The sequence below is a fragment of the Paenibacillus sp. GQ49 genome, assembly GCF_059759055.1.
The window spans coordinates 57,672-112,168 of sequence record NZ_JCAXEL010000023.1; the positions used below are offsets into that span (position 1 = coordinate 57,672).

The following is a 54,497-nucleotide window of genomic DNA, read 5'->3' on the forward strand; positions in this document are numbered from 1 at the left end:
GATCTATTTCTGATTATTTATGAATGCTTTTAAAGGTTTAGAGTACAAACAGGAGAGGAAGATCATCTATTCCGGAGATATATGGACATTGTCATGTAATTCATATTGAGCCATCCGACTATCGGACGGCCCTTATATCATTCGGTTACCGCATGTAGAGGGAGATTGTCCGTGAATAGATCGGGGTTATCCTTCAGCATCTCTGTAGTTACCTCTGCTGTCTTAGCGGCATCACACACTCTAACAACCGCATCACCGAGCTTCCCTTTACGCATCGCACCTTCGCGAACCAGTACCTCATCTACTTTCCAGAAATGCTCCGACCATGGCAATCCACAATGTCTGCGGGATGGTACTGAAATCTGGCTTCCATCTGGTAAAACCGTATAAAGCATCTCATGCTCGTCCGTCATTCTGCCAGGGATATCCACCCACTCTTCGACCCCATGGATAAATGTATTCCGCTTCAAGTCAACGCCTACTAACAAGATCGTCGCTTTCCGATCGAGCAGTTTCCCCCATGCTGAACCTCTCGCACATGGTGTATCGAAGAGATGATCGTCCTTCGTAAACGCCTCTGCGTCCCGTCCCAGTGCTGCTACCGAGTGCGTTGGGTGCCACGAACGAACCACGCCCGGACGTTGACGAAATAGTTCAGGAAGAATACCTACACAACAGGAAGAAGTTTCCACGTGGAACAATGGGTTATCCGCATTAATGGTAGACCACGTATGCGTGGGAAGCACCAACAATCCGTCTTTCATATACTCGCTACAGGCATCCAGCACCGTGTCTGCTCCACCTTCAACCTCGCCTATACTTTTCATTGAAGAGTGAATGAGCAACGTGCCTTGCCTATCCATACCAAGCTGCTCTAGTTGCTGCATCAAGCTTTCTTTTGTATACATGTCCTTCCTCCTTCATTTCTTATCCCTTTTCGATGAAAAAGCAAATCCTTGCTCAGCTTCACATCATGCTTCTCAGCATAACAAACAAAGGGCCGAGGGTTAACCCCCGGCCACAGAGAAAAAAATTGGTTGAGTTCAGGCAGTAACTACCGTTCAACTTTTACTTAATAATAACGTACTCCAGATTCACCAGCTTCGCATACGTTACGATCTGATCTGTAGTCAGGTTCAAGGATACAACCGTATGGTGACCACCACCATTTTCGATCCATGCTTTCACTCCATCTTGGAAGTTAGGCTTCACGCTCCACAGAACACGTGCTACCGGCAGGTTAGGTGCTGGAACGGTTGGCTCGAATGCAGATACTTCGTTGATCAGCAGTTTGTAATGTGTACCGAAGTCTGCCATGGATACCACGACACCTTCGCCTGCTTTGCCATCGAACACGAGACGTGCAGGATCTTCACGATCGCCAATACCCAGTGGGGACACGATGATTCTTGGTTTCGTGCTGGCAAGTGTCGGATCTACTTCAAGCATGTGAGATTGCAGGATAGCTTCCTGTCCAGCGGCCATCTCGTATGTGTAGTCTTCCATGAAGCCAGTGTTCTCGTTATGGGCCATGATTTTCAGCAAGCGATCCAGCGCAGCTGTTTTCCAGTCACCCTCACCGGCAAATCCGTACCCTTGAGCCATCAGGCGTTGCACAGCCAGACCTGGAAGCTGTTTCATGCCATGCAGATCTTCAAAGTTCGTCGTGAAGGCACTGTACCCACCTTCGTCCAGGAAACGTTTGATCGCAATCTCATAGCTCGCTTGCACACGTACGCTGGCTTCCCAAGCTTCCTTGCTGTTTGTGCCATAATCAAATTCATAGAGGTCTTTATACTGAGCAATCAGATCATCGATTTCCTGCTCCGTTACGGCGTTCACATATTGCACGAGGTCGCCAATGCCGAAGTAATCAACGGTCCATCCGAATTGGATCTGTGCTTCAACTTTATCACCTTCGGTTACGCCCACGTTGCGCATGTTATCGCCGAAGCGCGCTACTTTGATGTTAAAGCTTTCATTATAAGCTACCGCTACGTCCATCCAGTCAGCAACCTGCTGTTGCACTTCTGGGCGCTCCCAGTAGCCAACAACGATTTTATTTTGTTTTCTCAGACGGGCATTAATGAAGCCATACTCGCGGTCACCGTGAGCGGCTTGGTTCAAGTTCATAAAGTCCATGTCGATCGTCGCCCAAGGAATGCTTTCGTTGAATTGGGTTGCCAAGTGCAGCAAAGGTTTTTGCAGCAATTTTGTACCACGAATCCACATTTTTGCCGGGGAGAACGTATGCATCCACGTGATGACACCCGCTACTTCGTCGCGATAGTTGACTTCCTTCATCGTGCTTGTGATTTTATCTGCGCTTACCGCCAGATCCTGCAATACGAGTGGGTACGGCAGTACGCCACTTGCATTAAGGGCATCCGTAATTTTCTGTGCGTTGGCTTTTACTTCGCCCAGTGCTTCTTCTCCGTACAAGTGCTGTGAACCGACCACAAACCAGAATTCTTTTGCTGCTGACATATAATCATCCTCATTTCATTATTTTATAGTTGAACATATGGGTTTACACTAGCGCACTGCGATTGCAGTACCATCTTCCGATCGCTGGTTATCCCCGGATTTCTTTGATTCCCTTTTTGCAAAGGGAAAATCCTGTGATAAACGCGAGCGCTTCGCTTCTTCAGATTGGTTCTGCACTCTCCGTTATCGTGTAAAAAGTATAGTTGAACAAGTCATTCCCACACTAAACCACTTGGAAGCCAGAACATGCTTCCAGTCACTCTTATAACCTAATTACTTCTGTCCGTAATACGCGTCTTTTCCGTGTTTTCGCAGATAGTGTTTATCCAAAATGCCTTGCGGCAGTTCTTTCGCGAAGTTATTCAATTGCCGCGCGTACAGGTTCATTTTGCACACTTCCTCCAGCACGACACTGTTCACCACCGCTGACTTGGCATCTTTCCCCCACGTAAACGGTGCATGACCATGAAGTAACACAGCCGGAACTGCCATAACATCAATCCCACGCTGCTCAAACGTTTCAATAATGACGCGCCCTGTCTCCGCTTCGTATCCACGATCAACCTCGTCCTGATTCAGGAAACGTGCGCAAGGCACCGCCCCGTAGAACGTGTCCGCATGTGTGGTTCCCATTACAGGTACGTCCAGTCCGGCTTGCGCCCAGATGGTCGCCCACGTGGAGTGTGTGTGCACGATGCCACCAATTTCCGAGTAATGCTTATATAGTACGGCATGTGTTGCGGTGTCCGAGGAAGGTCTCATCTCACCCTCCACCACGTTACCGTCCAGATCAACCACAACCATGTCGCTTGCTTTCATCACATCGTAGCTAACGCCACTTGGTTTGATCACGAACAGACCGCTTTCCCGATCGATTGCGCTGACGTTACCCCATGTGAATTTCACAAGTCCGTGCTTTGGCAGTTCCAGATTCGCCTGGAATACCTCTTCTTTCAATTGTTCTAACATGTTATTCCCTCCCGTTCTCTACCAGATGATCTACAGCTGATTGCTCAATTGTGAGTCCATTCCGGTAGCGTTCGATAAATGCTTCAAACCCTTTCACATCCGATGCATCCGGCGCCACTTCGACTCCCTCAACATCGTTAAAGACTTTCTGCTCCAGGAACACACCCAGGCTTTCCTCTTGATCCTTGTTGATCATGTACGAAGCCAGAAGTGCCATGCCCCATGCGCCGCCTTCACCAGCGGTAGACATTACCGACACCGGTACGTTCATTGCAGCAGCTACAATCCGTTGTCCGACGACAGGCGTTTTGAACAGGCCACCGTGAGCCAAAATGCTGTCAATGGCTACATTCTCTTCCTCCGTCAAAATGTCCATACCCAGCTTGAGTGCACCGAAGGCACTGAACAGATGTGTCCGCATGAAGTTTGCCAGATTGAAGTTGCTTTCCGGGGAACGGACGAACAATGGACGGCCTTTCTCAAGTCCCGTAATGTTCTCACCTGAGTAATAACCGTAGCTGAGCAAGCCGCCACCATCAGGGTCTGCCTCCAAAGCCTTGTTAAACAACACGCTAAACAACTTGGCGTTATCCACTTCATATCCCATCGCTTGAGAGAATTCGCGGAACAATCCCACCCATGCGTTGATATCACTGGAACAGTTGTTGGCATGCACCATCCCTACTGGACTGCCATCCGGCGTGGTGACCATATCGATCTCGGGATACACTTTGGACAATTCCTTCTCCAGTACAATCATCGCAAATACGGATGTGCCGACGGAGATGTTCCCCGTACGTTTTCTCACGCTATTTGTTGCCACCATACCCGTTCCGGCATCGCCTTCTGGCGGGCAGAGCGGAATGCCTGCTTGCAGATCTTGCGAAGGGTCGAGCAACTTGGCTCCCGCTTCCGTCAATGCACCTGCATTCTCACCCGCGAGATAGACCTTGGGAAGAAGGTCCACGACCTTCCACGGATAACCTTTGCCTGCGATCTGTTCGTCGAACTGTTGGATCATGGATGGGTGATAGTTATGTGTAGACTCGTCAATTGGGAAAATGCCTGAAGCATCGCCGATCCCAATCGCCTTATTGCCCGTCAGCAACCAATGGATGTATCCAGCCAGAGTTGTCAGGTGATCGATCTGTGGCACATGTGCCTCTTCATTTAAGATTGCTTGGTACAAGTGAGCGATGCTCCAACGTTCCGGAATATTGAATTGTAGAAGATCCGTTAGCTCCCTTGCAGCTGCTCCTGTAGTAGCATTACGCCAGGTGCGGAAAGGTACCAGCATTTCGCCCGTGCTATCCAATGCGATATATCCGTGCATCATAGCCGAGAATCCGATAGAACCGACCGTTCGCAGCGTAATTCCGTATTTTTGTTCCACATCTTGCTTCATCTCACGATAAGCCGTTTGCAGTCCTGTGATGATATCCTCCTGGTTGTACGTCCAATATCCATCTTTCAGGAGGTTCTCCCATTCATAACTGCCTGACGCGATGGTCTCAAAACGTTCGTCAATCAACACCGCCTTAATCCGCGTTGATCCAAATTCAATTCCTAGTGAAGTAGTGCCCTTGGTAATGGCTTCTTTCAAGTCCAATTGACTCATAATCACGTGTATCCCCTCTCCGGTCGCGATTTCACATCCCAAAGGATGCATATATAAGGTGAATCTTCTACTTATAGCAGTGACTAATAATATTTTTGTATAAGTACTTCCTGTTGTGTTTTCAAAGAATGCGCTTTCCTTTTCTGACAGCCTTAGTATATTTTTTGTACGTACATTTGTCAATAATATATAATAGTTATACTTACAAAGGACACATAATGTACTCTATTTGACCATTCAAAGGTCTTATATGGCTATAAAACGGCTATGCTGTAAGGTACACCTCCATCGAAAAAGGCTGGATATGTACGGTTTATTTCGAAAAATGTTCGGTTTTATTTTCATCCTATCTGAATCATGCTAAAATATGTACGTACAACTATTTGAACAACAACGTTGATATAGATGAGTAACGATGAAAGAAGTGGACTACGTGAAGCCAAAATACCAGGTCATTATTGATGATATAAAGAGTCATATCCTTTCGGGGACATATAGCATAGGCGAACAGATCCCAACCGAGTTAGCATTACAGGAAAGCTACACCGTAAGTCGCCAGACGGTGCGGAAGGCTATTTTGGAGTTATCTAATGAAGGATTTTTACGAAGCGAAAAGGGGTCAGGGACCTACGTTAGCAATCAGTATCGATCACGATCAGGTGGCAATACGTCGAAGAAAACGATCGGTGTGATCACGACATACATCTCGGATTACATCTTTCCGTCCATTATCCGCGGTATTGAGAGTCGTCTGAATGAGGACAACTACTCGTTACTGCTGGCCAGTACTAATAATGATGTAGCGCAGGAGAAAAAAGCACTCGAAATGATGCTCTCCTACGGCGTGGATGGCCTAATTGTCGAACCGACCAAAAGTAATCTGTACAATCCCAACATTGCATACTACCTATCGTTCAAAGAGCAGGATGTGCCGTTTACGATGATTAATGCGTTCTATGAGGAGTTGGAGGTTCCGTTCTTCTGCCTGGATGACGTGCAATCCAGTTATCTTGCCACACGTGAATTAATCGCCAAAGGCCATACCCAGATCGGCATTATTGCCAAAATGGATGATTTACAAGGCAAGTACCGGATGAAGGGATACATCAAGGCGCTGGGTGAAGCGAAGTTACGGTTCCATCCCGAGCAAGTGCTTTCCTTTGATACCGCATCGAAACCAGAGTTATCTTCTAGTGTAGCCACATATCTGGACGAAAACAGGGATGCGCTCACCGCGATTGTTTGTTACAACGATGAAGTGGGACTGGAGGTCGTGAACGCCTGCAGGCAACTGGGCATCTCGATCCCGGATGAGTTATCCATCATTGGACAGGACAATTCGTATATTGCCAAGAACGCCAACATAAGACTTACAACGCTAACCCATCCCCAAGAGCAAATGGGCCGCGACGCCGCAGACTGGGTGATCAAAAATCTGCAAGGCAAAAAGGATATGCCCACGAATACCTACTATCAGCCGGTGCTGGTTGAGGGGGAGACGGTGAAGGAGATCGTAGTGGAATAATATTGTTGTGGGACAGGAGTTAAGTTGTTACCGAGCGTTTCTGTCCAACATACTTAAAGAAGGCCGTCAGAATATCTGCGGCCTTCTTTGTTTTTGTTCATTATAATGAGGGATTAACTTCTTCTTACATATACTTATACATCTTCTCTAATCGAAACTACTTCGACTGCTCCGCTTCTTCGCTTACCAGACTTACAACGACGCCTTTCTTCTTCAAGTTTTTCACAACCTGCTCTGCTCGATCATTCAACGGATTGTTAGCCAAATATACCTCTGTTAGATGTGGGATGGTTTCGAGCACTGCAATATCCTCAATGAGGTTATCTTCTACATATAGATACTCCAAGGTTGGATGGTTTTTGAAAGGTGTCAGATCTTGAATTTTATTATCATTCATAATGACCCATTCCAACTTTAATTTCTGAAGAGGACTTAGATCGGTCACCTGATTCCCACTGGCGAGTAAACTGGTCAGCTTACGCATATTTTTTAATGGAGCCAGGCTTTTTATTTTGTTATTGTCCATAACCAGATTTTGCAGATTAGTGAGACCTGAAAGTGGTGAGATATCTGCAATCTGATTGCCTTCAACAGCCAAGAACGTCAATTTTTTTAACTTGTTGAGTGGCTTAATATTTTTTATATTTTGACCAGGCAAGAATAAATCCGTCATATTAACGGCATGTTCAAGACCTTGCAGGTTAGAAATCTTACTTTTTAATTCCATAGCATATAGAGATTTTAATTTTTTCAAATCGGCAGCCTTTATTTCCTTCTTAGCCGACATCTTCAAATCTGCTCGAATAACTTTGGCCAAGACCGGGTCCTTAATAAGCGACGACGCAGCCAAAACGCTCGTTGCCGGTAATAATACAAAAACCAAACAAAGTACGATCATACTTTTGATGAATTGATTACGCATATAGAATCTCCTTTTAAGCATCTTAATTAGTGGCTCCGTTTCAAGGAGTTGAGGTCAGCCGTAACGATTTTACCTGTATTTCCAAAGACGTACACTTTCCCTTTAAACTCCACCGCATCGTACCAATCGTCTACCGTCAAGACTTCCTGCTTGGTCCATTTCTCAGCGTCATCGGAAAGGAAGATGGAACCTTCACTGCCAACAGCAATGAAGAGATTGCCCACGTATGAGATGCCAAAGAATCCAGTGTTCATTCCACGAGCATATAATTCGTCACGGAACTCTGTCCTCGCCCATTTCTTACCGTCCTCTGAAGTCAAAATAACCGCACTCTGTGCATTCCCATAGTAACTGGCAGTGGTCACGACAAATTTTCCGTCACCCCATACCACATCGAAATTATGTCCAGGAAACCGTGCCGGGATTTCGTTCCACTTCAGACCATCCTCGGAGACGAGCAAAAGCCCTTTTTCTCCAACGGCTACCAGTGTTGTGCCGTTTGATGCCATCGCATTGATTTTTTTCTTTACATTAGTGTTCAATGTTTTCCACGTCTTCCGATCCTTGGAAGAAAGAATCGTGCCGGCATCGCCTGCCACGTAATACGTATTATTGGCATACAGCACGCTCATAAGTGATTGAGTTGTCGGGGATTTAATGTCCGTCCACTTTACCCCATCAACAGAGTACATCATCTTCCCGTTATCTCCTACTGCAAAAAAGTCCTTCCCTGACCATACAACTCCCCGAAGTGGATACGCTTGATCCACATAAGAAGATTGCCATTTGCCAGCCGTGTTCATCTTTGCAGAACCCTGCGAGCTGACGGAAATGAAGTTAAGCTGGCTACGATACCCACCCACCAGCACCAGCCTATCCTTGCTCACTGCTGCTTCATATACGTTACTTGGAAGCACAAAAGGATATCGCTTTGTCAGCTTCCATTTGCGCCCATCCGCAGATGTTTGAATACCAGCATCCGTAATCGTTATATACTGTTTGCCGTTGTGAATGGTAAAAAACGGGTTCTGCTTAGGGCTAGTTGCAAACCCAGCGTCGCTCCAGCTCTTACCATCCTTGGATGTCCAGTTGACCTCCTTCAAGACATGATTGGCTTTATTCACATATTCAAAACCAAAAATATAAAATCTGTCCTTTGCCCAGTACACCTTGGACCAAAAGGCTTTGGACGATACGTATGTCCATTTCAGTCCATCCTTCGAGGTCATGATCGTTGCATCCCCTACAGCAACAAAAGCTCCACCGCCATAGGTCATATCCCAAACTTGCTCATAATTAGGCTGATTGGTCTTCACCTTTTTCCAGGTGATTCCGTCTTTGGATACCGCTACGACTCCGCCTTCATAACCTTGAGCCACGAAGGTATTATTGCCCCATGCTACGGCTGTAAAATTGGTGGAGATACCTGTTTTTCGCTCGGTCCACGTTAATCCATCCTCTGAAGAGAAAATCTTTCCTTCATATGTTGTTCCACCAACTGCAATATATCGTTTCCCGTTCCATACGGCGTCTTTTAAAAATCTTATATGTATTGAATTATTTAACTTCTCCCATGACAGACCATCAGTGGATGTCCATACGGTTACGATATCTGCTTCCTCACGAAAACCCATGAATTCTGACTTTCCATGAATAATCAAACTAAAATCTACTGGATTCCCGGTATAGATTGTCTTCCATGTAACTCCGTCCTTAGAGGTTTTCACATAACCTCCGGCAGCTGGCATCATATAAATCCCTCCACCATAGGCAATGGAATGGGAAACTCCACTATTTAACTCATCCAACGAAGACCAATTAAGGTTCAACTGACTTTTTACTACAGCATCCTCAATGTTCGCAACTTCACCCTCTGCCTGGGCAGGATGTACAGAAATTAGGGAAAACAGCAGAATCGTAGTTAACAGCAGAGGTATTACTTTTAGTGAAAAAACTAGTGTGCGACTCATAGTTATCTCCTTACATTATTTAATACTACAAATATACCATGATCTGGAATGTAATACATGGATAATATCTTCATCCTAATTTAATAGAACCCCTCCCGCACTCAATCCTATAACTGTTCCGTTAAGAACGGATAATGGACTACTTCATCAAGGAATGTAACCCTAATATAATATGGGCTGATCCGTTATTCTCATCTCTACCCATGGCTTCACTCTCTTGGCTGATATGGGCTCTGATCAAACATCCACTCTACAATGAGGATTTACACCAAAAAGCCATACGGATGATGGTCCGTACGGCTTTTTAGCGATTTTTTCTTATACATAAACACATGCGTAAATGATGAATGACGCTGCAAATGTTACTTCCAGAGCTCTTCAGCAATTTCCTTAATGAAGGCAAGCTTGCGCCATTGCTGTTCCTCGGTCAGATGGTTTCCTTCTTCCGTGGAAGCGAAGCCGCATTGTGGACTCAGGCAGATTCGATCCAGATCAACATATTGTGTAGCTTCCTCAATCCGTTTCAGGATATCTTCCTTGTTCTCCAACTCTCCGAATTTGGAAGAGAAGAGGCCAAGTACAACCTGCTGGTTATCCTTCAGGAAACGAAGTGGTTTGAAGTCACCAGCCCGTTCCGTATCAAACTCCAGGTAGAAGCCAGAGTAGTTATCGATGCTCAGAAGTGTCTGCGCAATCGGCTCATAACCGCCACCGACTCCTGCAAATGTCGAAACATAATTACCGCGGCAGACATGAGTCGTTACTACGAGGTCTTCCGGCAGGCCAGATACCACTTGTTCGTTCAGTTTTGCGAGTTCGTTTGCATACTCTTCCACATTGACGCCAATCTGCTCCATCACTACGATGAACTGTTGGTCACACAGTGCACCCCACGTGCAATCATCAATCTGGATGCTGCGGCAACCGGCTTCATAGAAAGCCAGGATGGATGCTTTGTACGCCCCAGCAATGTCAGAAAGAAGCTCTTGGCGGTTCGGATAGATGGCCTGTGTGCTTTCCTTATTATCTGCCCGGTCCAATTCGAATAGGAACTGGGCTGCTGCTGGAATAGATTGACGGGCAACAACGTCTTCCCCAGCCGCTTCTTTCAAGAAGGCATAATGCGCTACAAATGGATGACTGCTATAGCTGATTTTGCCGCTCAGACGAGCTGTTTCCGGTCTGGATGTCGCACCGTTGAATCGATATCCCTCATCAATGATCGTCCGCTCTACACCATCCAGTCCCCAGAAGAAGTCCAGATGCCACCAAGAGCGGCGGAATTCGCCGTCCGTTACAGCCTGAAGGCCAACCTCTTTTTGCTTCTGTACAAGTTTCACAATCTCGGCATTCTCCACTTCATTCAACTGTTCCGTGGTAATTTCGCCGTTCTGGTATTTTAATCGGGCATCCTTCAACGCACTCGGGCGCAGGAAACTGCCCACAATATCATATCGAAATGGAGTGACTGTTCGTTGTTAGGTTCTGTTTGTATGCTCATAATTTAATCTCCCCGTTTATCATTATAGAATTAAATATAACATATCCGATCGGAATAGCTGTTCTACGAAAGAGTTATAGCCCGCTATAGGTATTAGCTATAGCGGGCTATATTTAAGGAGACTCTATATACAATCATGTATTCCATTTTACCTGACCGGATAACCGGAACAGGATCTCAACAATTATGATCTCAGGTCAACGTAAGAACGATCTGATCCCCGGAACGGGTGATTTTGTAGATACCCTCCTGCATGTCGATGCCATAATGCTTTTTCAGCAACCACTTGGCGTTGAGATCGGTCTCGACAACCACTAGATAATCATAGCCGCTCAGAAGGTTATCCATATTATCCTCATAGAACAACACAATCCCGTCCACATGAGGAGCATACAAGAAATACTTCCCTACATATTGCATGTAATAGTTCGTGACTTGTTGGTCCCTGTCTGAGGCGTAGAAGAGATATCTGTTGTTATCCTCTTGCCCACCTGGGTACCACCGATCACCAGTAACCGCATGAATCTTGTAAGGGAGCGTTGTATCATAGCTTTGGGCAATAGACACGATACCATTATATTCGGATAAAAGGATGGTGGCCGCAACCGCCATACAGCCGATAATGCCTTTTTGATAATGACCTTTTGTCTCAACCGTCTTAAAGGATTGATAATCTGGTACTTCACCGATCCGATAGTGGAATGATCGCTCCAAGTCGATCGCAGCGCACAACACCAGCCCACCGGCGAACAGCACCACGATACTCGATGCATAACGCTCAAATCCAGCCAGGACAATTGCTTCATCCAATGGCATGGAGAAGAGATACAACGCCAGAATACCCGCATAGTACAGTAACAGAACAACGTCCAACGCAATTAATGCTTTCCACAAGTTCCACTTCTTCTTAAGCACAACGATGGCAAATACAGATGCTGCAATTGCGATAAGTTGGAAAAGTACAATTCCGAGCACAGGCCTGGACGTGATATCTATGCTTGATTTCAGGAAGAGCGTCAGGATCTCCCATTTCTGTTCTCCCGTCTTGCCAGCTTGGATCACCGAGGCTGTTCCCTCGAACTTGTTATCAATCCCTTGGAATACCGTCGCCATTCGCCAGCTCCAGCCGAAATATGGAAGTAATGAGCCACCAATGGTACCCAGCACAGCCAGTCCGACTTTCCAGTTTAAGCGCTGCCCATTTCTCAGCCAAGTGTACAACAGGAAGATCAGGCCGATCACTGCGAAAATAATCCCTGTGCTTTTGATGATCGTCAGCAACCCGGCAAGCGGAAGAACAACAATACATGCCTTTTTGATCTCATTACGATATTGGTAAATCACCGCCAGGATCGCTAGCGCGTAGATCGGCAGCAAAAAATCCACGAGTAGATTGGTGATCCGAATCGTAAGGTTGAAAAAAGAAAGTGTAGATAACCCGAGTCCGAGAAAAGCATACAGAAGAAAGCGTTTCTTCTCTGAAACGATGCCAAACATGGCATAAAAACAGGAAAAGATAAGCAGACCTTGTGCCAAAAGCATCACGGACTGGGAATGCCCCATGAAGCGACAGACATAATAAATAAATGAAGAAGTCCCCAGCGGATAGTTTTTAAAATCAATTAGGCTGGAGTCTGGTGTCGGAAAGGCATTTGTACTCAGCATCTGCTTCAACACAATGGCCCAGTGCGAGAAATTATCGTAGTGTGTCAATTCATTTTGGAACAGAATCAGCAAAAAGATGAACGTTCCGCCCAGAAAAGAAAACTGAAATATTGAGAACAATATATTCGGCTTGGTCCCTCGTCGGATAGCTCGAACCAGCGTATCTCTAAAAAGCACCAAACCTAGTATCAACACAACAATGCTTCCAATAAAGAGCTGACCTGCCAAGCCAGCGAAATATACAATGCAGGCTATCGCAGAAAACACAAATACGGGGATAAACTCCCATCGTAGTGCAAGTGTCTTCCGAACAAACTGCATATAACCAACAAAGGAGATTATCAACAAAACCCCCATCACAAAATGAAGCACAATGAGCATCTCTATCTCTCCTAACCCTCTCTGGTGAAACGATCGGAATGTGGCTGAATCAAATCAGTCAGCAATTGGTCGATCAGGCCCTTCTCCACAATATCATCGATATTCTCCACCGAGAGAAGCACTTCGCGCTCACGGGCTGTCGTTTTTCCCGTATGTTGCAAAATGACTTCAATATTACTATTCGTATAAAAAGTAACGACCGCTCCTGCCGCAATATCACCATGGAAACCCGTCGCGGAGAAGAAACGATAATTGAAGCTGCGCAGCGTACAGCTAGCATCATTGGTGAAATGAACTGGAAGCTGAAGGGAAAGCCGCGGCATTTTTCGCTGATCCGATCTGGGTTGAACAATCCGTTTTTTCACATTACGTAACATATCGTCATAAGCCGTATCCCACAGATTCATCTGCTCTGGCAATGAGTGTTTACGGTCGTAGATGATTTGCATGTATTGGCGGTTATCATTCTCATCAATCGGCTGAACCGTTGCGGAGTAACGCCAGCCCTCTCCATCCTGTTTCACATAAACGATGATTGCATCGAGGTTAGCCTCATACCGGTCGGTTTTGACAACCAGTGAGATGATCTTCTGCTCAGCCAAATAAATGGGATAAGGAACATAGAAGGCAATACCTTGCTCGGATACATCCACCGTTTTGGCCTGATATCGCAGATTGTTGGCTTGGTCGTGAATCGTGACATCTTCCTGCGCCCGAATCCGTTCTGTCTCCCGATACGCACGGCGGCCAATCATGAAGAACAGGGCGTAACACAGCGCAATCATGTTATGAATCAGCCAGAAAATAATGATACTGCTGAAGAACAGCGCAATGCCGTACTTGCCATTGACATACCGAATCACGGCTGCAATGGAAAGCAAAAGCAAGAAGATATGCGGAAGTGCATATAACAGAGCAGACATCCATTGTCGACCGCTTGCTCTGCTTTTGTTGGTGACCTTGAATTTTTTCTCACGAATACCCAGCGTCTCCAGGAGAACCGGCCAGATCAGATAAGGCATAAATATGGTATCGATAACCTGACTCCATCGCTGATTCCGAATATTGCTGGACAGATATCGCATGGATACACTATAGAAGAAATAAGAAGGAAGCCAGAATATTAAGATTTGCCAGAAGGTTGTGTTCACAATCTGGAAGTCGAATAACGCAAATAAAATAGGTGCCAAAATGAAAATCAACCGATTAAAGAAGGACCACCAGTATAAGAAACTGCTTAAGTAGGTCACTCTCGTCCAGAAAGGAAGCTTGCCAGACAAGGGTGCACGCGTATTCTGCAGGCTCTGAATGATCCCCCTTGCCCAGCGAATCCGTTGTTTAATCATGCTCTTCACTGTTGTTGTTGTCTGCCCGGCAGCTTGAACCTCTTGAGTTGCATAGGTAATATAACCTTCCTGCTGCAAGCGGATGCTTGTCTCAAAGTCCTCGGTGATCGTATTGAGCGGAAAACCTCCGATGTCTTCCATACCTTGGCGGGAAATAATCGTGTTGCTTCCTGTATAGGCTACCGCATTAGAGGCATTACGCAGGATGTTCACTTCTCTGGAGAAGAAATCCTGTTCATTCGGAATGCCTTGCTCTGCATACAGGTTAAACTGGAATAGATCTGGATTGTAGAAGCTTTGCGGGGTCTGTACCAGACCAAGCTTGAACTTAGGGTCCATCTCGTCCTCTCGGCGAGGACGCCATACCTCATTCTCCTTAATGAACGTGGAGAGCATGAAATAGGGTACCGTTTTCATCAAAAAGGTATGCTGTGGAATCATATCCGCATCAAACGTTGCAATGAGCGGCGAAGAACTTTTGCTCAGTGCATTGTTCAGATTACCAGACTTGGCATCCTTGTTTCCGTGGAACCCCAGATATCCCACGCCAAACTGTCTGGCAAGCTCCTCCACCTCTGGTCTTGCTCCATCGTCACAGAGATAGATATGAACCTTCTGCTTGTCCGGGTAATCCATGAACGTGCAGGCATTAACGGTTTTATATAACAGATCAACAGGCTCATTATGCGTAGCAATAAATACATCCACATCCGGATAATACTCCGGCGGAACGACTGGAAAGTCGAGCTGTGTACGTTCTTTTTGCATCTTTTGAAAGAATAATTCAAAGGTTGTCAGTACGGTGACCGTTTCAGCCACAATCAACAGCATACCAAAAATGACGTTCAGAACGCCCTCACCCCATGGCAACGTAAAGAACGTACGCCATACCAAATAAATCGACATCAGGATCATCGTGATGATAAAAAAGATATTCTGCCTTTTTTCGTTTTGCACTACAACTGCTTCCTCCTTGCTGCAAATACCCATCTTCGCTGCAATTGGAAACTGAGCAGGAACAGCAAGGCATCACAGACGAATTTCGCCAATTTCTCATCTACGAAGAGAACGGTATGGAATATATATACACCGGTACTGGAAAGCAAGATCACTACTCCGCATAACGTCAGATAGCGCCATAGACTTCCCTGGCTATCCTCTTTGCGAAATACAAAGTGTCTGTTCAGTACATAGTTGACCACAATGGAAATCACTCTCGCAATCACAGTTGCAAGCAGAATTCTTAGATAGTGCTGCTCACCCAACATGGGCCGTAACGCGTCGATCAAAAACCAGGCAATGCCCAAATCCACAACAGAACTAGCCACCGACGATGAGATGAACCGCAGGAAATTGGAGAACAACACCCCCATGACCCGAGCACTATCCTGGATCGCTTTAAAATGAGTGCCTGCATTGCCATTCTCATAAATGACTTGGATTGGCATCGTATGAATCGGTATGCCAGACTGAATGCACGAGATAAGCATCTGCAGCTCATATTCAAATCGAGTGCCGCGAACATCCTGCATAAACGCAAGTAACCCTGGACCGAAGGCACGAAGCCCAGTCTGGGTATCTGACAGTTTTCTACCATAGAGCATGGCAAAAATAAAGGATGTCATCCGATTGCCTAACAGGGACTTTGGAGGTATATTCCCCTCGCTGAAGTTCCTTACCCCGAGCACCAACGAATCCGGGTGAAGCCTTGCTTCTTGAGCTATGCGGTATACATCCTCAGCTGCGTGTTGTCCGTCTGAATCAGCGGTTACGACGAAGGAAGATGCGTCGAATTGCTTCCCAATATACTCAAATCCGGTCTTGAGTGCCGCACCCTTCCCCTGATTTTCCGTATGTGTCAGCAAAGCACAACCGTTCTCGCGAAGCTCCTCGAAAATCGACTGGTACGCTTCACCAGATCCGTCGTCCACAATAACAATATTAGTAAATCCATACTCTCGCAATTGCCTTACATAGGCTGGAAGTCTCTCATCCGGTTCAAGCGATGGAATGAGGATGATCGTTTCGCCGTTTTGTCTACCTATAATCATCCTGATAAGCCTCAATTCGACATATTTTCACAGATTCTTTTTTGAATATTGTGAGTATAACATCGAAAAGGCATACAGTAAACGAATAACTTGTATATATATTGGTAAAAAAGTTGCACTCTTTTATAAGCTAATTCATAGGCGAAAAATACTAGTTGAGGGTTAGTCTAGCACTACTCGAACAATTGCACATTTGGCTCTCGTTTTAGCACATGTACCAGCATGGCATGCAGTTGTCCACGGTGGTGATAGAAGTGCGCCTACGTATCCAGAAGCCACTCGAAGCGTGAATGAACGCCTCCCCAGAATGCAGTCGTTTCTCGTAATAGTTCATCTTTTGTCTCCATCGACCGATTGGACATGCTTCGACTTACAAATCTAGACGGATGGCCACTTATGCGGATCACGAATTTGAATTAGAATTACCGTAGACGATTGAAAAAGGCTGTGATTCCAATGTTTTTCGAAAGAGACAAATGGTTGCAGTATGGCATTCTGCGCGAAGAGCCCTCTCTCGCTGAACGGTTGCCAGAAACACAGTTGCTTGAAAAGGAAACGCTAACGAAGATGCTTCTTCAGTATCCCAGCGTTGTACTGAAACCTCGTAATGGCAGTTACGGAAAGGGTATCCTGTTCATTAAACGAAGCGGTGCAAAGGCTTATCGTATTCAAAATGAAAATAACACAGTCACCATGAGAGACAACGAGCAGTTACTCGAATGGTTTGAACAAACAATCAAAAGTGATGAATATATTGTCCAAAAGCGTCTGCAGCTTGCTCAAATTAAACACAGGCCGTTCGACATTCGGATCATGGTTCAGCGCAAAAAAGGCTCCTCGTCCACTTGGAACGTGACAGGCTCCTATGCTAAAGTTGCTGCACGAGGATATCAAGTTACCAATGTGAATAACCGCCCCATTCCCGTTATTAAAGCACTGAGACTAGCTCGAATTGGAGATCGGCGCTTACTTGTCAAAGCGGAACAGGTTGCACGATTAGCCGCCATACGATTGGGAGAGCATTACCCCATGCTTAGACAAGTCGGGTTCGATATTGCTGTCGACAAGAAACGACATATTTGGATCATTGAAGGAAATTATCAACCGGATTTGCGCCCTTTCCGACTTATGAAAGACTCCTCGATGCACCGCAGAATATTATGGTACAAGAAAAATTAAACCGAAAAAGAGACGACCTGCCTGTTATCCGGGCAAGTCGTCTCTTCATGTTTCGTACCTAATCTCGATATTAACCCACTTCGGTTATTTCCGGCATTTTCTAATCGCACTTGTAACACGTGTCACTCGGAACTGATTTACCCCTACCTGTATAATGGCGAACTGGCTGTACGAAGTACCTGAAGAGGTATAAGGCTCGGCTTCAATATTTCCACTCGGTGTTCTAACCGTCGCGGTGATTCTAGTTACCAGGCACACACCACGGTCGGAAGATCTCCAAGTCTCGTCACGCTGAACACTATATCTATCGTTGCTACAGAAGATAGATGCATACTCCACTACTCCACTCGCATTAAACGAAGTCGAGTTAAAGATCTGAACAGGGTCATAACCACCACTAGGTGCTCCAGGTCTTCTATTTCCCATTCTCAAAACCTCCTTTTTATTGATAGTCTATTAAATGCAATTAAATAGTTTTGGTGAGGTATAAATGTGGACAAGGTAGAAAAAGTGTGTTTGTACAGTGGTAGGGGGGAACTGGTAGCTTGATGTCGTAGCTCAAACACGAAAAAGAACCACCCTTTAATGTACAAAGGTAGTTCGGGAAATTTGATCGTCTACTATTTTCCAATTCAGTAAGATTGTCGAGATTAAGTCGTATGTATGCCTTGCGAGCATCGTAGTAACGCTCCTGATGCCCTATTCTGCCGCCTCCGCCAACCATGCTTGCATAGCCGGAGATTCTGCCCGATTCAAACGTAAGGCAATTTCGGTATTGATCTCATCCGGCGGCATGACTTCAACAAGGACACATACGGACTCTCGCGGTTGATTTAAGGCAAACACGCCTTCATCATCGAGCATTTTCATCGCCAGCTCCATGGCGTTCAGCCTCACATCCAACTCGCGATTCCAATCATCATTCTCCAGTTCCGCAATGAAAGGACGCTCGTTATATCGTTGTTTGACACCGTCAAAGTGATCATCCCCAAAACAACAATAGGGCGAATCCGCATACGACCATTTGATGAGATTCGCAATCGTGGATACCGGCGTATCACTTTCCTCTGCTTGCCTAGCCGATTCCAACGCCAAAGCTTCCCACGACCAGGCAGAGATGCTTGGTGCATGTCCTTCGCCAGTAGTGTATAACGTACAATAATAGTAACGTTCACCATTTTCAAAAAGAGTACAAAAAGATGTTCTGGCGGCAGCGGCAATCTCTATGGCCAGTGTCTCTATTTCCTGCATTGGCTTCATGATTGGAGTTCCCCTTTCCATTCGTTGATCATTTGCCCCTTCGATATGAATTGGCTATTTGGACTAGATACCAAACACCTGCACCCACAAGGGCAGCAAACACCAGATTGATGCAGCCGAACACGATGAGTGACTTTGCTTGGCCTGGACCAATCCGGAAAGCCGTAACAAGCTGGAAGACAGCCGGTAGCAAAAATGCCAGCCAGGAGACGGTTATAAGCTTTTCTGTTCTGAAGCTCCACCATACTGCGGAACATGAGGCAACTAGCAGTACCCAGGTACAGATAATATTTAGGGCGGACATCATTTCAGCCCCCTCCTATTTGCCATGAATCACAAGTCCATATTTATTGAAGATCCACGATTGGCTCAAGTCGTGCATTGCATCGTGGCTTATACGCACAGAGGGCTTTTGCTCCTTCATCGCATCTGCATCACGGGCTGAGAAGCGAAGGGGTTTGGTCATTTTTTTGATAGAGTCTCTTATTTCATCGAAAAACGCATAGGTCAGCGGCTTATGGTCCCGGATATCCTCATATATATAGTACTTTCCTTTTTCATCTTCCAAATTAACTTGGAAACCTTTCGGAAATGAAAGCAAGATAAACGGCAGTTCATCCTCTGCCCATTGTCCGTAATATGGATAAGAAACCCCTTCATTTCTCACAAAAAATCCTGAACTTTCTTGATCCGATGCAATAGAAATAGAGTAAACAAAGAAGGGATGGATGTCATCTCTCTTTTCTCCTGCCACAAAATACTGATAGAACGTCTGATACTCCTCGTACACCTGATTATAATCATGCTCTGTTCGGGCAGCATTGGTACGATAGAATTGCGCTTGCCGATGCTCCAACAGCTGCAAAAGGCTTTTAAACTCTTCAGGAGTGATGAAGAATCTCAGTTTATAGAATCCGCTATTCTTTAATTTGTCCATCTCTTTTCGCTCACCGCCCTGTTTAGAAATGTTATGCCATTAACCTTAGCGGTTCAGGTTCAACTATATATGTATCTTATTTCCATTATAGTGATTACCTTTCCTGAGTCTACCTACTTTACACCTGAATTTTGCGAATGAACTTTGAAAAGGTAGCGAAATATAAGGATCATTGCGCCTGTACGTGAGCAAAAGACATACGTGAGGTGAATTCCAGACTACCCTCCTTGTGAGGATGGGAGCACGCCAACATCTTGTAATCAGCACAAATTAGCCGTACGGATGATCACCCGTACAGCTAATTTTGAATTATTCAGCTTTGCGAATTTGGAATTGTTAAGGCTTAACTACAGAGAGAAGAGACTCATTCCCCTCAGAGATCACCGTCACATCTGGAGCAAACGTTGCATCACTTACATGTAGCGTTTCTCCAAGTTCCATAGTACTAATGTCAAATTCAATCGACGTTGGCAAGTGTCTCGGCAATGCCTCCACTTCAATAGAAGATAATTGAACTTGCACGACTCCGCCCTGTTTTGTGCCAATCGGTGTGCCGTTGAACTTGACAGGAATTTTTGTCCGCATGATCTCATTGGTCTGCACCTGTTGAAAATCCACATGAAGTAAATCCCGTGTAACTGGATCACGCTGGAGATCTTCCAACAATACAGTCAATGAGCCTTTCTCTTCAAACTGCAGTTCGATAAAACCAGACGTACCCTGCTTCAACCATTTTTGAAATTGTATTGTTGGAATATGAATCATTTCATTCTCCGTATTTTTGCCAAAAACAATACCTGGCAAACGCCCGGATTTACGTAAATCCCTAAGTCGGGATGTATTTAATGGAATGCGGGTCTCCGCCTGAAAACTAGTAGTCATGCTATGTTCGCTCCTCTTTATTAAATGATATTTTCACATTTTTCATACTCATCCAACCATCCCCTGTTGGGGCTAAAGAGAGAAACATAGCATCACCACCTCCATATACGATCCAATTGGATTTTAAAATACATTTAATGTAAGCACCCATAATATACATGAAGGCACTCTACTCCGAAGAGTAGAATGCCTATGGGATGCTTCAACCCTATCATAGAAACATCAATTTGTCGATTTAACCCCATAATATGATCAAAAGCGTCTCCCTCCAGTCCGCGTCGTTGATCAGCATAGAGACCACCCCAACGATGGAGTGGCCTTCATGTCCTCATCTCTAATTTATATATCCTTAATACTCGTTGGATTCGTCAGAATTTATCGATCTTGTACCAGAATATCGGGAGTGGAAACCATCCAACGGGCGCAGCAACTGCCATATAACGGCCATGTTGTGTAAGTAGAAGCGCCTGAGCCTGTTGCTTATCAAGGACAACGGCATCGGTCTTAGCAGATCGCTCGACAGTCACACCACTCGCATCCACTCGCGCAGTAATCGGCTGACCGTCCATGACTGCTGAGAATTCTCCCTCTACTATCCCTGTAGTTTTGAATTTGAGTGTCAGATATGCCTCCAATACATTGGCAAAGTCCAGAATATGATACATATCCGATGTCTCAATAACATAGTCTTCCGCAATGTTGCCAAGTGTCGTATTCAGCGGAATGTCATATTCCGGCGTAAATATAGATATACGATCTGTTCTATTATGTACCATATAAGCCTTAATCGTCCGCGAAATATCTGCCTCATTTTCCAACGCAAATTCAGATATTTCATCTCCTGTTTCGTTTACAATTAGATACCCAATCAGTTTATCTTGATCCAGAACGCCCAGTGCCTTTTGATGGAGGCTGCCGAAAATAAGTGGCAATTGCTGCACTGCACGTTCAACATAAGCAACCCGCGAGGTGTTGATGCTGTGTGCAAAGGACTCTGCTCCTTCAATCTCGAAGAAAGGCCTGAAAGATATTCCTGTGTCGTTCACATGTTTTAAGCCATGGCGCACATTAGCCTCTCCAACGATATACTTGAGCTTTACACCGCCAAGCGTGAAGCCAAAATACTCATACCTCTGCCGCTGACCATATAATACAACCATATCACACGTATTGCGTAATTCCTCAAGCCACATGTCCATGAGCACCTTCATATGTCCTTCGCCACGCGCCCGTGGATGGACCGATACAGTACCCAAATAGCCGGTTCGCAGGGTATAGCCACATACCGTCAGAGGCTCTGGAAAAACAGCTACCTGCGCGCGCAGCCTGCCTTCCTCATCTACAGCAACCTTATGCATGGCAGAAGAATCTACGTTCTTCCCATACCCTTTGGGCATCAGGGTTTCAAAATTCAAGTGAAACGCATAGTTGGCTAAATCGATACATTCTTCACGCTCATCTGGTGTTGCCATTCTGTATTCAGTCATTTGCCCTATCCTTTCATAACATCAATATTGATAAACAGCCTTCCAAAAGAATATAACCCCACAAAGTTTCGGGGACAAGAAAAATCGCGTCCTCTAAGGAGAGAACGCGAAATAAAGCAGATTGATTTTGTGTTTCAGCGTCGTCAATTAACGCTTTCGGGCCACCACCGCTAACCTACCGTTTTCGGTCGAATACTCGCATGTGGACAGCACAATAAGCTTGTCACCATACTGTGCTGTTACGCCTGTGTCATAAAGAGAGCGTTGTTGGATATTCTGAACATATGAATCGAACTCGGCGGGCGTACTTACATTCTCAATCTGGTAGTATTTAAACACGTCGTCCGATTTGCGATAAACTTTTGACAGAATAACGGCAACAATCTCATACTCTTCCTTTTCGTAAAGCGTGCTGAACTGGAACGTAGCATGTTCTTGATAGAAGCTTTCGTTCTTGTACTTCATTAAATCTTTAAACATCCAACCACTTTTCATGTGATGTCCATGAATCAGCAAAATGTCCGAACCATTAGCCCGACTAGACTCGTCCAAAAAAGGAAGACCGCCTTGGTTTTCATTTTTATCAAAATCATGATTGAGATAGTACTCCGAATCCTGTGGGCTCTGCATGACCGGGTACTCAATTCGGGTACCGTCAATCTTCAGCCAGCCGACGATGTCTGAGTTCCTCTCGTAAAGATCTCGAAATTCGGGGAGCATAACCGGCTCATTGCCTTTATTCAACAAAAGGGAGGGGAATGCATCCCCTCCACCTTGTTCTGATCCTTCTTTCCAAACCTTTGTTAACTCTTCGATTTTCTGCTTCTCGGCATAATCTCGCAAGAAAGTCCTCGCAAGACTGACAAGTGAAAATACCAACACAAGCAAGGAAACAGCGATAAGAACTTTTTTAGTTTTGCTCATTTTCTTACCGCCTTCCCTTCCATTACTGGATATGCTTTTTCTTCTTGTACCCGAGCAGACAGAACCCGATCGTCATTAAGGACATCAGCGCCAAAATCATATACAAGAATGGCGATACGCTGTTATCTCCAGTTTTCGGAGCATCGTCCAACTCGTTGCTCTCGTTCTTAAGCTGATCGTTACCATTGTCTGGTTCAGGCGTTACTGTGCCTGGAGCTGGCGTTACTGTGCCTGGAGCTGGCGTTACCGTGCCCGGAGCTGGCGTTACCGTGCCCGGAGCTGGCGTTACCGTGCCTGGAGCTGGCGTTACCGTGCCTGGAGCTGGCGTTACCGTGCCTGGAGCTGGCGTTACCGTGCCCGGAGCTGGTGTTACCGTGCCTGGAGCTGGCGTTACCGTGCCCGGATCTGGCGTTACGGTGCCGCCTCCGTTGTTACCATTGCCGCCGGAGCCGCCACCAGAACTAATCGGCTTCATTGGCACATCGTACCTGACAATGTCAAAATCGACTGAAATCGTACTACTTGTGTGCGTTTCGTATCCGTCCTTCGTTACGATCAGATAATAATCCGCTTCAGGAAACACCATGTACGCATAGAAGCCATTTGCATCACTATTCTGCTCCGGGCTCTCGTTGTCGTACGGTGGGAAATTTGGAACCTTTGGAAGCGTTACTTTCGTACCCGGAATGCGCCCGTTATCTCTATTCCGCTGCGTATCCGCATAATACAGTGTAACTTTCGCTCCATCAATTTTCTTGCCAGTGACGGCATCTCCTGTCGTTTCATCATAGACCGTACCATAAGGGTCGACTAATTCCTCTGAAATATTCAGCTCTCCGTTAGCTTTAACATCAAGTTGCGCCACTTTGAGGAGCAATTCCTCGCCTGTCTCAGCTTGATAGCGAACTTCCATTGTGTACTTCTGCTCGCTTAGCCCTTCTACAGAGAAAGTTCCATTCGAAGCCATAGGAAATGCTTTAGGTTGGCCGTTTTCCTTAACATAAATGCCATCCTTGTCTTTCAAGTAGATATGCATCTGGTTAGTCAACAAATCGTTGAATAGCACTGTTGTTCCATCCAGTTGTTTGAACAGAATGATCCCCACGGCCGTAATGTCCGCTGGAACAGTCTCGTCCGTTACACTGCTGTTCACATTTGCTTTCTGCGTAAACTCAACAGGCACATCCTTACCGCCTACCCGATACATCTTCGTATATCTGATCGTATAGTCGGTATCCGCTACGGCTGGGATTGAATATTCACCCTTCTCATTCGTCTGCGTCTGAACTTCTTCGCCTGTCTTCAGATCGGTTACCGTAATCGGTGCATTCGGAATGACTTCTCCTGTGTTATTGTTACGCAACACGCCTTCCAGATACGGTCGGGTATTGGCAAAATGTGCTTCAGACCATTTTTTCTCTGGAATAGTGCCAATGTGAATGAGACTCTCTGGATCAGTCACATAGCCATCTTCCGTATAGTCATCTTGGGTCACTTTATACTGAAGATTGGTTGGAAGCCCTTGTACAATGAGTGTCTCGCCATCTGTAAGCTGAAAGCTCTCACCGTTCTTGATCATGCCCTTACTGCCGTCTGACTTCTCATAGACGTAGGATTCGTCCGATCCCTCGCCAGTGAAGGCAACCGTGTACTTAAACAGCTTCTTCTTGTCTTCATCTTTGCCTTTAACTGTGTTGCTGATTAATAGGCCGCCCTTCAAAACTCGCACGTTCGTGAATGGGGCATCTTCATCAATGCCTTTCATGACTCCGGTATAATACCGTTCCTCAGGAGTAGTCATGTATTCATCGGTTGTGTAGTCTTGTTGGGTAACGGTGTATTTCAGATTCTTAGGCAGACCCAGAATATCCAGTGTCTCTCCATCCTTGAGGCGGAAGGTACCGCCGGACTTGATCGTACCTGTGCCGCCGTCCGTCTTCACGTAAGTGTAGCTTTCCTCTTTGCCTGCATCCTCAAAGTTGACGGTGTACTCGAACTCCTTCGTTTTATCGCCGCCGTTGCCCATGACCGTATTGCTGATGGTCAGCTTGTTAACGGTCCGTTCGTTGATGAAGTCCGCCTTGTGATCACCTTTATTCATGATTGAGCCAGACAGTTCTCTCGTACCCGGTATCGTCGTATAACCGTCAACGGATGTATAATCGTCCTCGGTTACGGTATAGACCAGATCCGCAGGCAATGCTGGGAACGTCACAGATTCCCCGTGCTTGAGAGCAATCTTGTCTCCGCTCTTGATATTGCCAAACGTATCATCTGACTTCTTATAGGTATACTCTCTGTCCTTACCTTCGCCGGTGATGGTCACGGTGTACTCGAACTCTTTGTCCGGATTACTGCCGTTGCCTTCCACCTTATTGGTAATGGTCAGCTTGCCTTGGGCCGGTGTAGGCACGATCAGCGGATTATCAGGGGTTAATTTTACCCCGTCTACCCAGATGGGCTTCCCTGGCGTATTCCCTACATATACTTGGTATACTCTTGTAGTTGGCAGCCAAGTATTGGTGTCAATATAAGTTTCTTTCAGCTCATAATACCCTGGATCAGGGAATAGCAGATTAAGTTTCCCTCCGCTATCGGTTTTTCCTTGGGTGATTATAGTTCCGCCGTCTTTCTTATAGAGTGTAAACTCTACGTCTTTTAGCGGATTGCCATTGGGATCTACCTTTCTCAGGGGCAACAGAGCATTGGAACTTGAACTGCCGGCCACGTCCGAACTGTCCAGTGTGCTTTCACTTCTGGCACTGACAGATTTCAGATTGTCATCGCCCTCCAGTTTTACCTCGTTGCCCATGGTGTCTCCAGCTTTCGCTGTAGATGGATCAACTTCTGTTTGGTACACAAACTGGTAAAACTGATTAGGGTCGTCCATTTTAAATGTTAGAACCGTAGTGCCACCCGCGCCTGGTACAGCTTCTACTTGAACTTCAGCATTCGGGTCGCTGAGGTCCAGTGCTGCGCCCTCTCGTTCAAGAGTGCCGCTTGCGGTTAATTTAGCAGGATAGACTGCCATACTAGGTGATGTCAGCACAAGCTTTCCGTTTTCTTCATAACGCAAATTCATGCCTGCACCCAGGGTATCCTGCAAATAAACACCCTGCTTCATGTTAAATGGCGGGGTATAGTTCACCGTCCATTCCAGCACTCCTGGAACTGGCTTAGTTACCGACTTTCCAAGGGTCTGAATAGGTACAATAACTTTGCGCTGTTCGGTGACAACCTTCTCCACTCCACCCCATGTCATATGAAGATCGGCTTTGTTATACAGCACCTGTTTGTCTGTACCGTTGATGGTGTATTCCTCTAAATACTTCTGCAGAGCATCATTGGAAGGTCTTGCCTTCACCAGAATGATATAAGGACTTTCCAACTTGGAGAAGGTGAAAGTACCCTCGTTTCCAATGTGTGAAAAATGGACTACATGAGAACTAGTACCTGGTTCAATTAGAGTTCTAGCATCGTTTCTAACACCATATTCTGTTCCTGCACCATTGTCCGAAAATCCTTTCCACAGCTCAAAATCCTTAGTTTCAGAGAAAGGAACGAATTCCCAGCCTTCGGGAAGTGTATCCACTAGCTTAATATCACTAATGACTCGATTACCGCCATCCTTAGCCATTTCTTCTGTGTTATATCCAGGCATATTAACCCCTAAACGGAATGTGACCGTCTTGGTTGTCCTGTCATAGCCAGAAATCGTCCATGCTTCATTGTTATCATTTCTAATGTAACTGCTAACGTTATTCGGCGTCACATTTTCAAAAGTACCATCTGCTTTTAATGGCCTCGAAGCAAAGAGCATATCCTTGTTCAACATATGCAGGTGTAGGTTGGCACTGCTATTTGCTTGTTTTACGCTTTCGCCATCAATGAGCAAAGCCCGATTCGAGCTTACTTTCCCTGCGTTAATATCCTGTCTGAAGAGAATGTTTGGGTTGGTCTCAAGTGCACGGAAGCTGAAGGATGCAGCTTCTTCGGTGTATCCGGTCACCTTGATCAAATCCGCCACCACTTTACCGTCCACGGTTAATGGAATAGCTTTCATCGTCAAACCGGTTGCATTCGACTTCAGAGTTCCCGCTTTGTACTGCTTCCAAAGCTGCGCTGAAGTGCTATTTGCTTTAATTTTCGCAATTGTATCCGCACTCACCTCGCTGGTTTCATCTACAGCGTTGTCCAAGACGTTCAAGTCACCGCCATGCACAAGGACATCGTATATTGCCGCGTTAGGTAAGGCATACTGTGGTGCTAGATTAACGGTCCACGTGATACTACCCAAGTTATAATCCTCGGTTGATACTGCGCCTGTTTTTGTAAACGTGTGCGCGCCAATGCTGACGCTTGCCTCATCCGTCACAGCAATTGGTCTTTTACCCGTCATTACATCGTTGTTCTGTATACCCCCTGGTGTATCCAAATTCCAGTTGGCACGAGGGTCAATTTGGAAGCTGGAACCACTTATCGCCTTGCTTTTAATCAACAATTCGACTTTTCCGTTAATATCCCCGAAGGAATAAATGCCGTTTGAATCTGGTGTAATTGGCGTTTCTTCAGATACAGCGCCATCTACCCATGTCTGCCATGCAGCTGATTCAAATTCCAGCCCAGCCGGTAATACATTTGTGATGGTAAAGTCCTTTAACCCTTTTTTATTATATTGGTTAACCGTGATCTTCCATGTAATGGTTTCATTCGCATGGTCATACGAAGCGCTGGCTTGAATCCAGTCGGGAGCAAAGGAAATCTCCAAACCTGACTGCACCAACATATCATTGTCTTTTCTCAGTTCCACCTTGCCATTCATATCCCGGTGGCCGCGACCAAGATTGGCTGGCGGATTCCGATACTCGTAATAATAAGCTTCCTTAGAAATCCATGTTTTATATTCAACCTTTGGATCTAGACCGGTTCCCTGTGGAAAAGTGTAAGTCAGCGATCCGTCTGGACCAACGACTGGAGTTACATTTTGGTCATTTACTTTAAATGAATCCTCCATATAGGTGCCGCGGGCATTTCCAGGGCTGGTATTATACGTTGAGGGATTCGTATAAAAGGTCTTTCCGTCTAGTGGCAATTTGATTGTTTTATCAAACTGATCAAACGCAGATATGGTTGACTGCCAGGTAACAGCTCCCTCAACAAATTGTGCTGGTTGAATTCCGCGATAGCTATACTGATCCCATCTGATCATTCCAGGCGAGCTTAAAGTAATGTTATACTCTGCTGTAACATCTGGGTTCTCTAGCTGATATCCACCACCAAAGATGTTGATCGGCTTTTTATCGCCATACGCCAATCCCGTTATATCTGCATTTGCAGTAGATTCAAAGCCGAAGGCAATGCCTCGTCCAACCCCATTGAAAAAATAATCATCACCGTTAAATACAATCCTGATGCTATTTGGAGTGAAATAGGCGGTACCCAGCTGTTTTGTACCTGATTCCGTCTGTGCATTCAAGGTTTTAGTAGCTGTTGGCAGCATCACTTCCTTGAAGTGATCTTCTCTTTTCAGCTCGATCCAGTCACCCTTTTGGATGTATTTATCAGGATCTGCATTAGTTGGATTTGGGTCATCACCATTCACTGGTACCTTGAGACCTTCCGATTTGAGTGTAAAGGGCTGTCTACCCTGAATAATACCGTTCGGATTAATAACAACATTCCCCTGTGTCACTTCCAGCGGAAAGGTTGAATTAGATTCCATAAATACCGCTGTTTTGTCCGTTGGGACTGCCGCCATCGCTACGAAATTGTTCGGTGCTTCGTACACTGCCTCAGGCGTCGAAAGCGGTTCGTCGTCCACTGCCTCAGGTACCGAAAGTGGTTCATCGGCACTCGGCGAGTCAGATTCACTGACCGCTTCCATTCCGGAATCCGTTGGCACACTCTCCGCATATGCGGCGGTGGAGTATATCACTGTCTGCAAGACGAGCAACATTGCCAGAAATAAAGACAATAACGGTTTACCTATATTGCGTTTTTGTTTCAAACGAAAATCTCCTCCACTTCTAAAATTTTTGCAGCAACCAGAAACTTTTTCCCTTTCCTTTGGCCATTCCATCCTTACAACAGAAACTGATAAAATTCATCAAGTTCATATGGCTTGCCTTACCATTTTACTTTAGAGCCCTTACCAAATTCTGAACACTACGCGGTAACCAGAGCATAGAGCCAATTCAGACATGGACTTCTCCATAGAATCGTGGATTTTAAGCATAAAAAAACATCCTAAATTGGGATATGGCATTCTCCTGATTTAAGAGGAATGCTCATTCGCCCGATAGGATGTGTTTCTCTGTTTTAATATAAAGTTTGAATAAGTTCTACATTATGAAGCTTTTGCTGCATTCGCAGCACACAGTTATCTACAGCTCTGCCAGCTCATTAGCTAGCAATTTCCCACCAAGCCCTGCGGTAACCGTAGCTGCGACGACGTCTACTCCGGCAAGTGCCAGAGCACCTTTAATACCAAGAAACCGTAGAGGACACAACAAATTAGGTAGCCAGGACACCGTCTCATTAGCGATCTCCAAGCCAGGATTATCTTCTTTAGGGAGAGCTACCAGATAACGTATAGCCAGCCCCGCATCCGCGACGGAGAGCAACCAGAAAAACCCGGTAAGCCCTTTGTCTCTGCGCTTCATACGATGCATGTTTTTGGGATTTGTACCTGCGCCCGTAAACACACACAGTGAATCTAGCATCAATACACTGCCTCGATAGTAGTGTAAAATACGCTCGAAGCGCGCCTCATCGCTATTTTCATTTTTCTCTTGCTGAAACGAAAGGTTATCACTAGTCATAAATTTAGCCTGCCAACTAAAGATACTGAGCAGCAAGCTCACAACTTCCAGACTGGAACCGCCACTTTTTTCAAGTGCAGCACCCTTCTCTACAGATGCGGCATCTAATCCAGCCGTGATCAAGCCATTCATTGTATCTGCTACTAGCGCAACAATCCCCCATGAGCGAATCACGCTTTTGTCATCCGACTTGGGATCAGGAGCGTTGTCGGAATCTGAGGCCTGCTCGCCAGATGACTGATCTAACAAAGCTACTTTCGATCCTGTTGCCAATTGACCTGAAAAATCCGGAGCTACCCCATCCTTAAACGGTTGTTGTTTAAAGGCGAGCTTTGATACGACAGTGACCGGGATCGCAAGCAGTAAGCCTGATAGATTCAGCAGCGTAAGCTTCCCTGCGCCAATCTGCTCAAACAGCTTCGATATCAACGGAATCTTAATCTCGCGGGTAAGCCAATCTTGAAAGAGGTTCACCAGTTCCTTAACCATATCCAAAAAGCCAAGTGCCGTCTCCTCAACCAGCTCCAAAGCCTGGATGACGACATCTCTGATGGTTTGAATCATAACGGCCAGTGCCTGCTGTGGCTTAAGCGGGTTTGCAATAATACCCTCCATTGTGTCCTTCACTCCTTCAAAAGCTCGCAGAAGAATATCTTTTCTGTCTTCAGCCCCTCCAGCAAAGGTCGAGAAGTATTGATATAATGATGACCCTCCACCCAGATTCGTCCCTAAAGCAGGTACCGGGCTGGCACCAGGCTGACCGGAGCCTCCCAATAGCTTGGAGAGGAACCACTCGGCAGCTTCTGGGAGCTCAAACTGAGAATGTCGTGCCTCCGAGGTCTCGCCACCCAGTGTCTGAACCAGGATATTCATGTTCTCGTCTACGGTCTCTTGCAGGTTGTCTATGAAGTCAGAGACAGGTTTTTTGGCATTGTCTGCCAGTTGGACAGCAAAATCAAAGGCTCCGTTCATAGATTTCACCAGATACTCTTGCGTTTTGAGAATATCGTCCCATTTGAAAATAAATTGCAAGAACTCAATGAATTGTTTGATACCCTTAACAACCTTTTCGACAATTGCTTCAATGAATTCCCCTACCATTTCAACCGTATCTACTACAAATTGAATCAGACCGTTAACAGTCTTCACTATGAGGTTAAAGCCCTTTTTAGCAGCCCCAATCACGACCGAGATGGCGTTTTTGATCGCATTTTTGATCTGTGAGAAAAAACCTCTGCCGGCGGCTGTTAAAGCTTGATCTTGAGTCGTAGCTTGACTTGTAGAAGCCTGATCAAGCATTCTCATAAATTCATCCTCACTGATCTCTTCTTCTCGGATGCGAACTGCGATTGAGGAAGATCCAGACGTTGCTGATTGGTCATTGGGCTTACTAACGTTACCAACAGTCTCGAACTTGAGCATCCAAGGATGATGGATGGCATCGCTGGAAACAACCCGATTGACTGACTTCATGCCGTTGCTTCCTCTTCCTTTGCGAACAGGGCTCTCTGCGACATAGGCTACATTAGCCATCACCCTCTTAATGGTGCTTTGTACACTAGTGACATCCTCCTTGCTATACGCCTTCTGATCGACAATGAGGTCACCATTCGCATCAGTCGCATTCCATAGTGCATCATCTTCCAACTTAGCAAGTTGCTGATGAACCTCTCGATTCGGAAAAATGACAACTCGCTCATTTGCTGTCATGTTGCTGGTGCGGATCTTTAACCCTGGAGTGTTGATGCCATCAGCTTCAGAAGTAATCATAATGCTATTCATTACATTTGGCATTAGCATTACAGATCGTTCCTCATCTATTTCATAGGTAGTCCCCTCTACTTCGATCTCAATCAGATCGGTTGCTGAAACTTCTACCTCACCTGCGCCGGGTGTAAACTTAAGCATCGTTCGATACGAAGAATACTCTTCAAGGTCGTCGCCTGCCATTCTGAAGTCCTGGCTCAGCGCGGTTGTATAAGAGGCTAAGACCTCCTCGGATGCAACAGTTCTAAATATTTTAATAGCGGAGATCGCATCATTGCCTACTTGCGATTCTCTGAGGTCCTGAACGTTGTCTACAATATCCTCAATTTCCTTCTCCCGCTTAGCTTCCGTTACTTTATAACCTTCATTGACAAACAAGGTCACCCCCGTATCTGGTCCTAATCGAATGGAGGATGCTGTATTATCCAGACCTGTGAAGTCTTTAAAGCTTTTAAAGTTCCCTGGCAGACTGGTAGCACTATCAGACATAATCCAGGTTTTCCCTCTATAGGCTACATGCTCATAAAAGGCGACTTCCCCTGTCGAGAGGGTGCCCACTTGCCCTTCATGATCAGCAAATTTAACGACACTAGCGAACACTGATCGCTCTTCTTGCTGCTTGGTCCAGCTAAATGCGTTGTCTGCACTCAGTCTCAACCACTTACTGTACTCCTCATTGACGATAGAGAACTGTGTATGGTCACTATCTAAATAATCAACAAATAGAAAAGCCGGCTTCGCCCCTTGGGTTATTACAAAATCTGCGCTTGCCTCGTCTGAGCCGGGAATGAGTTGAGGCTTATCGTACAGCGGATTGAAGTGGATGCGTAGCAGCTCACTTTCAGACTGACGGGGCGTTGTGGTGAGAGAGGATTGCCTCAGGCTCAAGTATTGGTCGTTGGGCGCTTTGATGATCCACTTCCCCGTAAACGGCTGTCCCACTGCAGACCAAATACGGATCGATCTTGGGAAGTCAGCCAGCTTCGAGAGTCGTATGTCCGTAAGGTCAGCTTGTAACTTTTGAGCCATTCCGCCAAAGCTGGGTTGTTTATATAGTGTAACACCTGTATTTGGACCAAGCCGTAGTCTTTGAAAATTGGGCGACAATTGAGTTAAGTTCTCTGTATCCTGGGTGAGAATAACGGCTGCATCATCAACACCGACCAACTCGATTTCACCTGTAGACAAGCGTCGGTTCTTCGGTGTTAACAGACTTTTCACCTGTGCGGCATTGAGAGCAGTGTGGTATATGCGAAGATCCTCGTATTGTGAGAAAGCAGTCCCCCTTTTCCAGTCGCCCAACCTCAGATCCGTACCATTGTTAATATTGGCGACGCCAGTTGGTGATGATCCTTCTGCCCCCAACTCCCCATCGACGTATACCTTGACCGTTCTCCCTTCTCTAACAAGGGCTATATGATGCCATTTTTTATGCTGAATAAGGTTTTTAGTCTCGGCAAATGCATAATTTTTCCCTTTATTATTTTCATCGACTTCAAACAGTATTTTTGCTTGTTTCTGCCTCACTGAAAACCAATTACCATGTCCCATCACCGAGCGTTGGCCGATGATGTCGAGATCACTATTGCCTAGTATTTCATTAAATTTCATGCCAAAAGCAACTGTAAAATCATCAGATCCGAACTGACCAGCCACTTTACCAAAATTAATATAAGACCCCTTGCCCCGTATGAAGACGGCCTTCCCAATGCTTCCATGTCCCTCGAACAAAGCCTGCTGAAAATTTCCTTTGATTCCATTTATATTGTCTGTTACTACATTCCCATTTATTTCGTCAAACTTCCAGTGATATTTCGGTTTAATGGTCATCATTATCCTCCTTGGATTTTCAATTATTGAATGGAGCTGGAAACTTTACGTTAAAGCTTTCAGCATCCCTCTCCACCTGATATTCGATTGCTCTCGCTATTTCAGACGATCAACGGCTTATTGTTTTTTGAATGTGTCATTCGTTGACGGAAAGAGATTCCATTTTCTGGTTCTCAAATTACATATGGAACCCCTGGGGGTACCAAAATTTTCTGCTCCATTACATCCAGTTTAGTCTATAAATATCGAGATCTTATGCAGATTTCCCTCTTTTTGCGAGGAAATATTCAAGCGAGCGTTAAACCACTGTATAATTCAGGTACAGACTATTTGAAAAGATGTGATTGGAATGAAAACGAAAGTGCTGCTAGTGGAGGATGAACCGTTCATGCTTGAGGAGATGCAAACCTATCTGCAACGGGAAGGCTTTCGAGTACAGACTGCATGTACCGGTAAAGAAGCGCTTGCCATTGCCAGGTCTGATCGGCCTGATCTCGTCGTGCTTGATTGGATGCTACCTGAGAAAAGTGGCCTCGTTGTATGCCGGGAACTCAGACAATTCTCGAATTGCGGAATTATTATGGTTACTGCCCGATCGGATGAATCGGATAAAATCGTCGGGCTGGAAATCGGCTCGGACGATTATTTGACGAAGCCGTTCAGCTTACGCGAGCTGACTACGCGCATACGTGCTCTACTTCGCCGCATACGTGGACCTGAAGACAAATCGACATTCTTGGAAAGAGACAATCTGAGTATTTCCGAAGCCAAGTGTCAGGTATTCAAGGACGATCAGGAGATCCAGCTTACACCGACAGAATTCAAAATTTTGTACACGTTGGCTGTGCATCCCGGAATGGTATTCAGCCGCTTGCAATTATTGAATACCGCACTCCAGGACGAGTATATGGGCTACGAAAGAACAATGGACTCCCATATCCGGAATCTTCGCCGCAAGCTGCGGGACGACCCAGCCAATCCTCGTTACATTCAAACGGTGTACGGCTTCGGATATCGATTCGGTGAACACTAATGCCGTTGACGGTACGGCAAAAAATATTTATTTACATGGGACTGCTCGTTTTGATTATCGGCAGTGCTTATTCCTCAACCAATCGGGTTAACCTGGAATACTTGTTTGACCAATTTTACGAGGAAGAAATCAATACAGCTTTTGGGGAGGCTTTACCGGGAGACCAAATTGAGATCTTGAAAACTTACATTACTAGCAAGATGAAGCTGCTATGGCTTGGAAAATGGGTCATTTTGGTATCCTTTGGCCTATTGTTCAGCTTATTGATTTCAGATCTTATGACGCGACCGCTTCGAACGCTCAATGCCGCGCTCGAGCGCGTTGCGCAAGGGAATCTGGAGGTGAGCGTTCCCGTCCAATCCAAAGATGAATATGGGAGAGTCATCCAAACATTCAATGATATGACGCTTCGCCTGCGGAAAGCCGAAGACGCCCGAAGAAGATTCGTGGTCGATTTCGCTCACGAGTTTCGCACACCGCTATCCATTATGCAGCTTAAGCTAGAAAATTATCAGCAGGCCGGTCATCATGTCTCGCCGGAAATGCTTCGGATTCACGATGAAGTGATCCGATTGAGCCTTCTTGTAGATGATCTTCATGCCTTGTCGCTTGCAGAAGCGGGCCAATTATTGCTCGATCTCAAGCCGCTTGATCTGACGGCACATCTTGAACGAATCGTGGACGACGTGAAATACGAAGCAGAGGAGAACGGGTTGAACCTTCGTCTCTATACGAATCCAAGGCTGATGACTGTAGTGGCCGATGCCAGACGGATTACGCAGGTATTCATTAATTTATTGACTAATGCCATTCGTTACACGCCGGAAGGAGGAAAAATTTCAGTCTTCATTGAAGAGAATGTTGTAGAGCAAAATGCAGTCTATGTACGTATCTCTGTGATAGACACGGGCATCGGTATTCCAGCCGAAGAACTGGCACACTTATTCGATCGTTTTTATCGCGTGGAAAAATCTCGTTCGCGGCATATCAGCGGCTCGGGGCTCGGATTATCGATCGCTCATCAATTTGTAAAAGCACACGGCGGGTTCATCCGAGTCGTGAGCGAGCCTGGTCAAGGTACGACTTTTACCGTTTATTTGCCTACTATTGAGCTTCCGCAGCATGTGAGTATGAAAAACACATCCTTAATTGGGATATAGTATTATCCCAATCGGATGTGTTTTCCTGTTTTAATATAAGATTTGAATACGTTCTAAATTATGAAGCTTTTGCGGCAATTGCTTTTTCAAGTAATGCTTTGGCATCGTTAGTAGTAAGACCTTGTTTAGGTTGAAGTGATTTTTTATCTGTTCCAGCAAAAATACCTTTGTCAATCAGTTTTGCCATAGGCTTAATTGCATAAGCAGACACGGATTTACCATCTTCGAAACTAGCAATAATCGTAGCAGCATCTTTATCAGTCGCTTGATCTTTTACCAATTTAGCAAGAATGGTAGCAGCTTCTTCACGTGTGATATCCCGATCAGGATAGAAGTTTCCATCATAACCTTGAATGAATCCAGCATGCGTAGCTTCAGCAATCGCATCTGCATATGCAGCATTAGCCGCAACATCCTTGAATGCAGGTGCTGTAGCTACTTCGTTAAGTTTCAACATGTCGACCAGAGCACTTACAAATTCAGCACGAGAAATGACTTCTGTGGTTACAGGTGTTTCTGTTGGCTCGGTAGATGCAGCCAGGTTTGTGATACGTCCTTCATTTTTAGCTTCGATGCTACCGCCTTTATACGTGTCTACGATGTATTGGTAGAATACATCCAGATCGATAGGACCTGCCAGGGATGACTTAGCATCCAGCAGCACTTTATAGTTATCTCCACCTGCAGCCATAAAGTTGTTAACTACAGCCGTATATGTTTTTGCAGGATCAATCGTTGTTCCATCTTCGAGACTAAGACCAGTAACACGTTCTGCGACCGGCTTATTGAAATCTGCAGTGTATTTCAAACCAGAGATTTGGAGTGTTTTGGTATTAGGTGTCCCGTCAGTATTGGTACCCCATTGCTGCTGCAACAAGGTTTTAACCTGTTCGCCAGTCAGCTCAAGTTTTACTAGAGTATTACCAAATGGTTGGATTTTGGCAAGATCAGCAAAGGTCACATCACCTTGTGGCAGATCCGCACGAATACCACCTGGATTCATAAATGCAAAGTCAGCAGCACTGGCCTTATCCCCAAAGTCTGCTTCACGCATTGAATCTGCAATGAGGTTGCCTAGAGGGGCTTCGTTATTATAGGCATCTGTACGGGTAACAGAACCATCTGTTGTACCTACTGGCTTCGTCAGCTCAGGATGCTTGTCTAATGATTTTTTAATAATAGCTAAAGATTCAGGGTCTTCTTTTACACCCTCTTGGAAAGTCGTTGTAACAGTCGCTGATTTTTCAGTTACATCCCCGGTAGCAGGGTCAATCATCAGCTTGATATCTTCAAACGCCGTACCATAGGAATAAGCTTGAACGATCAACTTTCCATTCACTTCACCGTTAGCCAAAGCATGATTGTCACCTGCAACGATAACGTCAACAGGGGAGTCCGCCGGTAAAGCTTTTGCCAGATCAGCTGCTTCTCCGGTCGTTACGCCTTCTTTGGTTGTTGCTGGATCATGTGCCAAAACAATGATCGTTTCTACGCCTTGGTCTTGCAATTCTTTGGCATATTTATTAACAGCTTCCACTTCTTCTTCTGCGCTTAAGAAACGTACGCCAGCTGTCCCAGATGGAGATACTTTGGCAGGTGTGGATTTCGTCACTAGTCCAATAAATCCAATTTTGACTCCGCCCACTTCTTTAATCACATACGGCTTAATCAATGTTTTTCCTGTGGCAGTTTCAATCACGTTTGCATTGACGTAATCAAATTTTGCACCAGCATGCGTTACCTTACCTTCTTTTGGATCAAGGCCACCAAAGATTTGTGCTTTTAATGCTGCAATTCCTTGGTCGAACTCATGGTTACCCAGAGATGCTACATCAAAGTCCATCATATTCATCCATTCCATGGTAGGCTCATCACGATCCAAAGATGAGGCTGGAGCAGATGCACCAACAGAGTCCCCATTATGGAAGAGTAGGGAGTGTTCATATTTGGCTTGAGCTTCTTTGAGATAGGTTGCTAGAATTGGAGCCGTTCCTGCCTTCTTATCACCCACGATTGATGTCGTATCTAACTGACCGTGGAAATCATTGATTCCAATCAAGTGTACTTCTACATCGTTACCTGCGGCAGAGACAGAACCTGCTGCGCCCAATAGTTGCGTGAGTAATAGTGCAGCAGTAGCTACACGCAGTGTGCTTTTGCCCAAAACTTTTTTCCAAAACATGAATGAAAAAACCCCTCTCCAATTTTAGATCCTGAGATATTTTACCATAGTTCAATTCATAAAAATCATTAAATATATAAAATGGATGTAAAAAAGTTGGGAGATTGATAGAACAGCAACATGACATTCAGCCAAAACTTCACTAATGGTACTCTGACACGCAGCTCAATTCTTCTTACGCTATCACCTACTGGGTACGTTCGACATAGTACACTGGCACTGGCTAAAAAAAGACACCCTGCAGGGTGCCTTAGTTTCTTCATATAATATCTCAAAACACTCAGACGACGAGGTATCTATCTTTTACTCCAATTTGCTTTCCTCTTTATAGAGGTAGAGATGTTTCTCGGTTGACTACTATTCTGCTTTGGTTTTATCTATCATGTTCATTAATATAACAACAGCCTCTGCTCTGGTGGTTTGCGCTTTAGGTTTGAAATCGTTGTTACCCATGCCTTCTACAAGACCAAGTTCCTTCAGAGCTTCCACAGAGGTTTTCGCCCAACCAGGAATAGATTTGTCATCTGCAAAAGACGTTGTAGCATTGCCTGTAGTAGGTACCTTGAGTGCATTCGCAACCATCACTACCATCTCGGCACGTGTGATATTGGCGTTCGGCCGGAACGTGTCGTCTGGATAACCGCTAATAATGCCTTCTTGCACGGCTTGCGAGACTGCCATTTTGGCCCAATCTCCAATTTCCGTTTTATCTGAGAATACCAGTTCCACTTCTGCTTTTTGTGAACTCAACGCACCCATCAGCATGACTGAGAACTCGGCACGTGTAATGTTCTTCCCCGGATTGAACGTTCCATCTGGATATCCGGTAATTATACCGTTGCTTAAAGCTTGTTGAATTCTTGCTTCAGCCCAGTGTCCCGAGATGTCGCTAAAGCCAGCTTCCATCGTCGGTTCAACTGGACTATTCAAGAGAGGCTTTCCGCTAGTTAGATCAACAACAAGGACAGCAAACTTCGTAAAGTGATTGGCCTCAACTGTGATTTGCTCCCCTTTTATAATACCGCCAGGCACTTTCTCCCATGCTTTATCCACTTCATCATAATAAAATACAGCCACTGTATGCTGACTCTTAAGACCTGATGAATCAAATGTAAATGTCATTTTTACCGGCTTGAGGAAGTTCTCCGGGAAATTCTTCAGAAGCTCAAAAACTGGGCTGGCCAGAATCTCTTTATTTGTTAGCAAAATTTCGGTATTAGACACTTTATCAATCGATAAAGTCAGTTCTTGAGGTGATCCCCCTGCTGGAATTGAGATTTGAATCTCTTTTCCCAAGCTAACCAACCCTGATTTGCCCACCGGAACGATTATTTTACCCGTTGTTGAAGTGACTGTATTGTCTATTGGAGCCATTGGTGCTGAAGGAGTACTCGGACTTGTTGTTTGTACGGGCTGTACAGTGAAAACTGAATACGGATTGGACTCCGTTATACCCTGTCCTGCATTACCGGCACCATTGGACACTCCATTATTCTGAAGGGTGATAACATTGACCGATTTGTTCACGTTAGCTTGAGGTGTTAACGTTGCTGTCCACGTCACACCCCCATCAGATGATTGAACAGCACTCAGTGTACCACTTGCAACCGTCAGATCTGCATTATCAAAACCCGACACAGCCTCAGAGAATGTGATTGTTACCACTGATGTTTTGCCACGGGTCAGCGTTGTATCGGCTACAACAATCGTTGCCGTTGGTTGGGCGGTATAAACCGTATAATTATTCGAATCCGTCGTACCCGTTCCGGCATTGCCTGCAACATCACTGATGCCTGTATTATCAAGCGTAATGATATTCGTTCCATCCGTGATGCCAACAGTCGGCGTCAATATCGCGGTCCATGTAATGCCTCCATCGGAAGAGCTAACGGAACTCAGTGTACCGTTTGCAATGACTAGGTCATCATTGGTAAATCCTGTAATTACTTCGGAAAACGTAAAGGTAACCTGCGATGTCTTCCCTGCAGTCAGTGTCGTATCGGTAACGTCAATCGTTGCTGTAGGTCTGACCGTATCAATGGCGTAGTTATTGGAATCCGTTATACCTATACCTGTTATGCCGCCTTGACTCACTACACCCGTATTATGGAGTGTAATCTTGTTCGTTCCAGCAGTGATGCCGGCGGTAGGGGTCAATTTTGCTGTATACGTAATATTGTCGTTCGTAGCCAGATTGTTAATGGTTCCATTCGTCACCACAAGGTCGGCAAGCGTAAAATCGGTCACTGCTTCAGAGAATGTAAAGGTGACATCAGACGTCTTGCCAATATTCAACGTTGTATCGGCTACGACAATCGTTGCCGTTGGCCGGGCGTTATAGATCTCATAATTATTCGAAGGCGTTGTCCCCGTGCCTGTATTGCCTGCAATATCACTAATGCCCGTATTATCAAGCGTGATGATGTTAGTTGCATCCGTGATACCCAAAGCTGGTGTTAATGTCGCGGTCCATGTAATACCTCCATCGGAGGAACTAAGGCCACTCACCGTCCCATTCTCAACTATTAGGTCGGCAACGCTAAAGCCGGTCACTGCTTCGGAAAATGTGATGGTGATCAGTGATGTCTCCCCAGCGGTAAGGACCGTATCGGCTACGACAATGGTTGCTGTCGGTCTTAATGTATCAATAGTATAATTACTCCAAGTGGACGTGCCCACACCTACAATACCGCCTAAATTCATCACACCTGCGTTGTCGAGAGTAATGACGTTGGTTGCATCTGTAGTGTCGGGTTTAGGTGTAAGAGTTGCGGTCCACGTAGTGCCTCCATCTGAAGATGAAGGTGCAGTCAGTGTAGCGTTTGGAACCGTTAAGTCTCCCGTATCCAACCCTTGTACCGCTTCTGAGAACGTAAAGGTTACCTGTGATGTGTTGCCAATTCTCAGCAGCGTATTATCCATTGTAATTGTTGATGTTGGAGCCGCAGCATACACCTTATCCGATGGTTTTAAGTACAACAACCCTGTAATGAGTGATAATACAAGAACCAAGCTCCCTATCCTTTTGCCAAAATTCATATGACCCTCCTCGTATCTTTCTTCTGGATGAAAAAATCATCTGAAACCCTTCTGAAATACTTCAAATCAATCTAATCATTCATTCGACACATTCTTTCAAATTCCTATATCCACAAATAAAAATAAATCGTTTGCCACAGCCGAACTACTAACTGTAAATCAAGAGTGAGACTAGTTAAAAGTATTCATTTATGCCTTCCACTATGGCCCGGAAAGATTTTAATAGAAAATTATGTATTTTATCTTTTTAGTTGATATAATGGGATAAAAAGTCATATTCGTTTTTGTGATCACATGTACGGGCAATTATAATAGTAAGCTTCCTCGGACCTCAAACCCCTCAACTCTAGTTAACACATATCATTTTCATACTATGTATTCAAGCAACTTATTGTCTATTAAAGGAGGTGACCCCGGAGAGCATTGTGAATCGATTTTCCCTATAACTACCACTGGGGGATGTGTTGATTGCTCTTTCACCACACCTAACCGAATGCTGTGCAGAAATACGCGATAACTGTAAGGGTTTGTAGTTTGTGCATTTAACTTTAACCATTATAAAAACATAGGAGCGTGTCCAATGAACAAACAACTTTTCCCCAGATCATTTCGCATTCTTATGGCTTGCTTGTTGATTCTTGCATTTGCCGTACCAACAACAGCTTCTGCTGGCTATCTTGGTGATAAGCTCACGATCGGCCAAAGCATGGCAAAGGGTGACTATCTCACCTCCCAAGATGGCAGGTTCTCAGCCATTTGGCAGAATGACGGGAACTTTGTTATCTATCAAAACGGTTCTTCTCTTTGGAGTAGCGGTACCAGTAACAGTGGGGCTCTTTCGTTCAATTTTGAATCACAGTACGGAAAACCTGTCATCTATAAATATGGCATGAAATATCAAGACGTTTACCAATATGGTTATCGTTATGGTTTCAACCCGGCTACAGGTAAATTCGAATATTACACCGGTTGGGGATGGGATAAAGTTTTGATGATTGATACTTCTGTACAGGTAGCTGCTTGGTCTCCCAATACCACCTCATGGATTCCAGGTCATCACGGGAGCAGCTTACCGGCTAACACAACAGGTGACACACTGGTCATGCAAAGTGATGGGGATTTAGTTCTCTATAACACAACCCTGACCAATAGCAATTATCCGAACAGTTGGATTCCTGTCTGGGCTTCCAATACGGGCGGGCGTTAAAATTAGATGGAGAGCCGCATGGTGTGCGGCTAGACGAGACGAGCCTAGACATCGTTATCTTCGGACCATCTGGAGGAATCGAATTGGATCCGAAGGCTACCGACAAGGAGTATGAGATAATGAGTGAAGAGTTAAAAACTTGGTTTCACACAAATTATAGTGATTAGTAGTGTCATAAAACTTTTGCAATTGCCCTCCAAGCAAAAAGGATCTGGAAGCTTACTTCCAGATCCTTTTTCCATATTGAGGATTCGAATTCTTTTTTTCACATCAGACCCTAATGAATATTTCAGCGGTAACTAATTCTTATTTCGTTTGTTAACTTCAATTGCAATGAACTCTGGCAAATAATTAGGAGTACAACCCTTGGAAACCATTTCATCTTTATAAAGACCTGTATTCTCACCAAGTTTAATACAACGTGCACGATACTTTTGATCATAAATGCCTATCCAGCCTGCAATGAAATTCATAGCCCACTGCACTTCCGGCTCTTCCTGCGTAATATTAGCTTCAATTGCAGATAGTAAGTCTTCGGTGTTATCAGGCGGTGTTTGTCCAGTCCATCTCAATCGCGCTTGATAATACCAAAAAGCTCGCCTTTGAAGAGCAGAAGGGCTTTTTTCCCATGACTCCATCAATGCAATGGTCTTTTTGTCTTTGGTGAGCTGATTAGCCATTAACCAATCCATTAAGTTATTTCGCTCATCAAAAGTGTGAGTCTGCATATCCTTATCAAAATTATTGAGCAATTCTTGTGAAAGAAGTTTTTTATCCATAATTAAAATAGCTAATAGTCTGGGCAAAAACGCTTCGGTCGACCAAAGTTCCATAGCAAGTTCGTGATCTTTTTTGATGTCCTTCGCGATTTTTCGTAAGTCACCTAGCTTAGTTTTACTATTGATCTGTGATAGAATGTTTTCTGCTTTTGAAGAGCATTTCATTTCTGTACTTTCATTCTTATTCATTTGACACCACAGCTCCTTTATTAAAGCACTGTATTTTCATATATTTACAAATAAATGTGTTAGACTACTAAAAGAAGAATTGCCGATCTATACTAAAGAATGCTACACAACTGGATGCAGGCAGTTATTACGATAAACGTAGTTAGAAAGGAAACCTAATGAATAGTTCCTTGAAGCAACGAATGAAATCATTATTAGTACCCGTGTTTCCCGGTGGAATCATAACCATTCTGATATTTTACCTTGATTACTTCCAATTAGAACTTGTTGAAAAATTTCTACTTTTTGCGGCTTTTGTCATTGTACCTCTTGTGATTTTACTTTTGAACCATGATGAAAAAAATAAACATCAACGAATGATTTATGCTGCTATGAAATGGCTTCAATTTCCCGCTGCGCTTCTGACCCTGGCCTCGGTAATGAGTAATAAGATGTGGGGGTTAGAAAGTACGGAAATCCCAGGGATTCTGTCTCTTGGATGGCTACTGTTCACACTGCTGCTCGGCATCTATGGCTTAACCACTATTGTAATCTCTAAAGGAAAAGCAGCGGAAATAGCGATTGGTGCGGGGCTCGTTTATTTTTTTATCGGGGGCATATGGTTTACCTTATATCAATATCAATTGAACCTGTTCCAAGCTAATCCTTCAACGCATGCGTTAAACTCGCTCCACTTTCATTTCTCATCTGCGATCGTTCCGATTTTTATTGGTGCACTGGGACGCATCATGACGAAGAAAAGCTGGTATCCTTGGGTTGTTGCCATCGATATCATCGGACCCATCTTGATTGCTATTGGTATGATTTTCTCCAAGCCGATTGAATACATTGGTGTCGGTTTGTTCGCCTGCAATATTGTGGTTTACACCGCTTATCTCCTTGCTTACTTGAGGAAAAATGCTTTGGATATTAAGGCAGCCTTCTTCTTAGGCCTTTCTTGTCTAGCCTTTTACACGGTTGTTGTCATTTCCATCTTCTATCCGTTACTGAAAAATATGTACTCCTTAACCATACTTGATTTTATTCCCATTTACGGATCTCTGCATGCGTTTGGTTTTGTTTTATGTGGACTGATTGGTTGGGTGTATATGGTGGACTTCATTAAGGAAAAAAAACTTGGTGAATGTGATCTTTAGGCGTTCAATCGGCTTCATATGAGTAGTTTAGTCAGGTTCGTGCTATAATAGTGATCACATAAATAACATTCATCATTCTGCCGAGATGGCGATGATTAAGGAGATTGAATTTTGACGAACAACCATGATATTGGAGCAGTTAACGAACTACCGGAGAACTTTGAAGAGCTCAAACGAGCGGCTAACCGGACGTCAAGCTGGAGAGACAGACTGAATGCGGTGAACGAATTGGGGAACTGGAATACAGCCCCTACCATTAAGTTGCTTCAGCATGTTTTGAAAAATGATCAAGTGTTCCAGGTGCGTGAAGCCGCATATCACAAGCTGAAGCAGTTGGATGAAGATGTACAAATGCCTGCCAAAAACAAAGGTGAGCTGTTTAAAGGTACTAACAAAATTTTGCTACGGATTAAAAAAAGCCTTCCTGAAGGTCACACATTCGAGCAATTCAAGGAAAAACTGCAAAAGACACGTCTGGATATTTATGATACTTACGAGGGCGACAAAGATGCTGAATTCGACTCCTGGCTCCATGGAATTTGGGAGACACTAGGTAGAAGATAACCGCCGTTCACCGTATAATAACTGAGTACAAAGCCACTTCAAAATAATGGAGTGGCTTCTTTATTTCTTCAGGCTCATCTCCATCAGATATGAGTTATTTTTTTCTAAAAAGTTGCTGCGGTCAAACTGATCTGACAAAAAAACGCCCTGTCTACTGATTCTTAAAGATCAGTAAACAAAGCGCAAAGTTAGAGCCTTTTTGAACAACCTCTATACCTTTTATTCGGGTATATAAGGAAGATCCAGTGTCTTCGGAACGTTGATGACATGCTTTTCTGTATAAGTGCGGATACCTTCCACGCCGTATTCACGGCCAATACCGGATTGCTTAACCCCACCGAAAGGGAACCGAACGTCGAGACCCTGCACAGCAGCTGTATTGATCATTGTCGTTCCAGCTTCGAGTTGACGTGCGACGGAGATGGCATCCTCTTCTTTCCCCCACACAGAACTCGTCAATCCATATATGCTTTCATTGTGTAGATGAATAACCTGCTCTTCATCGTCAAATGGAAGAATCGGAACCGTAGGGCCAAACTGTTCCTCCACTACAATCGGATCATGAACATCGCAACCTAAGACAAGCGTAGGTTGTAGGTAGTAACCTTGGTCAAACAGCTTCTGATCAAGAATTTGCCCGAGAGGGATAACCTTAGCCCCGCGCTTTTGCGCATCTTCAACCAAACCAAGCACGACATTTTTCTGCTTCAGGTTATTAACCGGACCTACTGTCGTATTTGAATCAAATGGATCACCAACTCGAATCCAGCGATTAGCCGCCTCTATATATTTATCCACAAACTCATCATAAATAGAACGGTGTACATACACACGTTTGGCGATCATACAGATCTGGCCTGTTGTCAAGAAATTAGAAATGACAATCCGGCGCATTGCTCGCTCATCATGAACATCAAAGCTTTCCAAGAAGATAGCCGCATCATTACCACCAAGCTCAAGCGTCATATCCTTAATCGTTTCCGAAGCCGCTTTAATAATATGCTTAGCTGTTGCGGTTCCACCTGTAAAAGCGATCTTCGTAACAAGAGGATTACTAGTCAGTTCAACGCCAACATCTGCATCACCATGAACGACATTGATTACCCCAGCCGGGAACTCACTCGCAATAATCTCTGCCACCTTCGCTGCCGCCAGTGGCGCAAATGGGCTTGGTTTAAGCACAATCGTGTTGCCCGCAAGTAAGGCAGGAGCGATCTTAATCGTAGATAAAGCAATGGGATAGTTCCATGGACTAATCGCTGCCACCACACCAATTGGATCATAGGAAAGAATCGTTTTACCATTCTCATGCTCTTTGATCTCTTCCTGTAGAGCCGATTTGGCTTCATTACAAGCAAACTCCATCCACATTAACGAAACATAAATTTCACCGTGTGCATCATACAGGGGCTTGCCATGCTCTCTAGACAGCAAATGCACAATTTCATTCTCAGCTGCTCTAATCTTCTCGATCGCCTTGCGCATCATCATAATGCGTTCATCAATGGAGGTCTTCTTCCATGTTTTAAAAGCCCCTGCCGCTGCTTCAATCGCTTCAACCGCTTGTTCTTTCGTAGTGACAGGGAAATAACCTACGATCTCAGTTGGGTTTGTCGGGTTCTCTTTTGCTAACTGCGAAAGGGATTTTACATTCTGACCATTAATGAACGCTTCAACTATAACTGTCTCTTGGTCTGCTTGTATCGTCATTTTACATCCCCTCCGTTATTTAAATGAATTAATTCCAAACTTCTTCTGCAATTTCCTTAACGTAACGAAGTTTACGCCATTGTTGTTCTTCCGTTAAAATATTGCCTTCTTCTGTAGAAGAAAAGCCACATTGGGGGCTCAAACAAAGTTGCTCAAGTGGTACATAGGTTGCAGCCTCTGTAATCCGAGCTTTAATGTGTTCTTTATCCTCTAACTCGCCTGTTTTCGATGTGAGTAAACCAAGCACGATTTTCAAATCTTTTCGATTCACATACTTTAATGGCTCGAAACCACCTGAACGCTCATCATCAAATTCTAAAAATAATCCATCTACGTTTAAGCCTCCAAAGATAACTCCCGAAGCGTAATCATAACCACCCGTTGAGAAATAGTTCGATTTATAGTTACCACGACAAATATGCATCGTCACCACTAAATCTGCCGGTTTATGAGACAAGGATTCATTAATCATGCGCTGCATCGTTTTCAACTCTTCCGCCGGTTCCAGACCTTTAGCACGTAGCTTATCGTGACCAGCTTCTGAGAATAGGTCTGCCCAAGCTGTATCATCTAATTGCAGGTATCGACATCCCGCATCATAGAAGGCTTGAATGGCTTTTTGATACGCCGCAATCGTATCCTGAAGGAATTGCTCTCGGTCCGTATAGATATTAGCGTCATTTTCCAATCGGTATAGAAGCATGTTAGGACTTGGAATCGTCTGTTTCGCCACAGCGTCACCTGCATGCTTTTTCAAAAACTCAAAATCCTGAACAAAGGGGTGACTCGAGAAATCAACTTTACCAACAACACGAATTCCACCCTTGCGCGTTTGCATATTATGGAATTTTGGTCCGTCTATTTGCTCATACAACTCTACGCCATCCAAGCCACCCAGAAAATCAAAATGCCACCAGCTTCTGCGGAATTCACCATCCGTAACTGCCAATACGCCATTTTCCTTTTGCTTTTCAATAATTCGAATAATCTTTTTATCTTCTAAAGCTCTTAATTCCTCATATGTGATGTTGCCTGATTTATATTGTTCACGTGCCTGACTTAAATCTGCAGGACGTAGAAAGCTACCTACATGATCATTACGAAATGGTATCATAAGTATTTCTCCTTCTAACTTTTTATTCTAATGAGTATAGCATGGTCAAAAGGAATGCCTGTTATATGAAAATAGCATGGCTAGTCATAGCTTTTAACAATAGCTAAAGTCTCAAAAAGCAAAAAAAACCACAACCTCATAGGGTACTAGATATGGTTTACCTCATATCAATATCAATTTAGCCTGATACCCGCCTTCCTATCTCTGCCATTATAATTATTTTCTAGTATAATAACGGGATACAACAAACATTTTAAAATAGAAGGAGAGTTGTTATGGAATATCATGTATCCATACATGGGAATGATCAAGGAAAAGGAACAGCGGATCAACCCCTTCGTACCATATCACGCGCTGCGGCTCATGCCATGGCCGGTGATACAGTTATTGTTCATAAGGGAGTATACAGGGAATGGGTTAACCCGGCTAATGGAGGAACAGCGGAGCATAGAATCGTATATCGATCCGCAGGAGACGGGGAAGTCGTGATTACAGGAGCTGAACAGATTACCAACTGGAATTCTGAAGGAAACCATGTCTGGAGCACAGAAGTGCTCAATTCCCTCTTTTCCATTCGCAATCCCTATGAGGTAGAGCTCAGTGGAGACTGGTTGTTTGACGGGCCCTTCCCAATTCATCTCGGCGATGTCTATTTGGATGGCAAATCATTGTATGAATGCGATAATATTGAAAGCGTTCACAACCCTGAAGTTTGGTCCGAAGCCAAGTATCCCAAGGATTCATTGTTAAAATGGTATGCCGAGGTTGATTCTACAACAACAAAAATCTGGGCCAACTTTGGTGGAAAAGATCCTTGTAAGGAAAATGTAGAAATTAATGTACGTCCTTATTGCTTCTGGCCTGAGAAACCGGGAATTAACTTCATCACCGTAAGCGGTTTCACTCTTCGTCAAGCCTCCCCCCAATGGGCGCCACCTACAGAATACCAGGAAGGTTTGATTGGACCTCACTGGAGCAAGGGCTGGATTATTGAAAACAATATCATCAGTGAATCCAAATGCGTTGGTATTAGCCTGGGTACCGAAATCGGCACAGGGCACACCAAGTCTTTGGAGAAGCATAGTAAAGGTGGTACTCAACGCGAGCAGGAGGTTATTTTACAAGCATTACGCTCCGGCTGGCATAAGGATAACGTCGGCAGTCACACAGTTCGAGGTAATGTGATTCACGATTGTGAACAGGCAGGTATTGTGGGTCATATGGGAGCAGCCTTCAGCCACATATATCAGAACCGTATTTATAATATTCACCATAAACGACTCAGACACGGTGCCGAAGTTGCGGGAATTAAGCTTCATGCTTCCCTGGATACTCAAATTAGCGAAAATATAATGTATAGCTGTTACCGTGCGCTTTGGCTGGACTGGCAGGCTCAGGGCACTCGCATCAGCCGTAATGTATTTTTTGACAATCTTTCGGAGGACCTCTTCGTTGAGGTTTGCCATGGTCCGTATATGGTCGATCACAATCTATTTCTCTCTCCAATGAATTTCAGAAATATGGCTCAGGGCGGGGCATTTGCTCATAATTTGTTTGTAGGCCGATTTGTCGTTCGTTCCGAAATTACTCGTATTACGCCATATCACTTCCCTCACGAGACGGCCATGGCCGGATACTCCAATATCACTGGAGGCGATGACAGGTACTACAACAATATCTTTATAGGTGACAATGATCCTAATAAGGAGCCTGTGCCCATCACCTTTTTTGAGCATCTTCCACTTAAATCAAGGGATGAAGTTGGAGAGGACGGGAAGACGGTCATGGATGGTGTTCCGGACAATTCCATATGTTATCTGCATGCTGTGGGACTTGGAGGCTACGATCAACATCCTGATGTGAAAGATAAGAAATGGTGGGAATACACCAAAGAGGAGCTTCTTGAGCTTGGCGATGCGGCGAAGGATATCTTTATAGGCAATGCCGTTCTTCCGGTGGCTATGGGTGGCAATGTATTTCTTAACGATGCGGTTCCAAGTCGTCACGAACCCCAAGCGAAGATAGTTGCACAGAAGGGTATAAACGTTGAAATTGATCCTGCGCAAGGTAAAGTGCACATTCAGATCAATGAGCCCGAATTGCTTCAGGGAACCTCTGCAATGTTAGTTACCACGAATCTGCTTGGAAAGACTTATCACGCCAACATGAAGTTTGAGGAGCCGGACAGCACTCCATATCATTTTGACTCCGATTTTTTCGGATCAAAGAGACCCGATGCAGATGTCACAGCTGGTCCCTTTGAGTTAAGCGGAAATGGTACTCTTGATTTTGAAATTTAAGTTTATGATTGAGGGTCCAGTCATTTCAGATGATTGGATCTTTCTTGTGTGTAAAGCCTCTACTCCGCTAATTGTGACAGGGTTCACCGGTTAACTCAAAAAGTCCATATCAATATAAGGAGTGTTATTTAATAAATTTTCATAGTAGAAGCGTCGGGCTTGCTCATACCATTCAGTCCAATCAGGAGCGTTAAAGTCTCTGCTTCTATAGAGCGCAGCTAAAACTCTAGCTTGCCTTAAATTTATAAATAGTGGAACTTTGTTTAACTGGCTTTGGCTTACAGTGTATTCCTTGCAATAGCCATTTAAGAAGTTGTAATAGTACCGTTTTGCAATCTCCTTCCTCACATCTCCAGACACAACCCAAGGAATTGGGATTTCATAAAACAATGGTGTGGCAATATCAGAAACAAACCAGCTATATTCCACCTCATCATAGTCAATAATAAAGGCTTTGTCCCCATCATTAAGATAATTGCCAGGGCTGATATCCCCATGAATAAGACCGTATGTATTTTTTCCTTGGGCAGGGCACTAATTTCATTAATTAAACGATCATAGTTACTGTGTAATTCTAACGGACAATACTTCTTAAAAGATTCTAATAGAGTATTACCACTCCATTCATGGCGTGGGTTTTGGGTCGAGTAATTAAGCGATAACTTATGTATTTTCCCGACCATTTGTCCAATATTTTCATAAAACGTATTGCTCTCTTCGGCGATTACTGCATTTCTGCCTGGTGTTTTCTCAAAAGCTGTCACGATAAAGGACCCGTTCTTAAAATGACTTCTCTATTTCCAACGACGCCGGAATAAACGAAATTTTGAAACCCATTTAATTCGACAATGGAGTTCTCACGTATTCCAAAACATTGTGCGGACTCTTTCAATATATCTTTTGTGAATAGTAGTTTAATCTTTTTATCCATATAATTTCTCCCCTTTACTTCTATGGTAACAAGAGGTACCAAATGAGATATATGCAGAATTTGATTAGAATCAACTTTTACACAAAAAGTCACATCGGAAAGCACGATGTGACTTACAAATAAATCTATGTTCTTGAGTAAATGATTCTTCAATACTTTCGTAGGAAAGACCTTCGCCCTAATTGATTGAGAAATACAGTAGCTCCTCTCTCCTAAAGATCAGGGAAACAATAGATTCAGATTTATGTAGTACCAAAAATCCCTTTTAACGATTCTTTTGTTATTTATATTCCCTTATTCTGTAATATATTTTTTTTGCAATGTTGAACTTTTAGCCCTTCTTCAGATGAAGCGATCAACATTCCAAGCCTTCTTAATCGTGTTTCTTCTTTCTTGGCGCTCATTACCCACCAGATAGAATCTCTTTTATAGGATGGTGATAAATTAGTGAAGAATAACCAGGCTGTTTGATTTGCCTTGATTTGTTCTTCATATTCTTTGGCAAGTTCCACGTTTCTTTGTTCAGAGGAATAGCCTTGTGCATCGGTTCTGTTGTTAAAGACGTGCATTCCTTCTGGTCTCATCTTTCCAAGCTGTATTAGTGCTTTTACCTTCTTTACGTTCACAGCACTCCATACACTATTTACTTTGCGCGGAGTAAAGCGAATCTTATAGCTTTGTTTATCAATGGTTTTTCGTATACCGTCAATCCACCCAAAACAAAGAGCGGCATCTACTGATGCAGACCAATTAAGGCTTGCACGCCCTGTACTTATCCCAAAATAGCCCACCCAAATTTCACTAGCTTCAGCATGATGTTCTTCTAACCAATCGTTAAACTCTTCTTGGTTTTTGAAAAAAACTACATCTCCCATTGTTCCAGCCATTTTAAAATCGCTTGGTTTGTTTCTTCCGGCTTTTCTTCCTGGATCCAATGACCGCAATCCAGATTAACCACTTCCACATTGGGCACGAACTTTGTCAGGTTTTCAGACTTCGCAACCACATCCCGGTCGCCGTAGATCATGAGGGTCGGTTGCTGGATGATTGGGTTCACTTTCGCCAATAAGCGCCAGTTGCGGTCAAGGTTCCTGTACCAATTTATGCTGCCCGTGAACCCTGATGTTTCAAAAGCGGAGACGTAAACGGCCAGCTCGCTTTCGCTCAATACGGGCTCACCGAGCGGTGTTTCTGCTCTGGCGAGATTGATCAACGCCATACCTGGCTCAGGTGCTCTGAGAGGCTCGTTCTTCCGGTACAGGTTGCGAAGGAACCTGTATGTATTGTCTTCGAATACGGCGTCCGCGACGCCTGGCTGTCGATTGAAGTGGACGAAATAGAAATCGCCGCCAAGTATTTCTTCCATGAACTCGATCCAGGGTTTTTCTCCGCGCTCTTGATAAGGCAAGCTCAGATTTATCACTTTATTGACGCGGTTTGGATGCAACAAGGTCAGTCCCCAAACGACGAATGCACCCCAGTCATGACCGACAAAGGTAGCATCCTCGTATCCATAGTGATCGAGAAGCGCGATGAGATCACCCGACAAGTGTTCAATGTCATAGTCTGTTACTTCGGTTGGACGGGATGAGTTGCCGTAACCCCTCTGGTTGGGGACGATGACATGGTAGCCTGCTGCGGCAAGTGCGTCCATCTGACGGCGCCAAGAATAGGCATGCTCTGGCCAGCCGTGGCAGAGTACAATAGGTTTTCCAGCGTTTTCTCGGCCTGCTTCAAACACTTCGAGTTCCACACTGTTGACTGAAATAAGGGTGGGCTTGGGAAAATCGGTTGGATTAAACATTGAATTAAAACCTCCTTCTTGTGATACATGTAGTATAATGGATAAAAGGTGACACCTTAGTGTCACCTTTATAAAATCATGTAAAAAAAGAGGGCAATTATGGACAAAGTGGAGAGACTCATTTCGATTATCATGATATTGCTGAGGAAAGAGATTGTTTCTACAACGGAATTCTCACAACTATTCAATGTCTCCAAAAGAACGATCCTTCGCGATATGGAAACATTGAGCTTATCGAACATCCCAATCTACTCTGTCAATGGCGTCAAAGGCGGCTACGGCATAATGGACGAATACAAGGTCGATAAACGCCTTCTAAGCAGCTCCGATTTACAGAATATATTGGCTGCGCTCGGCGGATTGGAACAACTCCTCCTTACTGAGGAAGTGGAAAGAACGATAAAAAAAATAGAGGCAATGGTTAGTCCATTGTCTCTGAATCGTTCCATTCAACTGTCGTTTTATGTTTGGGAAGGTCGGTCCGAGATTCTTGAAACCTTAAAGATATGTCAAGAATCCATTTCTAAAAAAAGGCTGGTTTCGTTTGATTATACAGATAAAGACGGGGCTGTAACGAATAGAATGGTCGAGCCCTATGAGCTGCATTTCAACGAATCGAGTTGGTACTTGAAAGGATTCTGTTTATATCGACAGGGATATCGAACATTCAAGTTATCGCGGATCGATCATATTACGATGGATGAACGTACGTTTCATCCTAGAGACGATTGGTCAGAGCAAGGTCGCGTTGCAAGTTATCTACCGCAATTCGTCACGATTAAGGCATGGATATCGCCTAGCATAAAAGATCAAATCATCGAAAGGTATGGTCGAAGAAGTATTGAAGACCATAATGGTGGATCTTTATTAGCAACTATTTATGTCCCACAAAATCATATGGGATTTCAATTGTTAGCAAGCTTCGGCACTCATCTAAAAGTTGTAGAGCCCAAGTCCTATGTTGAAGACTTTCGAAATTATTTATATCAAATGATGGAGAACTATTCCTGATATATTTAGCATTAAAGCTTCAACCTTCAACTCAACTTTTCGCCCTATTTATGGTACGGTTCCCCCCGATTTATCTTCACCGCGCGATAAATCTGCTCCACCAGCACCAGCCGCATAAGCTGATGCGGCAGGGTCATGCGCCCGAAGCTCAAGCGCTGCTTCGCGCGGCGCAATACCTCATCGGAGAGCCCGTGGCTTCCTCCGATGACAAACACGACATGGCTCGTCCCATACGTGCCGAGCTTGTCGATCTCCAATGCCAGCTCCTCAGAACTCCAGAGCTGGCCATCCAATGCGAGCGCGACAACATGCGCCTCGCTCTTCACATGCGCGAGGATGCGTTCGCCCTCGCGCTCTTTTACCGCCCGAACCTCAGCTTCGCTCAGGGTATCGGGCGCCTTTTCGTCTGCGACCTCGATCATCTGAAACTTGATGTACGGGGCGAGCCGCTTGGCATATTCCTGAATGCCCAGCGTCAAATATTTTTCCTTCAATTTGCCTACGCCAATAATCTGAATAAACATAATGAACACTCCTTCTATATCGTCTTGCGACATCATCTATAAGTAAGATGCTTCATAGCATCGTTCGTTCCAACTGTATTATACCTATACTACACATTTCTCCAAATTCTAACGAATCCCACTCACCTTATTGAGCCCTATTTCGGCTCCTTTAAAATCTAACGAATCTGAAACACGCTATCCAGTCAAATCGAGCTTTCCCCACCACTTTCGAGGCCGTTTCAGTAATATAACGTGTCTACGATTCGTTAGATTTCAAATAGGCGGTATTTGCCACGAATAAGACTTCTCC

At 44.7% G+C, this 54,497-nt stretch carries 36 protein-coding genes and 1 pseudogene; 9 read left to right on the forward strand and 28 right to left on the reverse strand.

The window, feature by feature from the left end:
- Positions 1-137 precede the first annotated feature (137 nt).
- The 4 genes from AC6CIF_RS27355 to AC6CIF_RS27370 form a co-directional block, all read right to left on the reverse strand.
- Entirely contained in the window at positions 138-908 is a 771-nt protein-coding gene (locus AC6CIF_RS27355) for an AAC(3) family N-acetyltransferase (RefSeq protein ID WP_498202284.1), read from the reverse strand.
- A gap of 160 nt (positions 909-1,068) precedes the next feature.
- A complete protein-coding gene (gene araA / locus AC6CIF_RS27360; protein WP_145150737.1) occupies positions 1,069-2,487 on the reverse strand; it encodes an L-arabinose isomerase in 1,419 nt (472 codons plus the stop codon).
- Positions 2,488-2,760: 273 nt separating this feature from the next.
- On the reverse strand, positions 2,761-3,456 hold the full coding sequence (locus tag AC6CIF_RS27365; protein ID WP_047840995.1) for an L-ribulose-5-phosphate 4-epimerase: 696 nt from the start codon (positions 3,454-3,456) through the stop codon (positions 2,761-2,763).
- Position 3,457: 1 nt separating this feature from the next.
- Positions 3,458-5,074, reverse strand: coding sequence for a xylulokinase (locus tag AC6CIF_RS27370; RefSeq protein WP_498202285.1), 1,617 nt, complete (start codon positions 5,072-5,074; stop codon positions 3,458-3,460).
- A 433-nt stretch (positions 5,075-5,507) separates the two neighbouring features.
- Here AC6CIF_RS27370 and AC6CIF_RS27375 point away from each other — a divergent pair, with 433 nt between their 5' ends.
- Positions 5,508-6,599, forward strand: coding sequence for a GntR family transcriptional regulator (locus AC6CIF_RS27375; RefSeq protein WP_498202313.1), 1,092 nt, complete (start codon positions 5,508-5,510; stop codon positions 6,597-6,599).
- Between the two features lie 157 nt (positions 6,600-6,756).
- Here the strand turns inward: AC6CIF_RS27375 and AC6CIF_RS27380 are convergent, their stop codons facing one another.
- The 6 genes and pseudogenes from AC6CIF_RS27380 to AC6CIF_RS27405 all read right to left on the reverse strand — a co-directional run bounded on the left by AC6CIF_RS27380 (position 6,757) and on the right by AC6CIF_RS27405 (position 16,435).
- On the reverse strand, positions 6,757-7,521 hold the full coding sequence (locus AC6CIF_RS27380; RefSeq protein WP_498202286.1) for a leucine-rich repeat domain-containing protein: 765 nt from the start codon (positions 7,519-7,521) through the stop codon (positions 6,757-6,759).
- Between the two features lie 26 nt (positions 7,522-7,547).
- Complete coding sequence (locus AC6CIF_RS27385; RefSeq protein ID WP_498202287.1) at positions 7,548-9,491, reverse strand: DUF6242 domain-containing protein; 1,944 nt, start codon at positions 9,489-9,491, stop codon at positions 7,548-7,550.
- Between the two features lie 362 nt (positions 9,492-9,853).
- A pseudogene (locus AC6CIF_RS27390) lies at positions 9,854-10,969 on the reverse strand (5-methyltetrahydropteroyltriglutamate--homocysteine S-methyltransferase); the annotation flags it as partial.
- Positions 10,970-11,184: 215 nt separating this feature from the next.
- Positions 11,185-13,038 (reverse strand): hypothetical protein, encoded by a 1,854-nt coding sequence (locus AC6CIF_RS27395; RefSeq protein WP_498202288.1) that lies wholly within the window; start codon positions 13,036-13,038, stop codon positions 11,185-11,187.
- A gap of 11 nt (positions 13,039-13,049) precedes the next feature.
- Entirely contained in the window at positions 13,050-15,341 is a 2,292-nt protein-coding gene (locus AC6CIF_RS27400) for a glycosyltransferase family 2 protein (protein ID WP_498202289.1), read from the reverse strand.
- Positions 15,341-16,435: a GtrA family protein gene (locus AC6CIF_RS27405; protein WP_498202290.1), complete on the reverse strand. Its 1,095-nt coding sequence runs from the start codon at positions 16,433-16,435 to the stop codon at positions 15,341-15,343. Before AC6CIF_RS27405 ends, AC6CIF_RS27400 begins: the two co-directional genes overlap by 1 nt.
- A 456-nt stretch (positions 16,436-16,891) precedes the next feature.
- Between AC6CIF_RS27405 and AC6CIF_RS27410 the strand changes: the two genes are divergently transcribed.
- Positions 16,892-17,614: a YheC/YheD family protein gene (locus AC6CIF_RS27410; RefSeq protein WP_498202291.1), complete on the forward strand. Its 723-nt coding sequence runs from the start codon at positions 16,892-16,894 to the stop codon at positions 17,612-17,614.
- Between the two features lie 84 nt (positions 17,615-17,698).
- Here the strand turns inward: AC6CIF_RS27410 and AC6CIF_RS27415 are convergent, their stop codons facing one another.
- From AC6CIF_RS27415 to AC6CIF_RS27455, 9 genes are all read right to left on the reverse strand, one after another.
- A complete protein-coding gene (locus tag AC6CIF_RS27415) occupies positions 17,699-18,040 on the reverse strand; it encodes a hypothetical protein (protein WP_498202292.1) in 342 nt (113 codons plus the stop codon).
- Between the two features lie 273 nt (positions 18,041-18,313).
- Entirely contained in the window at positions 18,314-18,874 is a 561-nt protein-coding gene (locus AC6CIF_RS27420) for a DUF4303 domain-containing protein (protein ID WP_498202293.1), read from the reverse strand.
- A 28-nt stretch (positions 18,875-18,902) separates the two neighbouring features.
- Positions 18,903-19,181: a hypothetical protein gene (locus AC6CIF_RS27425; RefSeq protein ID WP_498202294.1), complete on the reverse strand. Its 279-nt coding sequence runs from the start codon at positions 19,179-19,181 to the stop codon at positions 18,903-18,905.
- Between the two features lie 12 nt (positions 19,182-19,193).
- Positions 19,194-19,811, reverse strand: coding sequence for a hypothetical protein (locus AC6CIF_RS27430; protein ID WP_498202295.1), 618 nt, complete (start codon positions 19,809-19,811; stop codon positions 19,194-19,196).
- Between the two features lie 336 nt (positions 19,812-20,147).
- A complete protein-coding gene (locus tag AC6CIF_RS27435; protein WP_498202296.1) occupies positions 20,148-20,693 on the reverse strand; it encodes a 50S ribosomal protein L25 in 546 nt (181 codons plus the stop codon).
- A 368-nt stretch (positions 20,694-21,061) separates the two neighbouring features.
- Complete coding sequence (locus AC6CIF_RS27440; protein WP_498202297.1) at positions 21,062-22,180, reverse strand: GNAT family N-acetyltransferase; 1,119 nt, start codon at positions 22,178-22,180, stop codon at positions 21,062-21,064.
- A gap of 147 nt (positions 22,181-22,327) precedes the next feature.
- Positions 22,328-23,104 carry a class B sortase gene (gene srtB / locus AC6CIF_RS27445; RefSeq protein ID WP_498202298.1) on the reverse strand — a complete coding sequence of 259 codons (777 nt, stop codon included), beginning with the start codon at positions 23,102-23,104 and terminating at the stop codon, positions 22,328-22,330.
- A gap of 22 nt (positions 23,105-23,126) precedes the next feature.
- A complete protein-coding gene (locus tag AC6CIF_RS27450) occupies positions 23,127-29,111 on the reverse strand; it encodes a DUF7601 domain-containing protein (protein ID WP_498202299.1) in 5,985 nt (1,994 codons plus the stop codon).
- A gap of 376 nt (positions 29,112-29,487) precedes the next feature.
- Complete coding sequence (locus AC6CIF_RS27455; RefSeq protein ID WP_498202300.1) at positions 29,488-33,423, reverse strand: LamG-like jellyroll fold domain-containing protein; 3,936 nt, start codon at positions 33,421-33,423, stop codon at positions 29,488-29,490.
- A 448-nt stretch (positions 33,424-33,871) separates the two neighbouring features.
- On the opposite strand from AC6CIF_RS27455, the gene AC6CIF_RS27460 reads away from it, so the two are divergent.
- Positions 33,872-34,555 (forward strand): response regulator transcription factor, encoded by a 684-nt coding sequence (locus tag AC6CIF_RS27460; protein ID WP_498202301.1) that lies wholly within the window; start codon positions 33,872-33,874, stop codon positions 34,553-34,555.
- A complete protein-coding gene (locus AC6CIF_RS27465; protein WP_498202303.1) occupies positions 34,555-35,715 on the forward strand; it encodes a sensor histidine kinase in 1,161 nt (386 codons plus the stop codon). The genes AC6CIF_RS27460 and AC6CIF_RS27465 overlap by 1 nt, the downstream gene beginning before the upstream one ends.
- Before the next feature lie 58 nt (positions 35,716-35,773).
- On the opposite strand, the gene AC6CIF_RS27470 is transcribed toward AC6CIF_RS27465, so the two are convergent.
- Together AC6CIF_RS27470 and AC6CIF_RS27475 are read right to left on the reverse strand one after the other, a co-directional pair.
- Entirely contained in the window at positions 35,774-37,897 is a 2,124-nt protein-coding gene (locus tag AC6CIF_RS27470; protein ID WP_498202304.1) for a 5'-nucleotidase C-terminal domain-containing protein, read from the reverse strand.
- A 357-nt stretch (positions 37,898-38,254) separates the two neighbouring features.
- Positions 38,255-40,936 (reverse strand): Ig-like domain-containing protein, encoded by a 2,682-nt coding sequence (locus AC6CIF_RS27475; protein ID WP_498202305.1) that lies wholly within the window; start codon positions 40,934-40,936, stop codon positions 38,255-38,257.
- A gap of 580 nt (positions 40,937-41,516) precedes the next feature.
- Between AC6CIF_RS27475 and AC6CIF_RS27480 the strand changes: the two genes are divergently transcribed.
- Positions 41,517-42,143 carry a hypothetical protein gene (locus AC6CIF_RS27480; RefSeq protein ID WP_498202306.1) on the forward strand — a complete coding sequence of 209 codons (627 nt, stop codon included), beginning with the start codon at positions 41,517-41,519 and terminating at the stop codon, positions 42,141-42,143.
- A gap of 299 nt (positions 42,144-42,442) precedes the next feature.
- Here the strand turns inward: AC6CIF_RS27480 and AC6CIF_RS27485 are convergent, their stop codons facing one another.
- Positions 42,443-43,111: a DNA alkylation repair protein gene (locus AC6CIF_RS27485; protein WP_076216668.1), complete on the reverse strand. Its 669-nt coding sequence runs from the start codon at positions 43,109-43,111 to the stop codon at positions 42,443-42,445.
- A gap of 182 nt (positions 43,112-43,293) precedes the next feature.
- On the opposite strand from AC6CIF_RS27485, the gene AC6CIF_RS27490 reads away from it, so the two are divergent.
- Both AC6CIF_RS27490 and AC6CIF_RS27495 read left to right on the forward strand, forming a co-directional pair.
- Positions 43,294-44,247, forward strand: coding sequence for a YndJ family transporter (locus tag AC6CIF_RS27490; protein ID WP_256704363.1), 954 nt, complete (start codon positions 43,294-43,296; stop codon positions 44,245-44,247).
- Positions 44,248-44,358: 111 nt separating this feature from the next.
- A complete protein-coding gene (locus AC6CIF_RS27495) occupies positions 44,359-44,811 on the forward strand; it encodes a HEAT repeat domain-containing protein (RefSeq protein ID WP_076216666.1) in 453 nt (150 codons plus the stop codon).
- Between the two features lie 219 nt (positions 44,812-45,030).
- Here AC6CIF_RS27495 and AC6CIF_RS27500 read toward each other — a convergent pair whose 3' ends face one another.
- Together AC6CIF_RS27500 and AC6CIF_RS27505 are read right to left on the reverse strand one after the other, a co-directional pair.
- A complete protein-coding gene (locus AC6CIF_RS27500; RefSeq protein ID WP_498202307.1) occupies positions 45,031-46,521 on the reverse strand; it encodes an aldehyde dehydrogenase family protein in 1,491 nt (496 codons plus the stop codon).
- A 28-nt stretch (positions 46,522-46,549) separates the two neighbouring features.
- Positions 46,550-47,635: a 5-methyltetrahydropteroyltriglutamate--homocysteine S-methyltransferase gene (locus AC6CIF_RS27505; protein WP_498202308.1), complete on the reverse strand. Its 1,086-nt coding sequence runs from the start codon at positions 47,633-47,635 to the stop codon at positions 46,550-46,552.
- Between the two features lie 275 nt (positions 47,636-47,910).
- Here AC6CIF_RS27505 and AC6CIF_RS27510 point away from each other — a divergent pair, with 275 nt between their 5' ends.
- Positions 47,911-49,935 carry a right-handed parallel beta-helix repeat-containing protein gene (locus AC6CIF_RS27510; RefSeq protein ID WP_498202309.1) on the forward strand — a complete coding sequence of 675 codons (2,025 nt, stop codon included), beginning with the start codon at positions 47,911-47,913 and terminating at the stop codon, positions 49,933-49,935.
- Positions 49,936-50,025: 90 nt separating this feature from the next.
- Here the strand turns inward: AC6CIF_RS27510 and AC6CIF_RS27515 are convergent, their stop codons facing one another.
- The 3 genes from AC6CIF_RS27515 to AC6CIF_RS27525 all read right to left on the reverse strand — a co-directional run bounded on the left by AC6CIF_RS27515 (position 50,026) and on the right by AC6CIF_RS27525 (position 52,670).
- Positions 50,026-50,436, reverse strand: coding sequence for an aminoglycoside phosphotransferase/kinase family protein (locus AC6CIF_RS27515; protein WP_498202314.1), 411 nt, complete (start codon positions 50,434-50,436; stop codon positions 50,026-50,028).
- A gap of 714 nt (positions 50,437-51,150) precedes the next feature.
- Complete coding sequence (locus AC6CIF_RS27520) at positions 51,151-51,753, reverse strand: YdeI/OmpD-associated family protein (RefSeq protein ID WP_498202310.1); 603 nt, start codon at positions 51,751-51,753, stop codon at positions 51,151-51,153.
- Positions 51,729-52,670 (reverse strand): alpha/beta fold hydrolase, encoded by a 942-nt coding sequence (locus AC6CIF_RS27525; protein WP_498202311.1) that lies wholly within the window; start codon positions 52,668-52,670, stop codon positions 51,729-51,731. The genes AC6CIF_RS27520 and AC6CIF_RS27525 overlap by 25 nt, the downstream gene beginning before the upstream one ends.
- 99 nt (positions 52,671-52,769) lie before the next feature.
- Between AC6CIF_RS27525 and AC6CIF_RS27530 the strand changes: the two genes are divergently transcribed.
- Positions 52,770-53,681 (forward strand): helix-turn-helix transcriptional regulator, encoded by a 912-nt coding sequence (locus AC6CIF_RS27530; RefSeq protein WP_498202312.1) that lies wholly within the window; start codon positions 52,770-52,772, stop codon positions 53,679-53,681.
- Between the two features lie 44 nt (positions 53,682-53,725).
- Here AC6CIF_RS27530 and rlmH read toward each other — a convergent pair whose 3' ends face one another.
- Complete coding sequence (rlmH, locus tag AC6CIF_RS27535) at positions 53,726-54,205, reverse strand: 23S rRNA (pseudouridine(1915)-N(3))-methyltransferase RlmH (protein WP_017691463.1); 480 nt, start codon at positions 54,203-54,205, stop codon at positions 53,726-53,728.
- Between the last annotated feature and the right edge of the window lie 292 nt (positions 54,206-54,497).

Bases quoted from the DNA above. Each gene is read 5' to 3' on its own strand.
- AC6CIF_RS27355 (WP_498202284.1), bottom strand. From the start codon at position 908: ATGTATACAAAAGAAAGCTTGATGCAGCAACTAGAGCAGCTTGGTATG.
- araA (WP_145150737.1), bottom strand. From the start codon at position 2,487: ATGTCAGCAGCAAAAGAATTCTGGTTTGTGGTCGGTTCACAGCACTTG.
- AC6CIF_RS27365 (WP_047840995.1), bottom strand. From the start codon at position 3,456: ATGTTAGAACAATTGAAAGAAGAGGTATTCCAGGCGAATCTGGAACTG.
- AC6CIF_RS27370 (WP_498202285.1), bottom strand. From the start codon at position 5,074: ATGAGTCAATTGGACTTGAAAGAAGCCATTACCAAGGGCACTACTTCA.
- AC6CIF_RS27380 (WP_498202286.1), bottom strand. From the start codon at position 7,521: ATGCGTAATCAATTCATCAAAAGTATGATCGTACTTTGTTTGGTTTTT.
- AC6CIF_RS27385 (WP_498202287.1), bottom strand. From the start codon at position 9,491: ATGAGTCGCACACTAGTTTTTTCACTAAAAGTAATACCTCTGCTGTTA.
- AC6CIF_RS27395 (WP_498202288.1), bottom strand. From the start codon at position 13,038: ATGCTCATTGTGCTTCATTTTGTGATGGGGGTTTTGTTGATAATCTCC.
- AC6CIF_RS27405 (WP_498202290.1), bottom strand. From the start codon at position 16,435: ATGATTATAGGTAGACAAAACGGCGAAACGATCATCCTCATTCCATCG.
- AC6CIF_RS27410 (WP_498202291.1), top strand. From the start codon at position 16,892: ATGTTTTTCGAAAGAGACAAATGGTTGCAGTATGGCATTCTGCGCGAA.
- AC6CIF_RS27415 (WP_498202292.1), bottom strand. From the start codon at position 18,040: ATGGGAAATAGAAGACCTGGAGCACCTAGTGGTGGTTATGACCCTGTT.
- AC6CIF_RS27420 (WP_498202293.1), bottom strand. From the start codon at position 18,874: ATGAAGCCAATGCAGGAAATAGAGACACTGGCCATAGAGATTGCCGCT.
- AC6CIF_RS27425 (WP_498202294.1), bottom strand. From the start codon at position 19,181: ATGATGTCCGCCCTAAATATTATCTGTACCTGGGTACTGCTAGTTGCC.
- AC6CIF_RS27430 (WP_498202295.1), bottom strand. From the start codon at position 19,811: ATGGACAAATTAAAGAATAGCGGATTCTATAAACTGAGATTCTTCATC.
- AC6CIF_RS27435 (WP_498202296.1), bottom strand. From the start codon at position 20,693: ATGACTACTAGTTTTCAGGCGGAGACCCGCATTCCATTAAATACATCC.
- AC6CIF_RS27440 (WP_498202297.1), bottom strand. From the start codon at position 22,180: ATGACTGAATACAGAATGGCAACACCAGATGAGCGTGAAGAATGTATC.
- srtB (WP_498202298.1), bottom strand. From the start codon at position 23,104: ATGAGCAAAACTAAAAAAGTTCTTATCGCTGTTTCCTTGCTTGTGTTG.
- AC6CIF_RS27460 (WP_498202301.1), top strand. From the start codon at position 33,872: ATGAAAACGAAAGTGCTGCTAGTGGAGGATGAACCGTTCATGCTTGAG.
- AC6CIF_RS27465 (WP_498202303.1), top strand. From the start codon at position 34,555: ATGCCGTTGACGGTACGGCAAAAAATATTTATTTACATGGGACTGCTC.
- AC6CIF_RS27470 (WP_498202304.1), bottom strand. From the start codon at position 37,897: ATGTTTTGGAAAAAAGTTTTGGGCAAAAGCACACTGCGTGTAGCTACT.
- AC6CIF_RS27475 (WP_498202305.1), bottom strand. From the start codon at position 40,936: ATGAATTTTGGCAAAAGGATAGGGAGCTTGGTTCTTGTATTATCACTC.
- AC6CIF_RS27480 (WP_498202306.1), top strand. From the start codon at position 41,517: ATGAACAAACAACTTTTCCCCAGATCATTTCGCATTCTTATGGCTTGC.
- AC6CIF_RS27485 (WP_076216668.1), bottom strand. From the start codon at position 43,111: ATGAATAAGAATGAAAGTACAGAAATGAAATGCTCTTCAAAAGCAGAA.
- AC6CIF_RS27490 (WP_256704363.1), top strand. From the start codon at position 43,294: ATGAAATCATTATTAGTACCCGTGTTTCCCGGTGGAATCATAACCATT.
- AC6CIF_RS27500 (WP_498202307.1), bottom strand. From the start codon at position 46,521: ATGACGATACAAGCAGACCAAGAGACAGTTATAGTTGAAGCGTTCATT.
- AC6CIF_RS27505 (WP_498202308.1), bottom strand. From the start codon at position 47,635: ATGATACCATTTCGTAATGATCATGTAGGTAGCTTTCTACGTCCTGCA.
- AC6CIF_RS27510 (WP_498202309.1), top strand. From the start codon at position 47,911: ATGGAATATCATGTATCCATACATGGGAATGATCAAGGAAAAGGAACA.
- AC6CIF_RS27520 (WP_498202310.1), bottom strand. From the start codon at position 51,753: ATGGCTGGAACAATGGGAGATGTAGTTTTTTTCAAAAACCAAGAAGAG.
- AC6CIF_RS27525 (WP_498202311.1), bottom strand. From the start codon at position 52,670: ATGTTTAATCCAACCGATTTTCCCAAGCCCACCCTTATTTCAGTCAAC.
- AC6CIF_RS27530 (WP_498202312.1), top strand. From the start codon at position 52,770: ATGGACAAAGTGGAGAGACTCATTTCGATTATCATGATATTGCTGAGG.
- rlmH (WP_017691463.1), bottom strand. From the start codon at position 54,205: ATGTTTATTCAGATTATTGGCGTAGGCAAATTGAAGGAAAAATATTTG.